The organism is Bartonella sp. AP20NXHL (assembly GCF_042196165.1).
In the GTDB taxonomy this organism is placed as follows: Bacteria; Pseudomonadota; Alphaproteobacteria; order Rhizobiales; family Rhizobiaceae; genus Bartonella.
In genome coordinates, this window is record NZ_JBHIPV010000003.1 from 1 (window position 1) to 57,671 (window position 57,671).

Sequence of the window (57,671 nt, forward strand, 5' to 3'; positions counted from 1 at the left end):
GTTTTGCTATTCGTGAAGGTGGTCGTACTGTTGGTGCCGGTATCGTCTCTAAGATCATTGAATAAATAATGCTTGTTGAGTGCTTTAATTATTAATGCACTTTGTATAACAGGGAAATAAAGAGCATGAACAGTCAGAATATTCGCATTCGCTTGAAAGCGTTTGATCATAGAATTCTTGATACGTCGACGCGTGAGATTGTATCGACTGCTAAACGTACCGGTGCAAATGTCCGTGGTCCCATTCCGCTTCCGACGCGGATTGAGAAGTTTACGGTCAATCGTGGACCGCATATCGATAAGAAAAGTCGTGAGCAGTTTGAGATGCGAACACATAAGCGTCTTCTTGACATTGTTGATCCAACGCCGCAAACAGTGGATGCGCTTATGAAGCTCGATCTTTCTGCTGGTGTGGATGTAGAAATTAAGCTCTGAGGTTTGAGGACAGAAGGAACAGACCCGATGCGTTCAGGTGTAATAGCACAGAAGCTGGGCATGACCCGTATTTATAATGATGCTGGTGAGCATGTGCCGGTGACGGTACTTCGTTTGGAGAATTGTCAAGTCGTTGCTCAGCGTACAGTTGAAAAGAATGGTTATACTGCTGTTCAATTAGGTGTAGGCTTTGCTAAGGTTAAGAATACTTCACAAGCTCTTCGTGGACATTTTGCTAAGGCTTCTGTTGAGCCTAAAGCCAAAATAGCAGAGTTTCGTGTGAGTCCCGACAATCTTCTTGATGTTGGTACTGAGATTACAGTGGAACATTTTGTTCCAGGACAAAGAGTTGATGTGACTGGTACCAGTATTGGTAAGGGGTTTGCTGGTGTTATGAAACGACATAACTTTGGTGGGCATCGTGCTTCCCATGGTAATTCGATCACACATCGTGCTCATGGTTCTACGGGGCAGTGCCAAGATCCTGGTAAAGTTTTTAAAGGTAAAAAAATGGCCGGCCATATGGGGCAAGTGCGTGTAACAACACAGAATATTGAAGTTATTTCCACTGATAGTGAGCGTGGTTTAATTTTAGTGCGTGGTGCTGTTTCTGGTTCTAAAGGTTCTTGGATTTTGATACGGGATGCTGTGAAGAAGCGTCTTCCTGATAATGCTCCAAAGCCTGCCGGTATTCGCCGTCTTGTGAAGGAGAAAGCGGAAATGGTTACTCCGGTGACGGAAACCTCTGAAGTTGAGGGAGCCTAATAATGGATCTTGTAATTAAAACTCTTGATGGTAATGAAGCTGGCAAATTAAAGGTTTCTGAAGCTATTTTTGATCTTGTTCCGCGTGAGGATATTTTGCAACGTGTTGTTCGTTGGCAGCTTGCACGTCGTCAGCAGGGAAGTCATCAATCCCAAGGTCGTTCTGATGTGTCGCGAACAGGGGCAAAAATGTTTAAACAGAAAGGAACCGGGCGTGCTAGACATTCATCTGCACGTGCACCGCAGTTTAGAGGTGGGGGTAAGGCACATGGACCAGTGGTTCGCAGCCATGCGCATGATCTTCCTAAAAAGATTCGTGCTCTTGGGTTGCGTCTTGCTTTATCTGCAAAATTAAAAGCAAAAGATTTGATTATTGTGGATGAGTTGACTGTTAAGGATGCTAAAACGAAGATGCTTGTTTCTCATTTTTCTAAGCTTGGATTTAATAACGCTCTCTTGATTGGTGGTAAAGAGATTGATATTAACTTTTTTCGTGCAGCCTCTAATATCCCTAATATTGACATTTTGCCTATTCAGGGAATTAATGTTTATGATATTTTGCGTCGCAGCAAACTTGTTTTATCAAAAGCAGCTGTTGAGGCTCTTGAGGAGCGTTTTAAATGACAGATCTTCGCCATTATGATATAATTATTAGTCCAGTTATTACTGAAAAGGCGACTATGATTTCTGAATATAATCAAGTTGCTTTTAATGTCGCGCCGAAAGCGACGAAGCCTGAGATTAAGGCTGCTATTGAAGCGCTTTTTAGCGTAAAAGTTAAAGCAGTTAACACGATAGTCCGTAAGGGTAAAGTGAAGCGTTTCAAAGGTATAGTTGGTCGGCAGAGTGATGTCAAAAAAGCGATCGTAACTCTGGCCAGTGGTCAGACTATCGACGTTTCGACAGGTCTTTAAGAGGCTCGGAGATAGGAATAATGGCACTTAAGCAATTTAATCCAACTACACCTGGGCAGCGTCAGCTTGTTATTGTGGAACGTTCTTGTCTTTATAAGGGAAAACCTATAAAGATGTTAACTGAAGGTTTGTCTTCAAAGGGTGGACGTAATAATCGCGGTCGTGTTACTGCTCGTTTTCAGGGTGGTGGACATAAACGTAGTTATCGGTTTGTCGACTTTAAGCGTCTTAAACGTGATGTTTCAGCAAAGGTTGAGCGTTTAGAATACGATCCTAATCGTACCGCTTTTATTGCTTTAATCCGCTATGAGGATGGGCAATTGAGTTATATTCTTGCGCCACAGCGTCTTGGTGTTGGTGATTCTGTTATGGCTGGTTTAAATGTGGATGTTAAACCAGGTAATGCTATGCCTCTTGGTAATATGCCTGTAGGCACAATTATTCATAATGTTGAGATGAAGCCAGGAAAAGGAGGGCAGATTGCGCGTTCAGCAGGTGCTTATGCGCAGTTGGTTGGACGAGATCATGGTATGGCTATTCTTCGTTTAAATTCTGGTGAACAGCGTTTGGTTCCGAGTAGCTGTTTTGCAACTGTTGGCGCTGTTTCAAATCCTGATCATGGGAATATTAATGATGGTAAGGCGGGTCGGTCACGTTGGCGTGGTAAACGTCCACATGTTCGTGGTGTTGCTATGAACCCCGTTGATCATCCGCACGGTGGTGGTGAAGGTCGTACATCGGGGGGGCGCCATCCAGTATCTCCTTGGGGTAAACCTACGAAAGGTAAGCGTACGCGCTCCAATAAAGCCACTGATAAATTTATTATGCGTACGCGTCATCAACGCAAGAAATGAGAAAGGTAGTCTGAAGTGGTTCGTTCAGTGTGGAAAGGTCCGTTTGTTGACGGCTATCTTCTTGGTAAAGCAGAGAAGGTACGTGCAAGTGGGCGCAATGAAGTTATAAAAATATGGAGTCGTCGCTCTACTATTTTACCGCAATTTGTTGGTTTAACTTTTGGTGTTTACAACGGTAATAAGCATATTCCTGTTTCTGTTTCTGAAGAGATGGTTGGGCATAAGTTTGGTGAGTTCGCTCCTACCCGGACTTATTATGGTCATGGTGCCGATAAAAAAGCGAAGAGGAAGTAGGAATGGGAAAAGCTAAAGTTTCGCGCCAGCTTAAAGATAATGAAGCAAGAGCTGTCACGCGGACAATTCGTGTTAGTCCGCAGAAGCTTAATTTAGTTGCTGCAATGATTCGTGGTAAAAGAGTTAATGTAGCGCTCGCTGATTTGATGTTTTCACGCAAGCGTATTGCTGCTACTGTGAAAAAAACGCTTGAATCAGCAATTGCAAATGCAGAAAATAACCACGATCTTGATATTGATTCGCTTGTTGTGGCGGAAGCTTATGTTGGTAAGTCGATAGTGATGAAGCGCTTTCATGTTCGTGGTCGAGGGCGTGCTAGTAGAATTGAACGTCCATTTTCGCATCTTACTGTTATTGTTCGTGAAGTTACCGAAAAAGTGGAGGCCGCGTAATGGGGCAGAAGATCAATCCAATAGGACTTCGTCTTGGTGTTAATCGGACTTGGGACTCTCGTTGGTATGCTGATAGTGGTGAATATGGGCGCCTTCTTCATGAAGATTTGAAAATTCGTTCATATGTGCTTGAGGAGCTTAAACAGGCGGCTATTTCTAAGGTTGTTATTGAGCGTCCTCATAAGAAGTGTCGTATTACGATTCATTCTGCACGTCCTGGTTTGATTATTGGTAAAAAAGGTGCTGATATCGAAAAGCTTCGTCGTAAGCTTTCAGAAATGACGGATGCTGAAACTTCATTGAATATTGTGGAGATTCGTAAACCGGAGATTGATGCGACAATTATTGCGCAATCAATTGCTCAACAGTTAGAGCGTCGTGTTGCTTTTCGTCGTGCAATGAAGCGTGCTGTTCAGTCTGCTATGCGTCTTGGTGCGGAAGGTATTCGTATCAATTGTTCTGGCCGTCTTGGTGGTGCTGAAATTGCTCGTATGGAATGGTATCGTGAAGGTCGTGTTCCACTTCATACCTTGCGTTCTGATGTTGATTACGGTACAGCAGAAGCTAAGACCGCTTATGGTATTTGTGGTATTAAAGTTTGGGTCTTTAAGGGTGAGATTCTTGAGCATGATCCGATGGCTTCAGAACGTCGTGCTACGGAAGCTGATCAATCTGGTTCTTCATCGAATCGTCGCCGCGAAAATGCTTAGTTTTTGAGATTGAACTAAAATTTGGAGTAGAGAACAATGTTGCAGCCAAAGCGCACAAAGTTCCGTAAACAGTTCAAAGGCCGTATTCACGGTTCTGCGAAGGGTGGTACGGATTTGAATTTCGGTGCCTACGGTTTGAAGGCTGTTGAGCCGGAGCGGGTTACTGCTCGTCAAATTGAAGCGGCGCGTCGTGCGATTACACGTTATATGAAGCGTTCTGGTCGTGTGTGGATTCGCATTTTTCCAGATCTTCCGGTTACATCTAAACCGACTGAAGTTCGTATGGGTAAAGGTAAGGGAAGTGTTGATTATTGGGCTGCACGTGTTGCTCCTGGGCGCGTCATGTTTGAGCTTGATGGAGTTCCGGAAGATGTTGCACGTGAAGCGCTAAGGTTGGGTGCTGCAAAGTTGCCTATAAAAACGCGTTTCATCCAGCGTATTGCTGAATAATGAGGTTAAGCGATGAGAGCCACAGAATTACGGGCGCAAACGCTCGACCAAATGAAAGATGAATTGGCTAAGTTAAAGAAAGAGCAATTTAATTTGCGTTTTCAAAAAGCAACAGGTCAATTAGAAAAGACTGCGCGTGTTAGACAAGTTCGTCGTGATATTGCGCGTATTAAAACTTTTCTTCGTCAAAAGATAAGTGAAACTAAGGTTTAAGGAAATAAGAGATGCCTAAACGCGTTTTGCAGGGTGTTGTTATTAGCGACAAAAGTGATAAGACTGTTGTTGTCAAAGTTGAACGCCGTTATTCTCATCCGCTTCTTAAGAAGACTGTTCGGCAGTCTAAAAATTATAAAGCGCATGACGAAAACAACCAATTCAAGATTGGGGATCAAGTTTCTATTCAAGAATCTAGACCAATTTCGAAAGATAAATGTTGGATTGTTGTAAAAGACAATGTAGCGTAATGGGTTAAGTTTATTGTTTTAGAATTTAACAGTGTTTTTATCATTGATAAATTTGAAGGCGATGAATTTATCGTTATTTGGCAGGCAAATCCGAGTGTATAAAAGGTACAATCGGATATATGTGTTAAGAGAAGGTGGCCAGTCATGATTCAGATGCAAACAAATCTCGACGTTGCTGATAATTCTGGAGCGCGTCGTGTCATGTGCATCAAGGTGTTAGGCGGTTCAAAGCGGAAATATGCTTCGGTCGGTGACATTATTGTTGTTTCGGTTAAGGATGCAATTCCTCGTGGCCGTGTTAAAAAAGGTGATGTTATGAAAGCTGTTGTGGTTCGTACTGCTAAGGATATTCGTCGCGCAGATGGTAGTGTCATTCGTTTTGATAGTAATGCTGCGGTTTTAGTGGATAATAAAAAAGAGCCGATTGGTACTCGTATCTTTGGACCTGTTCCCCGCGAATTGCGTGGTAGGAATCATATGAAGATCATCTCGCTTGCTCCTGAAGTTCTATAAGGAGTAAATGTTATGCAGAAGATTCGAAAAGGTGATAAAGTTGTTGTTTTGTCCGGTAAGGATAAAGGATGTAGTGGTGAAGTAATTAAGGTTAGTCCAAAAGAGAATAAGGCTTTTGTTCGTGGGATTAATATGATTAAACGTCATCAACGTCAAACGCAGAAGCAAGAGGCTGGAATTATTTCTAAAGAAGCTCCGATTCATCTGTCTAATTTGGCGATTGCTGATCCTAAAGATGGTAAGCCTACACGTGTAGGCTTTCGTATGAATGCAGATGGTAATAAGGTGCGTTTTGCCAAGCGTTCGGGAGAGTTGATTAATGGCTGAGGAAAGACAAGTACCGCGTATGAAAGCGCATTATTTTGAAGTGATTCGTAAAGCGCTTCAAGAGAAGTTTAATTACAGAAATGCGATGCAAATTCCGCGGATTGATAAAGTTGTAATAAATATGGGCATAGGTGAAGCAACTGCTGATTCGAAGAAGCCTTCCCTTGCTGCTGAGGATTTAGGGCTAATAACGGGGCAGAAGGCTGTTGTTACGCGTGCGCGTAATTCTATCGCGACCTTTAAGGTTCGTGAAGGAATGCCTCTTGGGGCTAAAGTTACATTGCGTAAAGATCGTATGTTTGAGTTTTTAGATCGTCTTGTTACGATTGCTCTTCCGCGGGTTCGTGACTTTCGTGGTTTAAATCCAAAGAGTTTTGATGGTCGTGGCAATTTTGCTATGGGTATTAAAGAACACATTGTGTTTCCAGAAATCAACTATGATAAAGTTGATCAAATTTGGGGCATGGATATTATCGTTTGTACGACAGCAAAAACGGATGATGAGGCTCGTGAATTATTGCGTGCTTTTAATTTTCCTTTTCGTTCGTAACGGCAAACATAGTGAGGTGAGATTATGGCCAAAGTAAGTGCCGTTGAAAAAAATAAGCGTCGTGAGGTGATGGTAAAGCGTTATGCTGCCCGTCGTGCACGTTTGAAAGCAATAGTTATGGATCAGAAGGTTTCTCTTGAAGAACGTTTTAAAGCTTCTGTTCAGTTGGCAGAGTTACCGCGTAATTCTTCGAAAGTTCGTATTCGTAATCGCTGTGAGGTTTCAGGTCGTCCGCGGGCTTATTATCGTAAATTAAAAATGTCGCGAATTGCGTTGCGTGAGCTTGGCTCTATTGGCTATATTCCTGGTATTGTAAAATCTAGTTGGTAAGAGGAGATTATTTAATGTCTATGTCAGATCCTCTTGGTGATATGTTAACACGTATTCGTAATGCACTTGGTCGTAAAAAAGGTAAAGTAGTTACTCCAGCTTCGAAGCTTCGTGCGCACGTTCTTGATGTTCTTCAGTCGGAAGGTTATATTCGCGGATATAATCAAATTGATTTAGGTGATGGAAAAGCTGAGATTGAAATCGAATTGAAGTATTTTGAAGGGCTGGCTGCTATTCGTGAGATTGCACGTGTATCAAAGCCAGGGCGTCGTGTGTATGTTTCTGCTAAGTCACTTCCACAGGTGGCTAATGGCCTTGGTATTTCGATTTTATCGACTCCTAAAGGCGTCATGGCAGATCATGAGGCGCGTGAACAGAATGTTGGTGGAGAACTCCTTTGTCGTGTTTTCTAAGTTATGTCAAGAAAACGGAAGAAAAAGTAGGTTAGAACAATGTCTCGTATTGGAAAGAAACCCATTTCAATTCCTTCTGGAGTTACTGCTACTGTTGAAGGTCAGTTGGTTAAGGCAAAAGGTCCAAAAGGTGAGTTGAGTTACGTCGTCAATGATGAAGTCTTAGTCAAACTTGAGGAAAATATCATATCAGTTATGCCGCGGGATCAGTCAAAAGATGCGCGTTCTAAATGGGGAATGTCGCGCTCAATGATTGAGAACATTTTTTGTGGTGTGAAAGATGGTTTTGAAAAGAGGTTGGAGATTAATGGGGTTGGTTATCGTGCTGCTTTGCAGGGTAAGGATGTTCAACTATCTCTGGGCTTTTCGCATGATGTGGTTTATAAAGTTCCGTCGGGTGTTACTGTGACTGTTCCTAAGCCAACAGAAATTGTTGTTTCTGGAATTGATAAACAGCAAGTTGGACAAGTTGCAGCGGAGATTCGGGAGTATCGTAGGCCTGAACCTTATAAAGGTAAGGGTGTTAAGCATGCAGATGAACGTATCTTCCGTAAAGAAGGTAAAAAGAAATAAGGATTTTGTATTATGGTTTCATCTAAGGACATTATCCAACGTCGTGCAAGGCGTGTTCGTCGTAGAATTAAAATGGTTTCTCATGATCGTCCTCGGCTTAGTGTTTATCGTTCAAATCAGAACATTTATGCTCAAGTTATCGATGATTTGCGGGGATGTACACTTGTTTCAGCCTCTACTCTTGAAAGTGATTTAAAAAAGTCGTTAAAGAGTGGTGCTGATAAAAAGGCAGCTTTTGCTGTTGGTAAGTTAATTGCTGAGCGTGCGAAGAAAGCGGGTGTTAATGAGGTGGTTTTTGATCGTGGAGCGTATGTGTACCATGGTCGCGTCAAAGCTTTAGCTGAGGCTGCTCGTGAAGGTGGTTTGAATTTCTAAAATTTCTTATTTATGAATGAGTAAGGAGAGTTTAGAGTTTTTCGTTTAAGTTCTTCCAGTTTGGTGAGGGACTTTGTTATCGTGCTTCCGGAAAAGAAAAAGGAATGAGGAATGGCACAAAAAGAACGTGGTGATAGAGAAGAACGCGATAATGAATTTGTCGATAGGCTCGTTCATATCAATCGTGTTGCTAAAGTTGTAAAGGGTGGTCGGCGTTTTGGTTTTGCTGCTCTTGTTGTCGTTGGAGATCAAAAAGGACGTGTGGGTTTTGGACATGGTAAAGCCCGTGAAGTTCCCGAAGCCGTTCGTAAAGCAACGGAATCTGCAAAGCGTGGGATGATTTATGTTCCGCTTCGGTCTGGGCGTACATTGCATCATGATCTTGAAGGTCGTCACGGAGCTGGGCGTGTTTTGCTACGTTCGGCTTCTGCTGGTACTGGTATTATTGCTGGGGGACCGATGCGTGCTATTTTTGAAGCTCTTGGTATGCAGGATGTCGTTGCAAAATCGCTAGGATCGTCGAATCCTTATAACATGGTTCGTGCAACATTTGATGCATTGAAACATCAAATGCATCCTAGAGATATTGCTGCTCAACGTGGTATAAAATATTCGACTTTGCAGGCGCGTCGTCGCCATTTAGTTGACCTAGAAGGGTAGTTTCTGAGATTATCAGAAAAGGAATTAGGAAATGGTTCAGAAAAAATCTCAGAGTAATAAAACTGTGACGGTGGAGCAAATTGGAAGCCCTATTCGAAACTCACAGATTCAGCGTGCAACCTTAAAGGGGCTTGGACTAAATAAAATGCGTCGTCGGCGCGTTTTAGATGATACACTTTGTGTGCGGGGTATGATTGCTCGGGTTCGGCATCTTGTTCGCGTTATAGATGAAGGTTAAGGGTTGCGGGAGTATTATATATGAAACTCAATGAACTGCGTGATTGCGAAGGCGCAATAAAAAATCGTAAGCGTGTTGGGCGTGGCATTGGTTCCGGTATGGGTAAGACTGGTGGTCGTGGTGTAAAAGGGCAAAAGTCACGTTCTGGTGTTTCCCTTAATGGTTTTGAAGGTGGGCAAATGCCTATCTATCGTCGTTTGCCAAAACGTGGATTTAGAAATTTCTTTGCCAAAACCTACAATGAAGTTTCACTAGGACGTATTCAGTTGGCAGTTGATGCGGGTAAGTTGAATATTGAAAAGCCTGTTGATATGATTGCTTTGAAAGAGTCTGGTATTATTCGTCGTGAAAAAGATGGGGTTCGTCTTCTTTCTGATGGTGATTTGAAGGCTAAGATTACCTTTCATGTTTCTGGTGCTTCACAAGCTGCTCGTGTTAAGATTGAAAAAGTGGGTGGTCAGGTCATTTTTCCTGATATTGCTCGATAATTTTTTTAATATGGATAGAGACCTAAAGAAGAATTATATTTGTTTTGTGGGATCTTTTGTGGAGACTTGTTTAAGTTCTGCATTTATTTGTGTATGCGTATGTGAATTTTAGGATTATACTTCTGTGATTTAAAGAACTGGAGTGTAAAGTGGAGACGTTTTATGGCATCAGCAGCAGAGCAATTTGCTTCCAATATAAACTTTGGTACCTTTTCGCGTGCAACTGAATTAAAGAAACGCATCTGGTTTACTCTGTTGGCGCTTCTTGTATATCGTTTTGGCACTTACATCTCTCTTCCAGGTATCAATATCGATGCTTTGCGGCAAACATTTGAACATCACGCGTCTGGTGTATTAGGACTCTTTAATATGTTTGCTGGAGGTGCCGTTGGGCGTATGGCTATTTTTGCGCTGGGTATCATGCCTTATATATCGGCATCTATTATTGTGCAATTGTTAACATCTATTATTCCTTCTTTGGAGACTCTTAAAAAAGAAGGGGATTTAGGTCGTAAGATTATCAATCAATATACGCGTTATGTAACAGTCGTATTGGCAATTCTACAAGCTTTTGGTATTGCGGTTGCGCTTGAAAGCGGTATAGGGTCGGGGCTTCAAATTGTTTTAGAACCAGGTCTTATGTTTCGTTTTTCTTCTGTTATTACACTTGTTGGCGGAACGATGTTTCTTATGTGGCTTGGCGAGCAAATTACGTCACGTGGTGTTGGTAATGGGGTTTCTCTTATCATTTTTACAGGGATTGTAGCCAACTTTCCTTCTACTTTTGCTCAGCTTTTGACAGCTCATAGTCAGGCTGATTTATCAACTTTTCTTTTAATAGGAATCGTTCTTATTGCTGTTTTGGTTATTGGGCTTATTGTTTTTATAGAGCGTGCACAACGGCGAATTCTTATCCAATATCCGAAACGTCAGGTCGGTAATCAAATGTTTCAAGGAGATATGTCGCATCTTCCTTTAAAGTTGAATACTGCTGGTGTTATTCCACCTATTTTTGCTTCATCTTTATTATTATTGCCTGCCACTATTAATAATTTTTCTGATAAAATGCCACAATGGGTTCAGGAGATTTCTTATGCTCTTGGTCATGGACAGCCACTTTATATGATTGTTTATGCATTTTTAATGGCGTTTTTTTGCTTTTTTTATACAGCTATTGTGTTTAATCCAAGTGATACTGCAGATCAATTGAAAAAGCATTCTGGTTTTATTCCAGGGATTCGTCCAGGTGAGCGTACAGCCGAATATATTGATTACGTTTTGACGCGTATTACTGTTGTGGGCGCTGTTTATATTATCTTGGTTTGTTTGTTACCTGAATTTATGATATCTGCATTACAGGTTCCTTTTTATCTTGGGGGAACATCCTTGTTGATTGTTGTTACTGTTACACTTGATACGGTTGCTCAAATTCAGGGGCATCTTGTTGCCCACCAATATGAAGGGTTGATAAAAAAATCAAAACTTCGTGGAGGTAGAAGGAATCGATGAGAGTTATTCTTTTAGGTCCTCCTGGAGCGGGAAAAGGTACGCAAGCAAAAATGTTGACTGAGGAATATAACATTCCTCATTTATCAACAGGGGATATGTTGCGTGAGGTGATTGCCAAAGAAACGGAGATTGGTAAAAAAGCTAAAGCTATTATAAGTTCTGGTGCTTTGGTTCCTGATAGTATTGTTAACCAAATCGTATCAGATCGGATTGATGAAGCTGATTGTGTAAACGGTTTTGTTTTGGATGGATATCCGCGAACTGTGGGGCAGGCGGAAGCGTTGCAACAGATACTGGATTCAAAAAATACGCGGCTTAATGCTGTTATTGAGTTGTGTGTTGATGAAGACGTGTTGATTGAACGTATGAAGAAGCGTGTTGAGGAAACAATAGCGGCTGGTGGACAGGTTCGTTTAGATGACAATCCTGTTGCTTTTGCAAAAAGATTAGTGGAATATCGTGAAAAAACAGCTCCCTTATCAAAGTTTTATTCAGAGAGGGGAATGTTGAAAGTTGTTGATGGAATGATTGGTGTTGCTGAAGTGACACGTATGATTAGAAGTTTTCTTTCATGAGATTTTTTTTAGAAATAAATGAAAAGAGTTGACTTTTGAGATGAAATCTATCAGAAGTAAATTTAATTTATTTTAGTGAAATAAGAGGATTCGGAAGAATTTTTTTCTGAGTCTATTTTTTTCTGTAAGGTATATCAGGTATTTTATAACAATTTGTCAAAATAACTAAGGAGAGTAGGCGTGGCTCGTATTGCTGGCGTCAATATCCCGACAAATAAGCGTGTAATTATTGCGCTTCAATATATCCACGGGATTGGACCAAAATTTGCTCAAGAAATTATTGAAAGAGTTGGCATTCCTTTGGGGCGTCGTGTGCATGAGCTTTCAGATGCTGAGGTGCTGCAGATTCGTGAGGCTATAGATCAGGGCTATCAAGTTGAAGGTGATCTTCGTCGTGAGGTTGCTATGAATGTTAAGCGTTTGATGGACCTTGGTTGTTATCGAGGATTGCGTCATCGCCGGTCTTTGCCTGTCCGAGGACAGCGTACACATACGAATGCCCGTACGCGTAAAGGTCCGGCTAAGGCAATTGCTGGTAAGAAGAAATAAGGGCCTTTGTGGAAGGTTTTTATATATTATTTTTTCTTGTTTGATTTGTTTGACAAGGAAAAAAAAGGTGGAGCTGCTGATGTTACGGCAGTGATGAGATCGTTGAAAGGAAAATTATGGCCAAGGAAGCCACACGTGTTCGTCGTCGCGAACGTAAGAATATTTCATCGGGTGTTGTGCATATTAATTCAACATTTAATAACACAATGATTACTATTACTGATGCTCAGGGTAATGCAATTGCTTGGTCATCTGCTGGGGCTCAGGGGTTTAAAGGTGCGCGTAAATCGACACCTTTTGCTGCTCAAGTTGCTGCGGAGGATTGTGCAAGAAAAGCGCAAGAGCATGGTATGCGTTCTTTGGAAGTCGAAGTTTGTGGGCCTGGATCAGGGCGTGAATCTGCTCTACGTGCATTGCAATCTGTTGGTTTTGTCATTACTTCTATTCGCGATGTAACACCAATTCCTCATAATGGATGTCGTCCACGGAAAAGGCGGCGTGTTTAATTGGGTGTTGTTTTTTGTTGTCGGAGATTTCTCTGATGTTCACATTGGTCGTTACGATTGAATGGTAACGGAACTAAAGAACGGGAATAAAAATATGATCCAGAAAAACTGGCAGGAACTTATTAAACCCAATAAGGTTGAATCATGTGCACATGATAATCCAAATATTATAAGTGTGATTGCTGAGCCTCTTGAGCGTGGTTTTGGTTTAACCTTAGGAAATGCGCTTCGTCGCGTGTTGTTATCTTCGCTTCGTGGTGCTGCTATTACTGCTGTGCAGATTGACGGTGTCTTGCATGAATTTTCATCGATTCCAGGTGTGCGTGAGGATGTTACGGATATTATTCTGAATATAAAAGAAATTGCGCTTCGTATGGAAGAAGAAGGGCCTAAACGTGTCGTCGTTTATAAAGAGGGGCCTGGTGTCGTGAAAGCGGGAGATATCAGTACAGTCGGGGATATGGAAATTCTAAATCCAGATCATGTTATTTGTACTCTTGATGAAGATGCTGAGATTCGTATGGAATTTATTGTCAACACAGGAAAGGGTTATGTTCCATCTGATCGTAATTGTGTTGATGATGCACGTATAGGGCTTATTCCAATTGATAGTCTTTATTCACCAATTCGTAAAGTTTCTTATAAAGTGGAAAATACGCGTGAAGGTCAAGTTTTGGATTATGATAAATTGACCTTAACGATTGAAACGAATGGTGCTGTTAATGGAGAGGATGCTGTTGCTTTTGCAGCACGCATTCTTCAGGATCAATTATCGTTATTTATTAACTTTGAAGAGCCACAGAAGGAGCCTATTGAAGAGGTTGATTCTGAGCTTTCTTTTAATCCTGCACTTCTCAAAAAAGTGGATGAATTAGAACTTTCAGTTCGTTCGGCAAATTGTCTTAAGAATGATAATATTGTCTATATTGGTGATCTGATTCAAAAAACAGAATCTGAAATGCTTCGGACACCGAATTTTGGTCGCAAATCGTTGAATGAGATTAAAGAAGTTTTGGCGTGTATGGGTTTACATCTTGGAATGGAAATTCCTGCGTGGCCGCCTGAGAACATTGATGATCTTGCAAAACGTTATGAAGATCAATATTGAAATTAGAATTTAAGGAGAGGGCTTATGCGCCATAGTAAGTCAGGACGCAAGTTGAATCGTACTGCCAGTCACCGTAAAGCGATGTTTGCAAATATGGCAACTTCGTTGATCGAGCATGAGCAGATTGTGACAACGCTTCCAAAGGCTAAAGAAATTCGTCCTATTGTTGAAAAACTCGTTACTCTTGGTAAGCGTGGTGGTTTGCATGCGCGTCGGCAAGCAATTGCAGCACTTCGTGATGCGGGAAAGGTTGCAAAATTATTTGATACGCTTGCGCCACGTTATGCATCACGCAACGGTGGGTATTTGCGTATTATGAAAGCGGGGTTTCGTACCGGTGATAATGCACCCATGGCTGTTATAGAGTTTGTTGATCGTGATGTTGAAGCGAAGGGTGCTGGGGATCGTGCTCGCATGGAGGCTTCTGAGAATGAAAAGGGAACATCTTCGTAGAGTTTTTTTATTCTGTTGGATTTTTAAAGGCCGCCTTGTTTTGGGCGGTTTTTTTGTGAGTATTTTTAAGTTTATTTTAGTTGAGAAATAGGTGCAGAGAGAAAATTATAGAGTATTGAATTATCTTATTTTTATAATATTTATTGTTCAAATAGGTTGTTTTTATTCTCTATTATGAAATATTAATAGAGATCCTTAATTTGCGGGGATGCGTTTTTTTATTCTATTAATCTTCAACAGAATGTGCTGATTTTATAAGGAGTGGATTATGAGGTATTCTTTTTGGGTGCGGATTTTTTTTGCAATTATGATGCAGATATCATTTGATCATGTATATGCTCATGTTCCTCAAACACAAACAGAAATCACTCTTTCATTTTCTCCTTTAGTTAAAAAGACAGTTCCATCTGTTGTAAATATTTATGCAGCTCGACAAATTAGAGCACGATCACCTTTTGAAGGCGATCCATTTTTTGAGCAATTTTTTGGTCGTTTTCAAAATAAATTTCCTGTTCGTAAGCAATCGTCATTAGGATCAGGGGTGATTGTTGATGCACGTGGTTTGATTGTTACAAATTACCACGTCATTAAAGATGCAAGCGAAATTAAAGTGGCTTTTTCTGATGGGCGGGAGTTTGAGAGTAAGGTTGTGCTCAAAGATGAAGCGACTGATATTGCAATTCTTGAAGTTGAGGAAAAAGATGCTCAATTTCCTGTTCTTTCTTTGGGAAATTCTGATGCTGTTGAAGTTGGTGATCTTGTTCTGGCTATTGGTAATCCTTTTGGTGTTGGTCAAACAGTTACAAGTGGTATTGTTTCAGCGCAAGCGCGTACACGTGTTGGGATTTCTGATTTTGACTTTTTTATTCAAACAGACGCAGCCATTAATCCAGGGAATTCTGGTGGCGCTTTAATTGATATGAAAGGTCAGTTAATCGGAATTAATACGGCTATTTATTCGCGTTCCGGTGGTTCGGTAGGGATTGGTTTTGCTATTCCAGTTAATCTTGTAAAAGTAATGCTTAATACTGTTAAACGCGGTGGAAAATATTTTGTGCCACCTTATATTGGGGCTTCTTTTCAAAATGTTACACCTGATATTGCTGGTGGTTTAGGTTTAGAACGTCCCTATGGTGCTCTGATTATTGAAGTTATCAAAGATAGTCCTGCTGAAAAAGCTGGATTGAAAGTAGGTGATGTTATTTTGAGTGTGCAGGGGGTACGCGTTGACAGTCCAGATAGTCTTGGTTATCGTTTGATGACAGCTGACGTTGAGCATAGTCTTGCCTTGGAATATTTACGAAGTGGAAAAACTTTAAAAACACAAATAACAGTTTCATCAATATCAGAAACTGCATTTTTAAAATCTGAAAAAATTACGGGTGACAGTCCTCTTGCTGGTGCTGAGGTGTTAGATTTAACACCGCAAAATAGTCGACGTTTTCATCTTCCTATATCTGCAAAAGGGGTTGTGATTACCAATCTTGAGGAAATGAGCAATGCAGCTGGAATTTTTCAGTCAGGAGATATTCTACGTGTTGTAAATGGCCATAAAATTCAAACAGTTCATCAGTTGAAAAAGGTTCTTATGCAAGGTCGCTCAAATATGTGGCAATTGGAATATGAACGTGATGGTATGTATATTCGCCAATTTATTCGTTGAGGTTTTTTTTGAAGAAAGATTTTTTTACTTCGTCGTTTGATTTTCAAGTTAATAAAAATCAGCCACTTGCAGAAAGAATGCGCCCTTGTTCTCTCAATGATGTTGTGGGACAAAAGCATTTGATTGGAGAGGATGGTTTGCTTTCACGTATGGCGGCAACTGGCTCAATTGGATCGATGATTTTTTGGGGACCTCCAGGGACGGGAAAAACGACCGTTGCACGTTTGTTAGCCCTTGAAACAAATTTCGCGTTTGAACAGGTTTCTGCTATTTTTACAGGAGTTTCTGAACTTAAAAAGATTTTTGAAGTTGCGCAGAGGCGTTTTATATCTGGGGATAAAACACTTCTCTTTGTTGATGAAATTCATCGGTTTAATCGTGCTCAGCAGGATAGTTTTCTTTCTGTGATGGAAGAGGGTACTGTGGTACTTATAGGTGCAACAACCGAAAATCCTTCTTTTGAACTGAATGCTGCCCTTCTTTCGCGTGCACGTGTTTTAACATTTCTTTCTCATGATCATGAAAGTTTGGACATGCTTTTGAAGCGTGCTGAAGAAGTGGAGGGAAAAACTCTTCCCTTGGATAATGATGCCAGAGACGTTTTGATAGAGATGTCTGATGGTGATGCGCGGGTAGCGTTAACATTGGCAGAGGAAGTTTGGTCTATTGCTCCATTGGGAGAGATTCTTGATGTTGTTGCTTTGCAAAAAGTTATTCAGCGTCGTGCGCCCATTTATGATAAAGGACGAGATGGGCATTATAATCTCATTTCAGCGTTGCATAAATCCGTTCGTGGATCTGATCCTGATGCTGCGCTTTATTATTTGGCACGTATGTTGGATGCTGGTGAAGATCCTCTCTATATTGGGCGAAGATTGGTTCGTATGGCTGTTGAAGATATTGGTTTGGCGGATCCTCAAGCTCTTGTCATTTGTAATGCAGCAAAAGATGCCTATGATTATTTAGGATCACCAGAAGGAGAGTTGGCTTTGGCGCAAGCATGTCTTTATGTTGCAACTGCGCCAAAGTCAAATGCAGCATATCTCGCGTATAAAGCGGCACTGCGTTGTGCGCGCAAAAATGGCTCTTTATCACCTCCTAAGCATATTCTTAATGCTCCTACGAAATTTATGAAGGAAGAAGGGTATGGAAGTGGTTATTGTTATGACCATGATGAACCAGACGCTTTTTCAGGACAAGAATATTTTCCCGAAAAACTTGGGCGTCAGAGTTATTATAAACCAGTTGAGCGTGGTTTTGAGCGTGAAATTGTGAAACGTCTTGAGTGGTGGCAACAGTTGCGCAAAAAACGTAAAGATCAAAATAAAATTTGAGTTGAAATACGTTTTTTATTGATCTCTTATGTTATTGTATGAGAAATTTAGCTTATATTTTAAACATTTATTGCATTGCTTGTAGAGATTTTTTTTGATATCTTCGAAAGTACATAGTTTTTCAAATTTAAATATATCATTCAACTTTTAAGCTGCTTTATTTTTTTTGGTTTTATTAAATAATATATTGACTTATAATAATAGACTGTTTCGTAAGTTGAATGAAAGTTTCAAATACCGTAAATTTCTCTCATCCCAAGTCTGTTATTTGTTGAATCAATCAAATCATTTACTTGCATGTTACAAGCAGGATTACCGTGTGATAAAAACTGTACAAGAAAGGACTAAAAATCCTTCTTATGAATTGTCTCAAGTGCCGAGAACTGTTGCAACATTGGGGGATGATAAATAGTGTGATGGGTGCCGGCTTTCTCCTTCCATAGAGTAAAGATGGTGGCGCCTAAAGGGTTTTGTAGTATACCACATTCATAGGTGTTGTCACAAAACGAGCTTAGAAGTTTTGAGAGATGTTTCTTAAATCAAGTGTATGAATATGCAACACAATGGCGTTTTGTTCTTCGATGCAATAGGGTATGAGGTTGATTGATGATGCGTTTTTTTGTGATCAATAGCAGGAGAATTCTTAGTCTCTCAAGTATTTAATCAAAGGGATAAGCAGAAGGGCTGTAGAACATTGTGTTTAAAATTAAATTGTTCCTTTTCTAGAGAGATATAAATATGTTAACTATGCTCCCATAGAGATATTACTTTATTAGAGTTTATTATGCGTCATAAGATAAGCAATGCCAATTCTTTATTGTGATGGTCATGAATGTTTATGGGCATAATGTGGAGATAGGAATGGAAATAGTCTGTGAAAATCTAAACTCAAGCCTTTAGTTAAATTAAAAGTACAGTGTACACTAAATTTTTAGGTTATTATGAATTCGGTCAAGGATATAATCGTGGATAAAACAAAAGCTCTCGATGCTGCTCTCTCACAAATTGAACGTTCTTTTGGTAAAGGCTCGATTATGCGTCTTGGGCAAAAAGAGCAGGTTGTTGAAATTGAAACAATTCCAACAGGGTCGTTATCCTTGGATATTGCTTTAGGGATTGGTGGATTACCGAAGGGGCGTATTGTTGAGATTTATGGACCAGAAAGTTCTGGGAAAACAACATTGGCTCTCCATGCTATTGCTGAGGCACAGAAAGGTGGTGGGATTTGTGCTTTTATTGATGCAGAGCATGCGCTTGATCCTATTTATGCGCGTAAGCTTGGTGTTGATTTAGAAAACTTGTTCATTTCTCAGCCAGATACCGGTGAACAGGCATTGGAAATTACAGAAACGTTGGTTCGTTCTGGTGCAGTTGATGTGCTTGTTGTGGATTCTGTCGCAGCTTTAACTCCGCGAGCAGAAATTGACGGTGAAATGGGTGATGCTTTGCCCGGATTGCAAGCTCGGTTAATGAGTAAAGCGTTACGAAAATTAACCGCAGCAATTTTTCGCTCTAACTGTATGGTTGTTTTTATTAATCAAATTCGCATGAAAATTGGTGTGATGTTTGGTTCTCCTGAAACGACAACGGGTGGAAACGCTTTAAAGTTTTATGCTTCTGTTCGTTTAGATATTCGTCGCATTGGATCCATTAAAGATAGGGATTCAATCGTTGGTAATCAGACGCGCGTTAAAGTGGTGAAAAATAAATTGGCACCTCCATTTAAGCAGGTTGAGTTTGATATTATTTATGGTGAAGGTATTTCCAAAGTAGGTGAATTGATTGATTTGGGTGTCAAGGTTGGTGTTGTGGAAAAATCTGGTGCATGGTTTTCTTATAATTCTCAGCGTTTAGGACAGGGGCGTGAGAATGCAAAGCAGTTTTTACGTGAACATGTGGAAATAGCTACAGAGATTGAAGCAGCTTTGCGCCAAAATGCTGGTTTGATTGCGATTGAACTGTTAGAAAATGCAGGGTCAGAAAATATAGAAAGTGATGAAGCCATTTGATGGAGTGTTTTTTTCGTCTATAATTTTTTCCCTTTCAGATTTTTCTGTTTTTTTGTTTGAGTTTTTAAATACGCAGTCATTTTTTTCTCAATTTTTTAAAACAAATATTCCATTTTTGATTAAATTGACTCCATGCGTGGCGAAGAGAATTTAATGAGGGGGATTTTTCTTTTATGGTTTTGTGCTGTATTGAGCAGGTGTCAACATGAATAGTGTTAATAATATTCGGTCAATATTTTTGGATTATTTTCATCGTAATGGGCATAAAGTTCTTTCTTCTAGTCCGCTTGTTCCGCGGAATGATCCTACACTTATGTTTACAAATGCAGGGATGGTGCAGTTTAAAAATGTTTTTACTGGACTTGAACAACCTTCTTATACGCAGGCAACAACGGCACAAAAATGTGTTCGTGCGGGTGGAAAGCATAATGATCTTGATAATGTTGGATATACGGCGCGCCATCATACATTTTTTGAAATGCTGGGTAATTTTTCTTTCGGTGATTATTTCAAAGAAGAAGCCATTTTTTTATCATGGAATCTTTTAACAAAGGAATTTTGCCTGCCAAAAGATAAATTGTTGGTGACAGTTTATCAGAGTGATGATGTTGCTGCTGAACTGTGGCGTAAAATTTCAGGTCTTCCAGATGAAAAAATTGTCCGTATTGCGACAGCTGATAATTTTTGGTCGATGGGAGAAACAGGCCCTTGTGGGCCTTGTTCGGAGATTTTTTATGATCATGGTGATGAAATCTGGGGCGGTCCTCCTGGAAGTATGGAAGAAGATGGTGATCGCTTTATTGAGATTTGGAATCTTGTTTTTATGCAGTATGAGCAAGTTTCCAAGGAAAAACGTGTTAACTTACCTCACCCTTCTATTGATACAGGCATGGGATTAGAGCGTATTGCTGCTGTTTTACAGGGCGTTCATGATAATTATGACATTGATCTTTTTCGTGCATTAATTGCTGCATCAGAAGAAATTACAGGGATTGAGGCAAAGGGTGATTTTATTGCCAGCCATCGTGTCATTGCTGATCATCTTCGTTCATCGGCATTTTTGATTGCTGATGGTGTGCTTCCTTCTAATGAAGGAAGAGGATATGTTTTACGTCGTATTATGCGTCGTGCTATGCGTCATGCGCATCTTCTTGGTGCTAAAGAGCCCTTAATGTGGCGACTTTTGCCTGCTTTAAATCGCGAAATGGGACAAGCTTATCCTGAGTTGGTGCGTGCTGAATCTTTGATTTCAGAAACTTTAAGGTTAGAAGAAATACGTTTTCGTAAAACGCTTGAACGAGGACTTGGTTTGTTGAACGAAGCAAGTACCGATCTTAAAGAAGGAGACTATTTGAATGGTGAAGTTGCTTTCAAACTTTATGATACCTATGGTTTTCCGCTTGATTTGACGCAAGATGTTCTTCGTCGTCGCGGAATATCTGTTGACGTTGGTGCTTTTGATAAAGCGATGGAACGCCAAAAAGAGGAAGCACGTGCCAATTGGTCTGGTTCTGGAGAAGCTGTAACAGAGAAAATCTGGTTTTCTGTTCGTGATCAAGTGGGGGCCACAGAGTTTTTAGGTTATGAAACTGAGACAGCGAAAGGTATTCTTACAGCTCTTGTATGTGATGGTAAAATTGTTGATCATATTTCTTCAGATCAGAAAGCTATGCTTGTTGTTAATCAGACACCTTTTTATGGTGAATCTGGTGGGCAAATTGGTGATAGCGGTATCATTTCTGGTGAAAATTTTATTTTTAAGGTGCATGATACCCAAAGAAAGGGTGATGGTGTTTTTATCCATATTGGGGAGGTGAAATCTGGTCAGGCATCGAGGTCTGATTGTGTAGAATTAACGGTTGATATTGTTCGTCGTAAGAAAATTCGCGCGAATCACTCTGCTACTCATTTGTTACACGAAGCTTTACGCCAAACATTGGGGGACCATGTTACACAAAAGGGCTCTCTTGTATCGCCAGATCGGTTGCGTTTTGATTTTTCACATCCAAAATCCGTTTCACCAGAAGAGTTGAAAAAAATAGAAGATTTAGCCAATGAGATTATTTTGCAAAATAGTAAAGTAATAACGCGCCTCATGGCTGTAGATGATGCAATTTCTGAAGGTGCCATGGCATTGTTTGGTGAAAAATATGGTGATGAAGTTCGCGTTGTTTCTATGGGGGAGCCATTTGAAAAGGGAGGATTTAAAAAGCGTTGGTCAATTGAGCTTTGTGGTGGCACACATGTGGAGCGAACAGGTGATATCGGTTTGATTCATATTGTTTCTGAAAGTTCTGTTTCAGCTGGAGTGCGGCGTATTGAAGCTTTAACAGGCAAAGAAGCACGTCTTTATCTTAGCCGCCAAGATGAACGTATTCATGAAATTGCTGATCTTTTAAAAACTTCTTCTGCTGGTGTGGAAGAACGGGCGCGAATTTTGCTTGATGATCGTCGTAAACTTGAAAAAGAATTGAATGATGTACGCAAGAAAATGATGTTGAGTGGTGGAATAACAGAAAGGAGCCAAGGTGATATTATCATCATCAATGGGTTTTCTTTTACCGGACGCGTTGTTAAAAATATTTTACCACGGGATCTTAAGGCGCTCGTCGATTCTGAGAAAAAACAAATCGGATCTGGAGTGGTTGCGTTTATTAGTGTCTCGGAGGATGGAAAAGGGAGTGCTGTTGTCGGCGTTACGGATGATTTAACGGATAAGTTAAATGCTGTAGATCTCGTTCGTATTCTTTCAGAGATGCTTGGTGGTAAAGGTGGAGGTGGCCGTCCTGATATGGCGCAGGCTGGTGGTCCTGAGGGGAACAAAGCTGATGAGGCATTTGCGGCACTAAAAGATTTTCTTGAAAAAAATTAAAGAATGAAATCATTCTGCATAGGTATTTTTTACATTGTTATATTGGGTTGGTATCTATGTATCATGAATATCTGTCTGGTGTATTTCTGAAATGCAGATACAGCGTAATTGGGGAAAAATACAATTGTAAAGATAAAAACAGTGTTTGTCTTTATAACGTCCAAGCGTTTCAGGAGTCACCTTTTTAAGATAAGATAGATTATTCAGCACTTCATGCTTTGCTGTGTATTCTTTTACTAGGAAGACTAGTTATTATGTTGCTCTTATAGATTTTTTAAAGAAACCTCTCTTTTTATGAAAGGAAAAATCAAGATTTATTGCATACGATTCTCCTTATAAAGTTATAAGCTGTCATTATTCGATTAGTTTTCAAATGAATAAAATCTCTTTCCTTGAAAAGGCTTATAAAAGAGTTGTTATATCTTAGAGCTATTGTTTTCATTTTGCTTGTTATGTACACAGTTTTTTGGTTTATTATTAAAAGGTTTTGAAAAGAATATTCTCCTATCTTTATAAATCTTTATTTAAAGTTATAAAGTAATGAATTATCAATATAAATCAAAGGAATATCACATAAATCTAAAGATTTAGATTAATATTTAATTTATTTATGATAAAATTGCTTTAATACATTGAGTTATAATGATAATTTATCGTTTTATCTTTTGAATAAGAGCTACGAATATTCGTAGGATTTTATTATTTCAAATTCTGGGTATGTTAAATTAATCAAAACCACTCACGAATGTCGTTGTGAAATGGGCTTAAGAGCATTGAAAAATGTTTCTTAAAAAAGTCATATGAATGTGCAAAACAATGATGTTCTGTTCTTTATGAGAGGACTATAAAGAACGTGATAAACAAAAGTGCAAAGCAATACATAATATTCATTATTTAAAAGATGTTTCTTTAGTTCGTTTTGAAATTCGTAAAGCTGAGTAAAAAGAAGACGATAAAACTGGAAATTGTTTTTACCTTTACATTTTCCCTAAATGAGAATGTATACTCGTCAATATGCACAGATATAGGAAAATATTTTTGTTCTAATCTAGTAAAATTGCAATAGCAGAGAAAATACTAAACTGTTTTAATATTTTTCTTAAATACCTAAAATGAATTGTGGCATTTTTAGAAATCTTTTTACTTGTATCATATATAAGAACTCTTGTTATCTTGAGGAGGATTTTTTTGCTTGAAAAAGAGTATCAATTTTATGATGCTATGGCTTCATGTAAGGGGATAACATTTTCTCCTTCTCTTTCTGGTGGTTTGATTGTTAAACCACTTGCCTTTAAAAAATTAGAGAAACGTCCCCCTTTATCGATCAATTCTTGAAAGTTTCCTTTTTCCATTAAGTGACCATGATCCAGAAAGAGTATCACATCAGCATTGCGTACTGTTGAGAGGCGATGTGCTATAATAAAAGTAGTGCGGTTATGGCTTATGCAATCGAGAGCATCTTTGACACGTGCTTCTGTTTCAACATCAAGAGCGCTTGTTGCTTCATCTAGAATGAGAATAGGGGAATTTTTTAAAACAGCGCGTGCAATTGCTAGTCGCTGTTTTTCTCCACCGGATAATTGAGATCCTCGTTCGCCCACCATTGTGTTATAACAATCAGCTTTTTTTAGAATAAAATCGTGAGCTTCTGCTATTTTTGCTGCTTCATAAAGTTCTTCATTTGTTGCGCTCGCTTTTCCTATTGAAATATTGTCATGAATAGTACGGTTGAAAAGACCCGAGTCTTGAAATACTGTTGCTAGAGATTTGCGTAAAGATTCGCGATTGATTGAGCATATATTTATTCCATCAATGGAGATATGCCCAAGGGTAGGGTCGTATACGCGCTGCAACAGATTGATCAATGTTGTTTTTCCAGCCCCTGTTGGCCCTACAATTGCAACAGTTTGTCCTGCTTTAACCTCAAAGGAAATATCAAAAACACCTTGAGAAGAATTGGGGAATTTATAGGTCACGTGATGAAATTGTATGGCGCCTTTAACATTTTGGAGGGAAGGAAGATTTTGCGGTTCGTTGATATGAAAGGTTGAGTCTTCCATTTCAAAAAATTCTTGCAGTTTTGCTTGTGAGGATATTGCACAATTAATAAAATTGCTCATTTGGTCTAGGCGGCTAATCATGAGTTGTGCAAATCCAACAAAAGCAACGACTTCACCTACTCGTAATTGATCTTTTGCAACAAAAAAAGCTCCAAGGAGGAGAACACAAACGATTGAAATTGTTGAAGCCATTCGATTTAAGCCACTGGCGAGCGCCCACCAATTGAGAACAGGATTTTGTGCTTTAAGCAGAGCATTTGTATGTTGATGCAGTATAGAAGCTTCTTCTTTTATTCGGTTATAACTTTGTACAATGGAAACATTAGAGATTGAATCACTGACATGTTTAAAAAGGTTGTGGTGGTAGCATTCCACAGCGGCTTGTCCGTCTTTTGTTTTTCGCATCACTAAACGTGCAATTAATACGTAGGTGATGGCAAGCACAACCAAGACTATTGAAAGACGCCAATTCATATTAAACGCTATGGGGATGAGAACTAATAAGGCGACAAGCGTTGAGAGGTGTTGGCGCATAAAATCAAGCCATATGGTTGACATGGAATCTATTGCGCGCAAAAGTGTATGGAGTGCGTTGGAAGTTCCACGTTGTTGATGCCAAATTAAAGGCATGGCAATGATACGTTCGAAAGATTCCGTTAAAACCGTTAAGCGGCGTCTATGGGCTAAGCGGTCAGCACCGCGAGCAACAAGGACATAAGCAATAATATGTGAAAGTCCAAAACAAACCCAAATGGTAAGAGTAGGAATGATAGCTGATTTTTCTGAAATAGAATCAATAACACGTCCGAATAAAATAGGTTCTGCAATAGTGATAATAGCTAACATAACATTAGCGGTACAGATTAAAAGGGATGCATTTTTTTCTCTATTTAGGTAAGTGAGAACACGTGCATAGGTTTTGAATAAGGACACGGTTAATTATCTCCATTCGCTATTAAGCGTAAAGGCTGTTGATTTTTACAACGCTTAGTTTTTAGCTAATAAAATTTGGATGTTAAGAAAAGGCAATTTTGGATACTAACTGTAATATGGTGTGATAAAACCAACTAAAATATGAATTTTTGTGTTTATAAAGGCGCAAAAATAGATCAATAAAATTATCAGGTAAGGGAATTTTCATGGCAGGCATAGAAATAAAAAAAGTTGAGGCAGATGAAAATGGAATGCGCTTAGATCGCTGGTTTAAAGTGCATTATCCAGGACTTGGTTTTGGAGCTTTGCAAAAATTGTTGCGTTCTGGTCAGATACGGGTTGATGGTGGACGTGTTAAAGCCGATACGCGTCTTTGTATAGGACAGGCTGTTCGTATTCCACCTCTCCCTATTAATGACAAGGAAAATCTTTCAATAACGGATAAAACACTTCGTGGGCAGGATGATGGGACCGTTTTGAAAAAAATGCTGCTTTATGAAGATCCAAAGGTATTTGTTTTTAATAAACCAGCTGGATTGGCTGTACAAGGAGGCTCTGGTTTAACACGTCATATGGATAGTATGCTTGAGGTATGGCGCAATAAAAAAGGTGAAAAGCCGCGTTTGGTTCATCGTCTTGATCGTGAGACGTCGGGTGTGCTTATTGTTGCGCGATCAAGGGGAGCTGCTCAGTCCTTAACTGCTGCTTTTAGAGCGCGAGAAACAAAAAAGACTTATTGGGCGTTGGTTCGGGGCGTGCCTAAAAAAAAGCAGGACAAAATTTCAACGTGGATGGTTAAGGAAATGACTGCACAAGGTGACAAAATGCGTGTTTGTGAACATGGGGAGCCAGATTCACATCATGCGGTTTCCTACTATCGCGTTTTAGATACACGAGGGCGGGCTCTTTCGTGGCTTGAAATGGAACCCTATACAGGGAGAACACATCAGCTTCGTGTGCATGCTGCCCATATGGATCATCCTATCATTGGCGATACAAAGTATTTTTTTTCTGATAGTAATTGGACATTACCAGGAGGAATTCAAAATCGTCTTCATCTTCATGCACGTCGTATTCGTATTCCTCATCCTTCAGGAGGAATATTGGACATTGTTGCACCTTTACCACCTCATATGGTTCAAAGTTTTAATCTTTTGTCTTTTAATGAGAGTGATGCTGAAACAGAGTAAAGAAACTTCATTTGTTCTTTTTGATTGATATAAAATTTTGTCTATAAAGTTGATAAGATGAATAGGGCATCATTTGAAGGAAGTTTTTGATAAGTCAATTGCTATGAGAAAATTATGTTTTTGAGTGATGAAATTTTCGAATATCATGGCTTTCTTTCTACAGCTCTTTATCCATATTGATTGTATTGTTATTTTTTGGATATGGTGTATCGTTTAATAATCTGAGTTTATGAAGCTGCTCCTTTGAATTATCTATAGAGGTCATATTGGGAAGGCGTGTCTGTTGAGGGAGATGAGTTAGATAAAATCTGAAAGATATTTACTAAAATAGAGAAAGCGATTTTAGTTTTTTTATGGGGAATAATGAAGGCATTTTATAGTAATGCTTAGGAAAAGTAGACTCTCAAAAAAATCCTGTTGTCAAGGAAGTTTGTTCTGTTATAAATGTGGTTTGATATGCTTATAGTATAGATTTATGCTTTGTATCTTTACTTACACAATGAAGCCTTCTTAGCAAAGTTCTCCTTTCAATGAGCAATTATTTTTCTACTTACTTAGTTTATCCAAAAGATCATCTTTCATAAAAGAAGAAATAATTTTTCAGTATCTTAATGCTTCATTGAAGTGAACTCATCACATTAAAAAAATATCTAGACAAAAAATTGGAGATAAAACGTCAGGCGCGTTTTATTGCTCTAGGGAGGGCTTGAACACTTTTGTTTTTTCTAGTGAACAAAACAGATATTTATTATGGGAACATTCAAAAGGGGGATAAATTGAAATTAGGAGTGACTGATGGGATCATTATTGATTGACGTTAATAACGTCTCAAAAATATATCGCAACATTGACAGAGGAATTGGTTTTAAAAACAAGGTGTTTTCTCTCTTCAAGCCGGTTTATACAAATCATCATGTGTTAAAAGATATGAGTTTCACCCTCTTTTCAGGGCAATCGTTAGCAATTCTTGGCCCTAACGGAGCGGGTAAATCGACACTGATTAAAATACTTTCTGGTATACAATACGCTGATGAGGGATGTGTTAAAGTCCTTGGTGTTGATCCTTATAAAGCGAAGAAAAATCTGTTCAAGTCTTTGGGTGTGGTCTTTGGTCACAAGAATTGTTTATGGTGGGATTTGCCCTTACGCTACAGTCTGGATATGGTTCAACCATTATATGGTCTTGAATGCGCCTCTTTTACCCGTGATCTTAAAGAGATCGCTGAGTTGCTGGGTCTTGAGCATATTATGGATAAGCCAGTGCGGATGCTTAGTCTGGGTGAGAGAGTGAAAAGTGAATTGGCATTTAATCTCTCCTTTAGACCTAAACTGTTGTTTCTCGATGAGCCAAGTATTGGTCTTGATATTACAGCTAAGCATGAAATCAGGGAGCTTCTTAAAAAACTGAAAAAGGAGCGTGGCACTGGGTATATCATTACAAGTCATGATATGGGAGATATTGATGGATACGTCGATGATATTATTCTTTTGCATAAAGGAAAGAAACAGTTTCATGGTAATCTTCATGCGCTTAAAAATGTCATTCCTTCGTTGGTGAGAATGACACTTTTTTGTGAACACATGGCTGCACCTTCAGCTGTTGTAGAAAAAATTGATGAGATTGCGTTGAAATTATCTACTCCTTTAAAAGATAAGCACTTTAACGCTGAAGAATGCTCGCTGGAGGTTTCGCTGCCCCGTGAGGATTTTGCGCGTTTTGTACGCGAAATTACAACCGAATTGAACTGTACGTTCTCTGTATCCACTCCCTCGCTTGAAGAGATGCTCCGTGTTAAATTTAAAGAATTTATCTAACCACTGCTTTGGTATGTTTCTTTTTGCCAAGAATGGATTACTCACTGTTCTAAGTGATAGAGCAATGTTTTTTACCGATATTATCATTGGGACACTTTCGCCATTTGTTATTCAACTTCTATTATGGAATGCACTTTTCTCTGATACGGGCAACACCATCAATGGCTTTAGCTTTTATGATATGATGTATTATTATGCTTTTGCTTTAGTCCTAGGTCGCTTAAATAATGGTTATAATGTGATTAAGTTTTTCTCTCATCATGTTAAAGAAGGTCAATTAGAAGTATATCTTACAAAGCCCTTTAGTTATATGACACAAATGCTTTTTACTTTTTTAGGGGAGAGTGTATTATATAGCATCCCGTTATTGGCTCTTTTTGTTGTTAAGCTTGTTTTATCCTATGAAAATATTCTGGGATTGGTTATCGCTTTTCTGTTCTTTTTTCTGGTTGTTATTCTATCACAATTGCTTTGTTTTTTACTCTCTTTTGGAATTGCCCTATTAAGCTTTTGGGTGATTGAGTACAATATATTACTCTCTTTCAGTATCCTCAGTTCAACGCTTCTTGGTGGTGTTCTTTTACCACCATCTTTTTGGCCGGTGTGGCTTATTCCGCTTATGCAATTTAATCCTTATCGTTTCATGATATCAGCTCCTGCCGAGTTTTTCGCGACGCAAAATTTAGCGTTGTTTCAGCAGTTTATTTTCGGAAGTTTTACTTATATTTTGTGTTTTTTATTCTTAATTTATATTGCTTGGAATAAAGGGATGAAAGCATATAATGGAGCGGGTGGTTGAGATGAAAATAATCCTTCATTTTATCAGTTTGAATATCCGCCGACAGATTGTTTATGGTAAGAATTTGGCTGGGGAGTTTATTCTTTCTCTATGCTATTATTTTATTCAATTCATATTTATTGATAGAATATCTTCTTTTTCAGGAAAGATCGGTAACTATAGCAGAGATGAAATCCATTTTATCTTTGTTGTCTTTGTTTTACTTGGAATATTTTTGAATATTTTTACTAATTCTATTGAAACGTTTTTTGAAAAAGTAGCGGATGGTAAAATTGAACCATACTTGATAAAGCCCGTTTCAATCTGGTTGTTGATGTTGTTTGGTTGGTGTAAACCTCTTAATCTGATCAAGCTCTTTGTTCTTTATGTTAGTGCCTATTTATTTGTATCATTACCGAATATATCCGATCTTAAGCTAAGATGGATCTCTTTTATTGTTGCAATATTTTGTGTTTTTATTGTCAATATTTGTTTTTTCATGATGTTTAATTTTGTAACATTTATTATTAGCCGTAAGATGCCTGTCGAATATTTTCATGAAATGATTTACGAGCTTTCATTTGTGCCAATAGGAATTTATCCTTTAAGCATCGTAAAATGGCTTTTGTTTATGCTTCCCATGGCTTTTTCTGCTTCCTTGCCTGTGTCATTGTTGCTTGGTAAAGGCGAATGGAATATTGGATATCTTCTGTTGAGCGCTTTTCTTTCCATGGTCATGACTTTCATAAGTTATAAGAAAACAATGCGTAAATTTAATGGATTAGGGGGATGAAATGAAAGTCAGCATGATTATAAAAATAAAAAAAATTGAGTGAATAATTCTATTGTACCATAAATTATCGTTATTTATTCTGGCGATATAAGGCATGTAGAATTTTCACATGAGGATTTTTTTATTGTTAGATAAGATTGAACAATAATATAGGCCGCATTCCCACAGTTACTGGCAAGGAGCGTGAAATAGAAATCAGAGGTTTAAACTGTTCGATTTTAGATGGCAGCTTGATGACAAAAGCCAATGGTAAGATGGCATACAATTTAGTATCATTCATAATACGAGCCAGATGTGTTCTTTTTCGGTTATAGTGCTAAAAAATTGTCAAAGTGGGTAATTTTTATATGCGTAGAATGTGGTTATTCGTGCGGATTTTGTTGGTGCATTCAATATATTATTACGTGGATGAGTTTTTTGCTTAAACAATAAGAAAATTGATAGAATAAAGCTTTTAAGTTGCCCGATAGAAAGCTAAGAGTTGTGCTAAACAACATGATAGCAATTATCAAGACAACAATCACATAGAGACTTTCAGCATGCTGAGTAGGCAAAATTCCATCAATAATTGCTTGAAAAATAAAAGTATTCACCAAGTCAAGTAGCTGTAAAACGATAGCAATAAGATTAATTTCAATAACGTAATAAATATATTTCTTTGTTGTGCAAGTAAATCAAGAGAAGGCTCTTAATTTTTCTTATGCATAACTCATTTTAAGTTATGATTTTGTTAAGAAAAAGAAAAATTAATGTGTTATATTTTAATAGTATTTGCGAATATTATTTTTTTGTACGGTGTTTTTATTTTATTTTAATTTAAAATTAGGTTTGACAATTGTCTAAAACGCGTAATAATCAAATTTAATTGTATCGATATGATGCGTTTTTCTATAAAAGAAAAAGGAGAGTTCAAGCTCATCACGTGCTTCAGGTAATTCATGCCGTCCTTCGGGTTATTATTGGGATACAATAAAATCTACAGGACAAACAGGAGCAATGATAGTGGCGCCTGTTGGGACAGTTGGAGGTGCTGTGCTTGGAGGAATCGTAAGTATAGCGGGTGCAGTTGCAATAGAAAATAGATGGTATAGTTTCTATTAATCGTAGCTGCTGCTGTGGAGGGAGCTATACTAAGAGAAGGCAGTAGGCAGCACTATAAATGGTGCTCTAGGAGGGGGGCCTTTAGAGTTGTGCATCATTTTTATAATTGTGTACGGTAATTTATAGAATATCAGCAATATATCTCTAAAATCATAATAATTTTGTAGATATGTTAATGAAAAATATGTCTAAGAAATATTGTTAGAATATCTTTTAATGGTATATTATTTATAAGTCTATATATTTTAGTTCAGAAATTTTAAGTGTTATAGATACTTTAAATACTATTAATATTATTAATAAATTTATTTAAATTATATTATGCTTCTAAAGCGCATATTAAAACTGATATTATAAAAAATCATCAATAATATTCATTTTATTTTTTATAGTATTCTTTATTTAAGTATCTTTCTATAGAGATTATGAGATATGTTATTAATAAAGTTATGTTTTTAGATTTGGCCAAAAAAATAAAGAGAAATCCAGACAGCTTCTTTTTCAATAAACAAAAATAATGCTTTAATTTGATGTTGTAAAATAACTGATAACGATCATATGTTTTTGATTATCAGTGATGAAAATAATGTGATTTTTGATATAGAGATTGAAAAGATTGAGAACTTTTTCGCGTATCACTCATATTTTCTTACCAAATTTTTTGAAAAATTATATAAAGCAAAAAAATAAATTCTGTTAAGTTATTAGCATTTATAATGAGTTTTTTATTTTCACAGTTTTGTGATTGTTTTTGCATTTAACAATGCATTAACAACATGTGTGGTCCATTTTAAAGTTTTGTTTAAAATTACATAAGTAAGTTCTATTTTGATTTGTTATTGCATCGCTCGTATTGATGTATAACAAAAGCGTTTGAGACAATATAAGATCACAAGAATAAATTTTTAATTGGGTATATAAACTACCGATTGCTTACAGATAAAAAAATCTATGCATATCAAAGTTACGTAAGTTTTTTCTCTTCAAAATGTGTATTTGAGTTAATTTTTGTGATTGATAGCTTTGCTACGATGAAAATACTTGTGAGTTTATTGGTATTCATTAGATAACTATGAATTTTACATATCGATTCAAAAATATAGAATAATATAATTTTACGATTATTGTGGAGTTCATTTTTATAAACTTAAAAACATAATGCTGAGCATTACAAATATTTGCAAAAATGCTTTTATTAGGTATTATTTTGTTTCTTTATAGTTTACATTTTTTATCTTTTTAACCTTGGTTAGAGAGAGAATTTGTATTCATTATCTATTTCTCTATTTTATTTTGAATGCGTGGAGCACTATTAATATCAAAAAGTAATGATCGTGGAAGATAATGAGCTTAAACTGAAGTTATTCTGCGATTCTGTAGAAACGAATTGTCGTAAAATCGTTGAAATGTTTAATGGCTTTATGGATTAAAGTTGGCGGTTTCATCAATATTATCTCTTATCTTATCTCGTTTAGCTTTTCTAATCAAAGAGCGAAATTTTTGTTTACGCTAAATTTTTACTCGGTTAGCTATTTCCTCTCAACATACAATAAGAAAAAAAATTAGCTTACTGTATGCTAGCAATATAAAAAATCCATTATGTGTAATAAAAAAAGACAATTTAGTAATATTTTTTATGTTGTGATTTAAAAATGTTGTGATTAAGAAAATCAATAGTTTTGAAGAAAAAATACAATTTAAACAATAATATAATCATATTATTGTAATAAAATTTTATCATCTAATCAGTCAGCTTAAAACAAAAATAGAATAATTGACAAAACAAATTAAATATGGAAAGAATGAAAATATAATACAAAATGATAATTATTTTTGTGTTATATTATCATTCTCTTCTCAGTAGGAAAATATGAATCATCGGTAGATGATGTGATGTTTTCTGTTTAGAGAGTAAGGTTTTATTAAATATTGTAATAGGTTATTATAATGAGAATATTTAAGCATTGTATATCATGTGTTGTTGCAGTCGCTATTTTCTTTTCACAAGTTTTAGGAGCTAATGCCGATTCTTTAAATGGTAGATCTCAAAACGCTGATTTTATTTCTGTAATGAAACAAGAGAATAGAGTTATTAAATCTGTTAAGGAGATTATTAGTCAATTTTCAGAACAAAGCAGAGAAAAAGATGTCCAAAAGGTGGCTGGTTTGATAGGAATGGAGCCAGCGATTTTTGGTTTAATCGCATTTCTTGTATATTTCTTTACTAGAAAGCCACCGGATCCTAGAAAAAGCGCAGGTGAAAAAGCATTCACTGCTTTTACTCGAAGTGCATGGGCTCTTAATTAAAAATGTTGATTTGATGAATTTTAAATTATTCTGTTTTTGAATCTTTTATAATTAATAAACCGTGATTTCTAATCACGGTTTAGCTATTTTTATATTTATTAATATGCCCATTAAGCTTTAAGTTTTTAGGCTGTACTCTTTTTTTAATATTATTACAGAAATACTTTATTGTACATAATATAGTCTTTTTGAGGTTTAAAATTTTTAATCATTTTATCTTGGTTAGAAAGAATGTGTATTTATTTCTATTTCTCTAAGTCGTAGAATTATATTAATGTTAGAAAGTTAGAATCTTGAAAGACAATGAACTTTATTAAAATTATTCCACGTTCTTGTAGAAACGAATGGCTGTGAAATCTTTGAAATGTGTAATGGCCTTATGGCATTAGATTTGGCGCGTTCACCAAAGTTATCCCTTATCTTACTTAATTTAGCTTTTTCAATCAAAGAGCTAAGTTGATACTTACGCTAATTTTTGCTGGGAAAACTATTTCTTCTCAATCTATACTAAGAAAAAATTATTTTAACAGAATATTTCAATAAAATATTTTTTTGTTTTTTGTAAATTTTAAAAATATTTATCTTACTATATTATACAAAAAATAAAAAACATTACGTGTAACTAAAAAAACAATATATTGATATTTTTATGTTATAATATCTAATAATATTTATGATAATAAAGATAAAATTATAATAAAAACAATAAAATAATTTTATTTTAATACATTTTTGCCATTAAATTATACATTATTAAAACACGAATAAAATAATTGACAATATTAAAATAAACATGTAACGGATATATTGTAAATGTAATATAATATAAAATTAACAATTAAAATAAAACTGTTAATTAAATTTTGTATTATATTTTTTGTTATTAGAAGATAAATATACTTTATCGATAGATGATGTAATGTTTTCTATTTAGAGGGGGCGGTAAAGAAAATTTATTTTATTAAATATTGTAATAGGTGTTTATGATGAAAATATTCAAGCATTGTATAGTATGTTTTGTTGCAGTAGCTATTTTCTTTTCACAGGTTTTAGGAGCCAATGCTGATTCTTTAAATGATAGATTTCAAAATGCTGGTTTCATTTCTGTAATGACACAGGAAAATAGAGTTATTAAAGCTGTTGATATGATTATTAGCCAGTTTGGAGGACAAGGGGCTGAGAAAAATGTCCAAAAAGTCGCGGGTTTAATGGGGATGGAGGCAGCGATTTTTGGTTTAATCGCATATCTTGTATATTTCTTTACTAGAAAACCGCCGAGTCCTAACAGAGAGACAGGTGGAAGAGCATTCGATGCTTTTGCTTATAGTGCATGGGCTTTGAATTAAAAGATAATTCCTTGATGAACTTTGAATTATTCTGTTGTTGAATATTTTATATTAAATAAACCGTGATGTTTAATCACGGTTTATTTATTTTTTACTTTTAATAATATGGTAAATTTATCCTTTAATATCATTAAGATATTGTTGGGGGATGGCAGTATAGGGGACATTAAATTTAAATAATCAGCTGCTTTTTAAAGTTAATTAAATTTTTTCTCTTCAAAATACGCATTTGAGCTAAGTTTGTATTTGATATTTTTTCTGTGATGAAAATGCATATGCTGGAATTGAGATATTCATAAACGGTGCGTATTCACTCAAAAATATAGGGTAATACAATACTTATGGTTATTGTGGATTTTATGCTGATGAACTGAATAAGTATAGCGATGCGTCTTACAAATATTTGTAAAAAATGCTTTTATTGGAATCTTTTAATCTCTTTGTGGTTTACAATTCATTTTATCATTTTATCTTAAGCAAAGAGAATGTGGATTCATTTCTATTTCTCTATTTTATTTGAGAAGGGTGGAGTTATACGAATGTCAAAAAAAGTCATGATCGTGGAAGATAATGAGCTTAATATGAAGTTATTCCGTGATCTTGTAGAAGCGAGTGGTTATGAAACTGTTGAAACGCGTAATGGTCTTATGGCATTAGATTTGGCGCGTTCATCAATGCCATCTCTTATCCTTGTGGATATCCAGTTGCCAGAGGTCTCTGGAATAGATGTTATTAAACAATTAAAAGAAGATGAAGAACTTCGATCAATCCCTGTTGTTGCTGTAACAGCTTTTGCTATGAAAGGCGATGAGGAGCGAATTCGTGCCAGTGGATGTGAAGAATATATGTCAAAGCCTATTTCTGTTCCTCATTTTATCACAATGGTAAAACATTTTGTGGACTAAAGCTTGTTAAGTGATGATAGAAAAAAATATTGAAAAGCTTATAAAATTGCTAAAGTTTTCGTGCAAATATTTTTCTGCTTTAGCACGTGGATATATTCAAGTTAGTAAAACAGATTTTAAAAATTGAAACTGAAGTTTCGAGATTTTTCGGTTTATTTTCTTGCCTTTTATCTTAAGAGAGGAGGTTGTTTTGCATTTTTGTTTTTTCTAATCGGTATAGATTTGTTCCTACATTTATCTAAAAGTCTGTTTTAGTAGGGGAAAAAGCCTCGGTTTTGTCCGAGGCTTTATGCATTGTACAAAAATTGAAATTAACGCTTTGAGAATTGGAAAGAACGACGTGCTTTTGCTTTACCGTATTTTTTACGTTCAACAACGCGGCTATCACGGGTAAGAAAACCACCTTTTTTCAAGATTGAGCGAAGTTCTGGTTCATAATAGGTTAAAGCTTTGGAAATGCCATGGCGCACTGCACCGGCTTGTCCGGAAAGACCACCGCCTGCAACGGTTGCAATAATATCAAACTGGGTATCCCTATTTGTTGCAACAATTGGTTGACGAAGAATCATTCTAAGAACAGGACGAGCGAAATATTTGTCAAATTCCTTATTGTTGATTGTGATTTTTCCAGAACCTGGTTTAATCCATACGCGTGCAACAGCGTCTTTACGCTTTCCTGTTGCATAAGCACGTCCTTGTGAATCAAGCTTTTGCACGTGGACAGGAACAACATTTTCATGTGTTTCTGTAATACTTGTTACTATGCTAAGCTCAGAAAGAGAATTAATTTCAGCCATAATCAAGCAATCCTTTTGTTTTTGCGGTTTAAAGCACCAACGTCAAGAGATTCAGGCTGTTGTGCTTCATGTGGATGTTGGCTTCCAGCGTAAACACGTAGATTCTTCAATTGACGGCGACCAAGAGGCCCTCGAGGAATCATGCGCTCTACTGCTTTTTCAATAACGCGTTCGGGAAAACGTCCCTCAAGAAGTTGACGTGCTGTACGTTGTTTGATTCCACCAATATAGCCGGTATGCCAATAATATTTTTTATCCGTATATTTTTTGCCAGTGAGAGCTATTTTATCTGCATTAATGACAATAACGTTGTCACCATCATCAACATGTGGAGTAAATGTAGCTTTATGTTTGCCACGTAAGCGGTTAGCAACAAATGTGGCAAGACGACCCAAAACAAGGTTTTCTGCGTCAATAATAACCCATTTTTTCACCACTTCAGTTGGCTTTTGTGAAAAAGTTGCCATAGAAGTATCCTTTATTAGAACCCTTTTAATATAAGGGAATTTTTACTGTTTTGCGTTGAAAATTGTTACCATAGCGAAATATTTAACGCATACTACTTGCTCTGATATAATGTCTTTTGATTGACGTCAAGAGAAAATAAAAACTTTATAAAACAACATGTTATTAGAAAGGTATTATAATACCCCATTAAAAGAAGTTTGTAGACCATTTAAACTTAAAATGAATGTTGCAAAAAACTATTTTATCTTTAACGCATGATTGTATTTTATTGTTCTTCATTATAAAATAAGAAATAATGCAGTGGTCTCGTTATTTTCTCAATGTTGAATCTTCTGCTTGTGGTCAAGCTTGGTTAGATGCCCTTGATGTTCAAGGGATAAATAATGCGCGCGCTATTTCTCAAAAATTTGGCTTTCCAGATCAGTTAGCTCGAGTACTTTCAGCAAGAGATGTGGATGAAGCTGAGGCTGTTGCTTTTATTAATCCAACATTACGTACGCTTATGCCTGATCCAGAAAGTTTTAGGGATATGCAATGCGCTGCAGAGCGTATTGTTAAGGCTCTTCTCAATCAAGAACAGGTTGCTGTTTTTGGGGATTATGATGTTGATGGTGCTTGTTCATCGGCACTCATAGCGCGTTTTTTTCGTTATTTTGGTATTGAAGTCAAAATTTATATTCCTGATCGTATTGTTGAAGGCTATGGTCCTAATGAACAAGCAATGAGGATGCTTGTGCAAGAAGGCGCTCGGTTAATTATCACTGTTGATTGTGGCGCAAACAGTCCTGATGCCGTAAAAGCAGCGAGGCTTGCTGGTGCTGATGTTGTGATTTTAGATCATCATCAAATGTCAGAGATTCATCAAGAAGCCGTTGCTCTTGTCAATCCTAATCGCCCTGATGATTTTTCTAAACAGGGGCATTTATGTGCAGCTGGCGTTGTTTTTGTTACGTTAGCTTGGGTTCATCATTTGCTGCGGAAAAAACAATTCCAAGGGCAGCTGCCTGATCTTTTAAGTATGCTTGATCTTGTTGCATTGGCAACCATATGTGATGTCGTTCCATTACAGGGGGTTAACCGTGCTTTTGTGATAAAAGGGCTTCAAGTTGCTCGTTCTATGCATAATCTAGGAATAACAGCTTTAACAAAGGTTGCACGAATAGGGGAGCCGCTTAATAGTTTTCACTTAGGTTTTTTGTTAGGTCCTAGAATTAATGCAGGAGGGCGCATTGGTGATCAAGCTTTGGGAGCACGTTTACTTAGCTGTGAGAATAAAGATGAAGCGGACAGAATAGCAGAACAATTAGATCGGCTTAATCAAGAACGCCAAGAAATGGAGAACATTCAATTAGCACAAGCGGAATCTTACATTACTTCTCTTTATCAAGATCAAGAAATACCATTATCGCTTGTAATTTCACATAAAGAATGGCATCCGGGAATTATTGGTATTCTTGCTTCCCGTCTCAAAGAGCGTTTTTTTTGTCCTGTTTTTGCTATTGCTTTGAAAGAAGATGGAAATGGCGTAGGGTCGGGACGCTCAATTAATGGTATAGATTTAGGAGCACTCGTTCGTGAAGCTGTTACATTAAATTTATTAGAAAAAGGAGGGGGACATAGTATGGCAGCAGGAATTACAATTCAATCAACAAAAATTGAAATTTTTCGAAAATGGCTAGAAGAAAAAGTTTCTTTAATGGTTTCACAGTTGCGTGCAAAAAAATCTCTTAGTATAGATGGTTCTCTTTCTGCTTCTGGTGTTAATGAAGCGCTGTTTGAATTGCTTGAAAAAGCAGGGCCATTTGGGGCAGGGAATGCAACACCTGTTTTTGTTCTTCCCTCTCATCGACTGGTGAATCTATCTGAAGTTGGTAAAGGACATCTTCGCCTCATTGTATCTAATGTTGAAGGAAAAAAACTGCAAGGAATTGCTTTTCGTGCTGTAGGGACATCGCTTGGTGATTTTCTTTTTGAAAATATTGGTGAAATGATTCATTTAGCTGGTCATCTTAGTTTGAATTATTGGAATGGAACGATCAATCCGCAGCTGCGCGTGATTGACGCAGCCGCAGTGGTTTGAAAGGGATATTTTTTACATTAGATGTCTAGATTAGAAGCAAACGTAGAATTTTCTTGTATGAAACGAAATCGTGCTTCTGGTTTTGTTCCCATGAGACTTTCTACAGTCTTTTTCGTTTCTTGCATTTCCACGGCATCAATAGAAACACGAAGCAATGTACGTTTTTGAGGATGCATAGTCGTTTCTTTAAGTTGTTCTGCGCGCATTTCACCCAGCCCTTTAAAACGCCCGATTTCTATTTTAGCTTTTCCAGTAAATTCAGTTTTGAGCAATTCATCCTTATGAATGTCGTCACGAGCATAAGCAACTTTTCCTCCTTGCGATATTCTATAAAGGGGAGGGACGGCGAGATATAAATGTCCCTGATGAATAAGGTCAGGCATTTCTTGAAAGAAGAAGGTAATGAGCAGTGACGCAATATGAGCACCATCAACATCAGCATCTGTCATGATGATAATACGTTCATATCTGAGATCTTTTTCACGATACTTGGAGCGTGTTCCACATCCAAGAGCAAGGATAAGATCGCTAATTGTTTGGCTTGAGTTCATTTTTTCATGTGCAGCACTGGCGACATTTAAGATTTTACCACGAAGAGGTAAAATTGCTTGGTTTGCTCTATTTCTTGCTTGTTTAGCAGATCCTCCTGCAGAATCCCCTTCAACAATGAATAGTTCAGCACCCACAGCATGGTTCTGGCTACAATCTGCAAGTTTACCGGGCAGACGTAATTTGCGGACAGCAGTTTTTCGACTTATTTCTCTATCTTGGCGTCGTCTAACACGTTCTTCAGCACGTTCAATAACCCAATCGAGAAGTTTTGTTGCTTCTTGCGGGGAATTTGCTAACCAATGATCAAAAGGATCGCGGATTGCATTCTCAACGATACGCTGTGCTTCAATGGTTGCTAATCGATCTTTTGTTTGTCCAACAAATTCAGGGTTACTGATAAAGACTGAAAGTATTGCGGCTGTTGAAATCATAATATCGTCAGACGTAATAATCGCTGCGCGCTTGTTTCCTATTAACTCAGCGTAGGATTTCAATCCACGCAAAAGAGCTTGACGTAATCCTATTTCGTGCGTTCCGCCTTCTCCTGTAGGAATCGTATTGCAGTAAGATTGCACACAAGAATCACCACCATGCCAAGCGATAGCCCATTCAACCGAGCCATGGCCATTATTGTGTTGTGTTTTGCCAGAAAAAATTTCTGACGTTACTCGATATTCATCTTTTAGTGACGCAAGTAAATAGTCTTTAAGCCCATTGGGAAAATGAAAAACAGCTTTTTCAGGAATATTTTTTGCGCCTTCAAGTATGACGGGATCACAAGTCCAGCGAATTTTTACGCCACCAAAAAGATAGGCTTTGGAGCATGTCATCTTATAGATTTTTTCTGGATCAAAAGCTACTTTTTCACCAAAAATTTCATGATCAGGATGAAAACGAACGCGCGTACCACGACGATTATAAACATCTCCCAGATCTTCCAATCCAGATTGAGGAATACCGCGTGAGAAACGTTGGCGGTACAGTTTTCGTTCTCGTGCAACTTCAACTTCCATATCATCAGAAAGAGCATTGACGACAGAAATTCCTACTCCATGAAGTCCACCTGCAGTTTGATAAGCCTTTCCATCAAATTTTCCCCCGGAGTGGAGTTGTGTCATAATAACTTCAAGAGTAGATTTCTCAGGCATTTGAGGATGATTTTCGACAGGAATACCGCGTCCATTATCTGTAACGGTTATATAACCGTTCCTATCTAATGAGACCTCAATAGAATCTGCATAACCCGCAACAGCTTCATCCATCGCGTTATCAATAATTTCGGCAAATAAATGATGAAGCGCTTTACTGTCTGTTCCACCAATATACATTCCAGGGCGTAAACGCACGGGCTCTAAACCCTCAAGAACTCGAATAGAGAGGGCATTATAGTCATCTTCTTGCGTATCTTTTGCACTTTTTCTTGAAATCATCGCTTTTGATTTCATTGGAGGCTGCAGAGTGTTTTCTTTTGTATTTACCCGAGATTGGGCTTTATTTAAAACACTAAAAAGATCCTTTTTGTTATCGCTCATAGCGTTTAACTATCTACCTCATAAAATAAAATATTTATTAAAATAATTTTATGCCTGTTTTTTATTTAAAAATCAATGCACTTAGAAAACATCAATTGTTGGACCAAAAATTTGTTCAAAAGCGTGTTTGAGAGCAATATCAATATCATGCATTGCTACAGGGCAACCTAGATCAAGAAAGCTCGTTACACCGTGGTTTGTAATTCCACAAGGAACAATTCCTGAATAATGGGCTAAATTAGGATTAACATTGATAGAAACTCCATGAAAACTTATCCATTTTCGCACTCGAATGCCAATAGCTGCAATTTTATCTTCGGAATAAATATCATTTTGTTTTGATGGGAAATGAGATTGTTTAACCCAGACACCAACGCGATCTTCTCTGCGTTCGCCTTTAATATTAAAGTTTGCAAGCATCTGTATGATCCATTCTTCTAATGCACTAATGAAAGCACGAATGTCTTGTTTTCGGCGTTTAAGATCAAGCATGATATAAGCAATACGCTGTCCTGGACCGTGATATGTAAATTCACCTCCACGTCCTGCTTCATAAACAGGGAATAAATTAGGCGCCAAAAGATCTTTTTTATTTGCACTCGTCCCCGCTGTATAAAGGGAAGGGTGTTCAAGAAGCCAAACTTGTTCATGCGCGGTTTTTGCAAGAATTTTTTCTACACGTTCTTGCATATAACGCAGAGCTTCAGGATACTCAACTAGATGATCACTTATCTTCCATTCAACGGGTGGATTTCCTAGAATTGCATTAAAATGATGTGATAAGTGATTACGATCCGTATGTTTCAATTCAAATGTCATTGGTAATATTTATCTTGATGTTTGAGTTTATATTGTAATCAATAAAAGTGATTACAGAGTAAGGTATAGAATTGTTGAATAAAAGAGAATACGTTCATAAATTTTATCTTAAGAAGATTTGCTACGCTTAAAAATCCACGTTCCTTTTACCATCTTCCTGTTGCACCGCCCCCACCTGATGATCCACCACCACCCCTAAATCCCCCTCCACCTCGAGGACCACCGAACCTTCCACCAGGATATCTGCCACCGGCACTTAAGTTAAGAAACCAAGGTGTGAAGATGACCCCCAGCCAGAGATACTTTTGTGGACCCACTTTTTTACCAAAAATCATTGCAAGAATAGGAAGACCAAACATTATAAAAAAGGCTAAAAACATAATTGCATTGATTACCATTTCTTCTTTTTCAGCTTGTTTACGTTGTTCTTCAACGATTTTAGCTTTTTCTTTGATACGAAAAGTAAAATCAGAATTACTTTCTGTAATAACTTTGATAATTGCATCAACTGCTTCAGCAATTCCTTTTTGATAATTTCCTTCGCGAAAATTAGGAATCATGAAGCTATTAATAATGACAGAGGAAAGAGCGTCTGTTAGCTCTCCTTCCAAACCATATCCTACTTCGATACGTGCTGTGCGTTCATTCGGTGCAATGACCAGTAATACACCATTATTGATCTTCTTTTGGCCTAATCCCCATGTACGAAAAAGAGAATTGCTGTATGTTTCTATATCATTGCCCGAAAGAGTAGGGAGTGTCACAAGAACAATTTGATCTCCCGTTTTCTCTTCGAGTGCTGCCAGTTTTTTTGTCAAGTTTTCCTTGGTTGCATTATCGAGCAAATGAGCCACATCATTAACATAACCTGTTAAATGAGGAAATTTTATTTGCGAACAAGCGATACTTCCCAATGCAGCAACTAAATACAGAGAGCAGATAAAAGCCCATAATTGTGGAAATACAATACGTTGCAAAGAGTATCGAAATGATTTCATTAATTAAAATTAACCTTTGGTGTTTGTTGGCTATCAGTATCGATGGTAAAAGTTGGCATAGGTTTAGCATCACGAAACCATAATTTTGCCCAAATCATCGTCGGCATTGTTTTGAGTGCAGTATTGTAGGCACGTACTGTTTCAATATAATCGCGGCGCGCAACGGAAATACGGTTTTCTGTTCCTTCTAATTGTGATTGAAGAGCAAGAAAGTTCTGGTTTGCTTTAAGATCCGGATAGTTTTCAACAACAGCCATAAGTCGCGAAAGTGCACTTGATAAATTTGCTTGATTTTTGAGATATTGCTGCATAACTTCTGGATTATTCAACATATCTGCATTAATGTTGACTTGCGTTGCTTTAGCACGTGCTTCAATTACATTTGTGAAAACGCTTTGTTCATGAGCTGCGTAAGCTTTAACTGTTTCTACAAGATTGGGGATGAGATCTGTACGACGTTGATATTGATTGAGCACTTCACTCCATGCTGCATGTGCTTTTTCTTCATTTGTTGGTATCGTATTAAATCCGCACCCACTTAAAAATGGCACTAACCATGCCAAAAAAATCACGATTGAAAATTGTTTTAATATTTTAAACATTGAAATTGAAGAAGTTTGTACATTTAACATAAAGATGTCTCCACAGATATTTTATGTATTATATAGGGTTTATCTTCTTGGTGGAAAGTATTTTGAATTTTATAAACAGGCATATTTATCAATAAATCGACATCTCTATGCGTTTTAGGCACGCTTAAGTGACTCGTTGATATTAAAATAATAAGGGTAATATAGATGTCATCTTATAAAAGTTCAATAATATTTATATCAATTATTATTACAGAAAATTATATTATTTTCGTAGTATTTTTGTGTTTCACAACGTGCAGATCACAATTGGAAAAGGGAAAAATGTAAGTATCAATCTTATGGAAAGATAGAAGGTAAGGGCAGTTCTTATTTTCTCTCCTTTAGAAGGTGTGCTTAATAGATTGGACAAAAAGGGCTTTTTAACTATGTATGGTAGTAATTGTGAAGGAGGCGGAAAATCCTGTGATAGAAAGTGTTCAACGGCAAAGTGAAAAGTTTGATGGATTGGCTAATGATTATGATCGTTATCGTCCTCGCTACCCCCTCACTTTATTTAAAACCATGCTCCATTCTTTTAAGAACAAAAAGCATTTGTCCATTGTGGATGTGGGTGCTGGGACAGGCATCGCATTAGAGGGAATTGTTAAATTTTTAGGAAATGAGCACCAATATCATGCTATCGATGTATCGGCAGATATGATTAAGCAGGGGCGAAGAAAATTTCCTACGGTGCAGTGGTATCAGGGCTGTGCCGAAGGCCTATTGCCTCAAATTGGCGAGGTTGATCTTGTCATTGCAGCGCAAGCGTTTCAGTGGATGGATCGTCCCAAGTTGCTTTGTTCTGTTTCAGATCAACTTCGAGTCAATGGTGTCATGGCGGTTATTCAAAATAATCGCGATTTCAAGCATAGCGAATTTCTAGAGGCTTATGAGATATTGTTAGAAAAAATGAGTCCGAACTATTCCCGTTATTATCGTAATTTTGATTTTTTACAGGAAATGAGTGATGGCTTTGGGGTAGATCCAGAAAAGATTTTTTTTCATACGCATAATTGGATGATGATGATCCCATCTGAAGCTTTTATTGGAATGAGCCGCTCTTCAACGCAAGCGCAACGCGCTATTGCTTGCTATGGGGAAGAATATTTGCGGCAATTGGTCTCATTGATAAAGAAATATGAAGTGCAAGGCAATTTGGAGCTTTTGTATCGAAGTGAGCTCTATATGTATGCGGGATAATCTGATATCGATGATTACTTTTGCTCTTTTAGCACATCAGAGTAGGCGGTATTCAGGAAATTAACGCCTTATTAAGGCAGATTTTGAGGGGGACGGTTTTTTTCTTCAGCATTCACGTTGACATCTTATTACGTCTGATTTTCATTGTTCACTTGATATGAGAGAGTTTAAATAGAAAATTTATGCACTGCATTATAGTATTGAAGCGCTTTCTTTACTGCAGTTTAACAACAGATTATTTTATAAAATAAGAAGAGGTAGATTGAATAGAAATATTTGATAATTCTTTGTTTTTATGATTGTTTTTTATTATTAAATGAGAGTGTTTTTAATAAATTTTGACAAAAACAACTGAAAAAGTATAAAAATTATCATAATCAGAAATTTGTAGTAAAAAAGGTAATGGCTTGGAAGCACCTTTAAAAAACAACTCATTTTGAAATTATCTCTAAATTCAGATTCAATATAACAAAAAAGTAAAATATAAATATGTTATATGGAGCATTTCTCTTTTTTAAAGATATAATATAAAAACAATATGTTAATTAAATTTTTTGATATAAGAAAACTTCTTTTATTTTTATTTTAAATAACGGGTTAGGGCGAGTCTTGTGTGGTTTTATTGAAGATGTGCTTTTTAGGTTTCAATCTGGCGCTTTAAATACAATTTTAGAAGTAGCAAAAAAGCTCAATTTCTTCTCTGTTGTGATGTGTTGAATAAGTTTTTTAATTTTCTATAGAGTTTAATTTTTGCAATCATGATAGATTGTGACAGCTGTCTGTCTAAGATTTTTATAAGTTTAGTAGGAATAGCTTAATGATAAATCCATTGAGTTCTTCATCTTTACGCTTCATAAAAGAATAAGCCTGCACTATCACACACTTTGTCATCTCCCAATGTTGCGACAGCTCTTGACACGGCTCATAAGAGGAGTAGTCCTTTTTTTTACAGTTTTATCTATACGCCAATTTCGCTTATGACGTGCAAGCGAATGGTTTTGATTGATTCAACATACACAGATTTGGAATGAGAGAGTCTTAAGATATTCCGCTCTCTCATTTAATATGAATCATGCTAGATTATAATTATAAATTAATGCGTTATCTATTTTTGAAATCCATGACCTTAGTTGTGTTTGTCAATATTTCATTTTCATTTATCGTCAACTATTCTACTTTTGAATAATAACTCCATTATAAGGAATACCTTTAAAAAAGTATTCTCGCTTTAAAGAGTCGTTATAGTTTTTTTGTTTTATAGAAGCATCAATAATGCTAAACATTATACTTTGATAAAAAAGAAAGTAAATTATGACTATTATACTGAAACCGAGCGAGGTGACGCTTAGTGAACTTGCGGCTATTTATTTTAATGGTGAAGTGAGTAAACTTCATAATGACACGCATTTAGCTATCGAGAAAGGGGCACTGCGCATTGCTGAAATTGCTGCTGGAAGTGAGCCTGTGTACGGTATTAATACTGGTTTTGGGAAGTTGGCTTCCATTAAAATTGATGCGGACGATGTTACTGTTTTACAGAGAAATCTTATTTTGTCCCATTGTTGTGGGGTAGGAGAACCTTTAGCTGAAAATATTGTGCGTTTGATAATGAGCTTAAAGCTTATCTCTTTAGGAAGAGGAGCTTCAGGAGTTCGTCTAGAATTGGTAAATTTGCTGGAAAATATGCTTGCAAAGGGCGTCATTCCTGTCATCCCTGAAAAAGGGTCTGTTGGTGCTTCAGGTGATCTAGCTCCACTTGCTCACATGGCGGCTGTTATGATGGGAGAAGGGGAAGCATTTTTTCAAAATATTCGTATGAGTGGAGCTGTTGCATTAGAGAAAGCGGGATTGTCCCCTATTATTTTAGAGGCAAAGGAAGGTCTAGCTCTTATTAATGGGACTCAAACATCAACAGCCCTCGCACTTGCCGGTCTTTTTCGAGGTTATCGGGCATTGTGTGGTGGATTGTTGGCAGGGGCCTTGACGACAGATGCCATCATGGGATCAACGGCGCCATTTCATCCTGATATTCATATTTTACGAGGACATTATGGGCAGATTGCCGTATCGAAAACATTAGAAAAGCTTGTAGAGGATTCAGAAATTCGTGCAGCACATTTACGGGGTGATGAGCGTGTACAAGATCCTTATTGTATACGTTGCCAGCCACAGGTCATGGGGGCATGTTTTGATATTTTGCTGGCAGCAGCAAAAACACTTATTATTGAAGCAAATGCTGTTACAGATAATCCATTGATTTTAAGGAATGGTGAAGTTGTATCAGGTGGGAATTTTCATGCTGAACCTGTAGCGTTTGCTGCTGATCAGATTGCTCTTGCTTTATGTGAAATAGGATCTATTTCTCAACGGCGTATTGCTCTTATGGTTGATCCAGCAGTTTCTTATGGACTTCCAGCTTTTTTAGCGCATAATGCGGGTCTTAATTCAGGTTTTATGATTGCTGAAGTAACAGCGGCAGCTTTAATGTCTGAAAATAAGCAAATGGCCCATCCTGCTTCCGTTGATTCAACCCCAACTTCAGCCAATCAAGAAGATCATGTTTCAATGGCTTGTCATGGAGCTCGTCGGTTATTGGTAATGAGCGAAAATCTTTTTACACTTATTGGCATTGAAACGCTTGTTGCAGCACAAGGAATTGAATATCGTGCACCTTTAAAAACAAGTACTTTTTTGCAATCTGTTATGGAATGTTTACGCAAAAATGTTGCTTCTCTTAAGGAAGATCGCTATCTGGCTCCAGATCTTCATCAAGCACATATACTTGTGCGTGAAGGGCACTTATTATCTGTTTTACCAGAAACAATTTTTCCTTCATTAAGTTTTCAATAATATTTGTTTTAAGGACAATGATGAAGGGCGGATATTGAATTTTGAAACTTCCTCATATGAAAATATAGAAGATCAATACTATATTTGAATTATTTAATGAATTATGTATATATATGTTATTTATAGTCAACTAGATATTTTATTATTTTATAGGTATCTGATTTAGCATCATAATTTTATAGAAACTATAAATTTAAAGTACCTATACTTTCTGATTTCTATCAGAAATTTTAATCTAAGTTAAATAATATTCACAAATTATATGTTGTAATATTATATTTTTATAAGTACAAATTATAATATATGTATTATATTAAGTAAAAATAAAAAATTTATTGTAGATTCTTCTTATTTGTTAATACTTTATGAATTTTATATTTCATTTTTGATATTTTAAATAAAAAAGGAGAAAGAAATGTTTAAAAGTGCTAGATTATGTGTATCAATAACAGTTATTTTTTTCTCTCAAATTCTTGAGATTCATGCAAATTGTAGGAGAGGTGGCTTTCCAGAAGAAGTTTTCATTACAATAGTGGACCAAGAGAAGGAGCCTCTGATTTTAGCGAAAAACAAAGATTTTATTGCTATCTCAGGGCAAAATCCCGAAGATAAGGAGAATGCTATCATTAGGCCAACAGTCAAAGATTCTATTTTTAGCGCATATTTTTTTTCCATTGGAAAGTTTATCTTTAAGACAGTTGGAGTCCTTAAAAGATGGGTTGTAAATACAATTTCTCATACTTTTGAAGGCTTGCGAGATTCGTATTATCATTGATTGAGCTATTCAATTGGCGTAAAAAGTTTGCTTTGTGGGCTCAAAGAGAGTTTTCTTAAAGTAACAAAAAATTAATTGTACGCATAGTTAATGCGTTTGTTATGAAGTTTTAGGCTTCTATTTTCGTGCACGGAAATAGAAGCCTAAAAGTTTAGATTACATTAAGATTAATTTTCTCTGTAAAAAACTAGAGAATACGAAATGAATTAAATGACAATTATAAAAAAATTCATTATCACTTTATTTGAATAAAATAATACGAAATTGCAGGCTATAAAAGCTGAGTAATTCGCAATAAAAGTATTTTTTATTGTTTAGAACAAAGTGTTTGACGGGCTGGTCTTCGATGTTTTTTGAAATATATTTGTGAAAGAAACATGAGGCTTTATTTATCATAAAGCTGTTATCGTTGTGTGGATTGTCAGCATTTCAAAAAGTAAGGAAAGAAATGGCAATAAATAAACTGAAAAGAGGGATGAGTAAGCGCCAAGTTATTTTTTTAGCTCTTGGCTCTGCTATTGGAACAGGTCTTTTTTATGGGTCTGCACAGGCAATTAAGCTTGCCGGTCCCAGTGTTTTGATTGCCTATTGTATTGCTGGTTTAGCTATTTTTATGGTTATGCGGGCTCTAGGAGAGATGATACTTCATAATCCCTTACCTGGTTCTTTTGCTCGTTATGCGGCAAATTACATATCACCATTAGCAGGTTTTTTAACGGGATGGACATACGTATTTGAGATGATTCTTGTTGGTTTGGCTGATATTACAGCTTTTGCGACTTATATGGGGTTTTGGTATCCTGATGTTGCTCCTTGGGTATGGGCACTGAGTATTACATTAATCATCACAGGTATTAATTTAGCTGCTGTAGAAGTCTATGGTGAACTAGAGTTTTGGCTATCTTCTATTAAAGTTATCGCTATCATTGCGATGATTATTTTAGGAATAGCAATTATTTTTTGGGGGTGGGGTGAAGGTGCAAATTTTTCTACCGTTACTGTTCATAATTTATGGAAAAATGGTGGACTTTTTCCCAATGGTTGGTTTGGTTTTTTAGCTTGCTTTAGTGTTGTTGTTTTTGCTTTTGGTGGCATAGAAATTATTGGCATGGCAGTCATGGAAGTTCAAAACCCTCATCAAACGATTTCAAAGGCAATTAATTCTACTCCAGTTCGTATTTTGCTTTTTTACGTCATGACGTTAGCTATTTTAATGTCTCTTTATCCTTGGAATGAGATTGGTCTTATGGATAGCCCTTTTGTATCTATTTTTGAAAATCTTGGGATTTCGTATGCAGCAAATATTTTAAATATTGTTGTTGTTACAGCGGCTATTTCAGCAATGAATAGTGGAATGTATGGTGCTTGTCGTATGATCCATGGTTTATCGCAGGAAGGTTATGCTTTAAAAAAGTTTCAATATTTATCAAAAAATGGTATACCAGTTTTTGTTATTTTGATGATCTTCGGTATCTTTCTTCTTGGTGCTGTCCTTAATTATTTTTACCATGAAAAGCTTTTTTTTCTTATTGCCGCAATGGCAACATTTGCGACAGTTTTTGTTTGGATGATGATTCTACTTTCACAATTTTTTATGCGAATTAAGATGCCTAAAGAAGCACAGAATGGTTTAAAATTTCCCATTCCATTTTGGCCAATAGGATCGATTTTTTCTATTTTATTTATGGTTTTTATTTTTATTCTGTTATGGTATTTTGATGAGACACGACCGGTTTTAATTATAGGTTTTAGTTGGATTGCTTGGCTTATTATTTGTTTCTATGCACTTAAACTTTATAATTTTAAGCAAAAGAAACAGCAATAAAATGTGAATAGAGATAAAGCTCAAAACAAATAGCTGATGTCATCAGGAAAACAGGTGTTTGATTGTTATTCTCTAAAGGTTAGAACAATCTAGATTGAAAAAATCTGCTCGTTATTATTTTGCTTTGGAAGTTTTGTGAGCCATTGCTTACGGTAACGACCAAATCATATAAATATTAGGCATTTTTTGATGGTGAGCCCTGCAATCAATATAAGTCTTTCAGGTAAAAATGCCTAATAGTGCAAATAGATTTTACCAGATACAAGATTATAGGCAGATATCTTTTTCTAAACGTATTAATGAAGTTCTGTTCCACAAGAGAAGTTATTGTAAAAATTGTTCTTTAAGCTCTTTAAAAAATTGGTTGTTTAAATTTTATTGTTTAGAAAACTACTATTGCTTTTAGAATCGAAGATAAAGTTCTTTATGTATTTTTTTCTCAAAGAGGATTGGCGTTAGTAGAAAATAGTGGATAACAAAGTCATTAGAGGCATTGTATGATTGTATTTGCAAAAACTTTAATAAAGAGCAGCAAGGTATCACAATAAAATCTCATAGAAGAGTAAATTAAAGAGAACAATGAACGTGTGACAGTGTTACGACTCTTATTGTTATTGCGCTCACAATAGCAAGGATCAAACTTATTTTTTATAATATTGATACGAGAGTAATTTTTATCACAAGTGGAGGCGGACAAAATGCACTCCGCAACTGTATTGCGGTGCAAAATTATTCAATACTACCATAAAAGGTGCTCAAGAACACTACGATCAGCAAAAACAATCGTCATCAAGTGGCTTTTTGCATGAGAAATCGTCCGATAGTTCTTAATCGCATACCACAACGGTCTCCTCTATCCTTGGGGCGACGGGCAACATCGTGTTAGACGCACAAGGAGAAGCCAAGATTTCTGCTTCTCATCTGATTTCCGGTCAAGATATCAATGTAATGGGAGAAAGTATGACGATTGTTGGCATGACAGACCATCATAGCAGTCATTCACAGACGCATGAAACAGGTTTTTTGATGGGCATAGATATGACTTTGTAAGCCGATGGATTGGCGGTAATGGCTATACCTACGCGACAATACCTGCTGGTAGTAACTGGTGGACAGAATGGTGGAGAGTGATCATGAATCCCATAAGCTCCCATACCTGTCTTAGAGATGTGGGTTATAAATGCCAAAAGTTTTTATGGCACATTTCATTTAGAACAAAAGCCTTGAATTAAATCATGGAGTAAAAAATGAAACAAACTCTAAAATTATTAAGTGCGATAACTCTATTGAGTATAGCCGGATGTCAGTTTAATAAAACTCCTGGAGGGTATTTGAGTGCGTGGGAAAAGCCAGGAGCAGATTTTACTGAGATAGGAAAAGCCCTGTTAGAATGTGGCATGCCAACACCTTATGATGTCGATCCAGAAAATAGAAAGCAGAGCATCAATGCAAAAGCAACAATTTATGCTTGCATGCTTCAATCAGGTTTTCGCTATAAAGATGAAGAAGTAGCAAGAGCGGGTGGGCCATGTTATACTTTTAGAGCCGAAAACCTTCCCATTTGTCGTCCAGGCGCTGTGATCCCTAGGCCTAGTGTCAAGAAGCGCTTGAACAGCTCTTATTGTAAACAGTATAAAAATGCACCTGAATGCAAACCTTAAGTTTTGCTGTTTGTGATGATCAACAATCCCTACCTTCATGCTTCTCATGCCCGTGCGGGGATGGCTTAATTCAGCATGTCAATGCTAATTATTTATGGGGACCACAACTGTTGGCGCAATGATATAAAATATCTATTTTTGTTGTAATCAAAATATTGATAATAATTATAAGCATATCGTTGATAGAATATGGTTTTAGTAATAATTTTACCGTATTTTTGCTATAATAATTATGGCATAATCTTCGGAAAGATAAAAATAATATAGGCTGATAATGTTCATCATTGTTTTGGAAATAAAAAACAGCATGTATAATAATTTATAGATTGTTTCGTAATATCAAAATTACTCAAGGATAGGAAAATGAAGCAGATTTTAAAATTATTAAGCGGGATAACCTTATTTGTTATGGCAGGATGTTATCCAGAGCAGCCTTCTCGAACAGCTGTAGATGCATGGGAAAAATCCGGTGCAGATCAGCTTGAGATAAAAAAAGCCCTGTTAGAATGTGGAATACAGCATCTTGATGGTCGTCTTGATACAGAAATAAGTATGGATGAAAAATTCAATGCAGAGGAGTCTGTGAATGCATGTATGATCCAAGCAGGTTTTCAAGATAAATTGGGAAGAATGAAGTGGTGTGAGAAATATGAAAATCTTCCAATTTGTCAACCTGATGCAGTTATTCCTCAGCGAAGTGTAGAGAGGCGTTTGAATAGTCCTCATTGTAAAGAGCATAAAGAACAACCTGAATGTCAACCTTAAGTATTGAGGCTTATGTAACCAAAAATCCTTACATTCTTGTTTTTGCATGGGGTGGGTGGGATTGTTTCTTCAATATCTATATGCTAACAAGAGTCATCTTGCGTGTGAGCAAATATTAGAAGACTTATCAGTCTTTCTATCGTAAATATTGAAGGAGGGGGAATGAAAGAAACATTGAAATTATTGAGTGCTATAATTTTATTAAGCACTGCTGGGTGTATTAGCAAACCTCCCCCATCGACATTAGAATTATGGGAAAAGCCCGGTGTCAATAAGTCTATGGTCCAACAAGCACTGTCAAAATGTGGTTGGAAACCAATCTACGCTTCTTCTGAAAATATGGATTCGCGTGCAAGTGATTTTGCAGCAGTTTATGAGTGCATGACTAAAGCAGGTTATCGGTACAAATTACAAGATTCAAAGGGAATCTATTTTTCATCAGCGCCGCGAAGTGATTCATTTTTAGTCAATTTAATGGTAGCAGGGTATCAGCAGGTTATGGACAATGATACTTTTGGTGTAACCAATTCGACAAAACAAGAGCGAGATTTGATGTTACGTTTTGAAAATGATAAAAAGCGCCAGAAAATAAAAAAAGCTTTGCACAAGTGATCGCCAATAGTAGAACGTTGATTTTTAAAGCAATAATTGAATAAAAATATTAAACGGGAGAAGAGAGAAATATCGGTCTTTTGTTTCCAATGTAGTTATATTCATCAGCTACGAGATTAGCAATAATGTCGTTGTCAAATGATGATAACGGAGGATAGTGAGTTGTTGTTTAGAGAAATTTATTCAATATAAAGAATGGAAAATAATAGCTTTGCTAAAATATCTGCTTTAACGATAATCAACAGATAGCTTTCATAGAGCTGATTTTGATGAAATTTTATTTTGGTGTTTTTTAATTTCAGAATGGTGAGTGTTTTACTGTATTTAGATTTTATCAAAAGATCTAAAATATTACATTTATTAATTCAAATTTTTTTGTTAGATGTTTAGCATTTCTAATATAGAAATTATGTAGATTAGCTTATACATTAGTGTGCAATTTCTTGTTTTTTTGTTGTGGTTGAAGAGATAATGCGGTTATAGATTTCGTATACTGTATCTTATTTGTGCTGTGTTTTATTAAAACGTTTTAATCGTTTAATCTTAAAAGTTATTCTCATTTTGTTGTATTTTAATTTTTCGGTGGTGAGATAAATTGAATATTGTATCTCTTCAAAGTTCGCATTTTTTCACGTTTTTTTAAAGATTGGTGTTTCGGCACTTTGTAATTGCAGTTTTCAGCGGTTTTTGAGATGCCTTCTTTAAAGGGATTGTCATCTTAAATGGTATTTTTAAACTTTTTGTTCTTTCTTTACATAAGACACAAAACATATTATTTAATGCTGTAATTTATCATAAAAAATAAAATAATTTTGTTTGTTTCATTCTTGTTGTGTTTAATTTGTGGTTTATTTTTTTTTGCCAGCATTTTTTGTTTTTGTTGAAAAAAGAAAGTTTTGAAAAACAATGATAGTCAAGGTATCTAACAATCACTTGTATTCGTGCGTTTTTACAGCAGCTATTTTTTCTTTTTTGTTAAATATAAATGAGGCACATTCTCATTCATATACATCACTGTCATGTGACAAAAACAAATTACCTTATGAATGCAGTGATGGTTCAAAGCATACAATTAGTGATAAAGTATATAAATTCACGGCACCTGTTAAAGAAAAGAATGGGGAGGGGCGGTCTCTCATGTTACCTGCTGCTATAGTAGTGCAGGAGCCAAATACAGTTATTCAGGCAATGCGTGTAGAGGTTAAAGCTACTGCAGGTATAGAAGATATTTATGGTGTTTTTGTATCACGAGGAGGAAGAATTGTTTTGAGCGATTCAGCTTTTAAAAATGTATCAATAGGTCTTAAAGCTGATAGTGGAATGATTGAGGTTAATCGTGGAACAATTGAGGCTTCTCAGATTGCTGCTTATGCAGAGAATCTAGGAGCATCTGTTACGTTAACGGATACAGAAATTAAAGTGGAAGGTTTGGGTATCGGTCAAGAGAGTGCTCTTTTCGTTAGGGCTGATGCGAGTATTCAGATGAAAAGTGGATTTATTGATGTGAATGATGCTGCTGCGCTTTATGTGGGGAGAGGGGGTAGTGCGACTTTAGATGGTGTTACCATTGCTTCAAAATATCAAAAAACAGAAGACAAAGAAAATACAAATGAAAAAATTACACATACAGTTTTCAATGTAAAACATCATGGTTCTGTTTATGTAAAAAATACGAATATTATTTCTACGGATGTTCATGTTTTAACAGTTGGACAAGATTCTAACACACCATCCAATAATGGCAGGGAAGGAAATATTTTAATTTCACGGGTTAATATTGAAGATTCAACAATTAAAGCAATCGGTAACAAACAGGGTATGTATTTTGAGAGGGATGGGGAAAATGATGCGTATGAACAGGGACTTGTCTTTTTGAAAAGGACAATTTTTGAGGTTCCAGACGGAACAGCTATTCATAGTAATAAAAGTCGTAGTTATATTGGAGTAACAGAAGGTACAAAAATTTTTGGTGATTTATTATTAACAGCTGAAAAGGGGGGGACTGTAGCGATTTTGGCTGATTCCTCTTCATTGATAGGAGGGACTCGTGTTGCCGATGATTCTATTGCTGAACTTTATTTAACAGGGGGATCAAAATGGTTTTTGACAAAAAGAAAAGGGATAGATTTGCAAGTTGCAAACCGTACAAGTTCGTCTATTTCATTTGTGAAAGTTTCTGATAGTTTTATTGCTTTTGAGATTCCAATGTTTCAGGAGTATCAGACACTTTATATTGGGAAGGGAGAAAAAGAAGTTTATAGTGCGCAAGATAGGGCAGATATTTATCTCAATACACATCTCAGTAGTGATGGTTTGCTCGATAATAAAAAAACTGATCGGCTTTTGATACATGGTGATGTTTCTGGAAAAACGACAGTTTATGTGCAATTTGTTTCAGGAAATCAGGGTGAGATAGCAACCGGTGAAAATGCTCATAGTATTTCACTTATTCAGGTTTCTGGAAAAGCGGCAGAGGATTCTTTTCAGTTAAATCGTGCTTATATCGCATTAGAGGGTTTGCCTTACCAATATTATCTTCATGCTTATGGTCCAGCTTCTGCTCTTGGAAATGCACAAACTTCTCAAAGATTGGTTGAAGGAGATGGAGATTTTTGGGATTTCCGCCTTGAAAGTAAATATATTCAGCCTGCTTTAGAGGTGTCTGCTATTCCCCCTTCTGAGTTAAAGATCAGGGAGGTTGTTCCACAGGTTCCCACTTACCTTCTGGTACCAAATGCTTTGTTTCATGTTGGGCTCATGGATATTAGTCATCAACAAAAGCAGTTGCACGTTAGGCGGTCTATTCCTCGTAAATTATTAAAAGTTGAAGGGAATTTTGCTTTATCTGTTCAGAGTTATGGTGGACGTTATCGTTATGTCTCAGATCTTTCTACACTTAAATATGGGTACGATGGACATGTTGATTATAACGCTATAGAAACAGATCTTTTGCTTAAAACGGTAGAGAGTGCACATAATACGACATCTTTTGGGATTATGGGAACCTATGGAAAACTTTCCTTACAACCTCATAATGTGGAACAAAGTCAAAAGAGTACATTTAATAAATGGTCATTTACGGCATACGGTAGTATGAAACACAACACTGGTTTTTATGTAGATGGTCTTTTATCTTATGGTTTGTTTAAAGGGGATGTGCTTACCCATGCTTGGGATAAGACGGCGACATTAAAAGCAAAACCTTTGAACGTTTCGTTTTCTGCTGGTAAAGCGTTTATGACAGGAGGTGAAGGTCTTATTTTTGATCCGCAATTTCAGCTTATTTATCAACATCTTCAATTTGATAAGTTTCGTGATATTGACGGATTTGATGTTGAGATGAAAAAAATAGATCAATGGTTTATGCGTGTTGGTGGCCGTTTAAGTAAAACATTTACAGCCTCCGAAAAGGATCGTATCATTTCTTTTTATGGCACTATTCATTTTGCTCATTGTTTTGATAAAGAACAATTTGTTCATTTTAAAGATGTTTTCCAGTTGGGTTCTTTCGGGTCTTCTTTAGAAACAGGTTTGGGTATCAATGCGCAGTTTTCTTCTAAAGTTACACTTCACAGTGATCTTAGCTATCAGCATAGGTTAACCAAGGCTGGTTTTTCTGGAGTTCATTTTTCTGGTGGTTTGCGCTATCATTTTTAATAAATCTTTTTAAAAATAATAAATGTAATTTTTAAAGTTTTATTTTATTGCCGGGATTTAAACCATTGATGGTGCAGAATTTTAATTGCTTCTTTTAATAATGCTATCATGTGTTTTAATAAGTATGGAAGGATCACGTTGATTTATTTTTTTATCTGGTTGATAGGGGAGCTTAAATGCTTCAAAAAAAATGATAATGAGACTGTGAATCTATTTGTGTTATTTTGGCTATAAATATTGGGGATGTGTTTGTCATCAGCTTTTTAAAATAGTAGCCTTATTATCCTGTTATGCTGTAAAGACTGGCGTTTGAGGTCGCTGATATCAATCATGAAAGGCAGGGAGATATTGACTGTTGATTAAAAGCTTTTGCTGTTAAGCAAAGGAGGAGATATGTACAATATACAGCTCGATCGTTTCGTGGATGATGCGTATTTTTATGCTTTAAAATTTTGCAAAAAGCGTTTTTGAAGCTGTTCGTATCGATCGCATTATTGTAGGTGGATAATGAGAAAAGTGGTAAAGCTTGAACACTTTTAACATCAAATTCAATATCTTCAGTTCTTAATAAAGATAAATCCTTTAAAAAAATTGTTCTAATGGCTGTATTGAATATATGAACAAGATCATGTCTTCTTTGTTAAATAGATATGAAATATAAGTTTTAAATCAAAGTGGGGGAGGTAAGATCTTTTGTTCTTCTTTTAAGATGTGGGGAGAAGAGGTTGATCGTATCAAAAAAGTCGTTTAGAAGTTTTTATTATTGTTTCAAATATAGAAACATTGAAGAGCTTTTATTAAAATGGGGTGTAAAAGTAGATTATATCTTCCTCAATTCCTGTTTTTTGAAATATGCACCTTTAATGGAAGATGTTTGCAAAGTTTTAGGCAATCGCATT

Annotated in this window: 54 protein-coding genes and 2 pseudogenes; 49 read left to right on the forward strand and 7 right to left on the reverse strand. The window is 36.7% G+C overall.

What is annotated here, in order from left to right:
* The 32 genes and pseudogenes from ACFILL_RS02385 to alaS form a co-directional block, all read left to right on the forward strand.
* Window positions 1-65: pseudogene (locus tag ACFILL_RS02385) on the forward strand (elongation factor Tu); the annotation flags it as partial.
* 60 nt (window positions 66-125) lie between these two features.
* Window positions 126-434, forward strand: coding sequence for a 30S ribosomal protein S10 (gene rpsJ / locus ACFILL_RS02390; RefSeq protein ID WP_005773267.1), 309 nt, complete (start codon window positions 126-128; stop codon window positions 432-434).
* A gap of 27 nt (window positions 435-461) precedes the next feature.
* Window positions 462-1,199, forward strand: coding sequence for a 50S ribosomal protein L3 (gene rplC, locus ACFILL_RS02395; RefSeq protein ID WP_273791404.1), 738 nt, complete (start codon window positions 462-464; stop codon window positions 1,197-1,199).
* Between the two features lie 2 nt (window positions 1,200-1,201).
* Window positions 1,202-1,822, forward strand: a complete 621-nt coding sequence (gene rplD, locus ACFILL_RS02400) for a 50S ribosomal protein L4 (RefSeq protein WP_273791405.1) — start codon at window positions 1,202-1,204, stop codon at window positions 1,820-1,822.
* Window positions 1,819-2,112: a 50S ribosomal protein L23 gene (locus tag ACFILL_RS02405; protein WP_273723987.1), complete on the forward strand. Its 294-nt coding sequence runs from the start codon at window positions 1,819-1,821 to the stop codon at window positions 2,110-2,112. The genes rplD and ACFILL_RS02405 overlap by 4 nt, the downstream gene beginning before the upstream one ends.
* Before the next feature lie 20 nt (window positions 2,113-2,132).
* Window positions 2,133-2,966: a 50S ribosomal protein L2 gene (gene rplB, locus ACFILL_RS02410; RefSeq protein WP_273791406.1), complete on the forward strand. Its 834-nt coding sequence runs from the start codon at window positions 2,133-2,135 to the stop codon at window positions 2,964-2,966.
* A 15-nt stretch (window positions 2,967-2,981) separates the two neighbouring features.
* Window positions 2,982-3,260, forward strand: coding sequence for a 30S ribosomal protein S19 (rpsS, locus tag ACFILL_RS02415; RefSeq protein ID WP_004855734.1), 279 nt, complete (start codon window positions 2,982-2,984; stop codon window positions 3,258-3,260).
* 2 nt (window positions 3,261-3,262) lie between these two features.
* The gene (rplV, locus tag ACFILL_RS02420; protein WP_273791407.1) at window positions 3,263-3,652 is read left to right on the forward strand and encodes a 50S ribosomal protein L22; all 390 of its coding nucleotides are present in this window, start codon (window positions 3,263-3,265) and stop codon (window positions 3,650-3,652) included.
* Window positions 3,652-4,362 (forward strand): 30S ribosomal protein S3, encoded by a 711-nt coding sequence (gene rpsC, locus ACFILL_RS02425; RefSeq protein ID WP_273791408.1) that lies wholly within the window; start codon window positions 3,652-3,654, stop codon window positions 4,360-4,362. The genes rplV and rpsC overlap by 1 nt, the downstream gene beginning before the upstream one ends.
* A gap of 36 nt (window positions 4,363-4,398) precedes the next feature.
* Complete coding sequence (gene rplP, locus ACFILL_RS02430; protein ID WP_273791409.1) at window positions 4,399-4,812, forward strand: 50S ribosomal protein L16; 414 nt, start codon at window positions 4,399-4,401, stop codon at window positions 4,810-4,812.
* A 12-nt stretch (window positions 4,813-4,824) separates the two neighbouring features.
* Window positions 4,825-5,025: a 50S ribosomal protein L29 gene (gene rpmC, locus ACFILL_RS02435; RefSeq protein WP_273791410.1), complete on the forward strand. Its 201-nt coding sequence runs from the start codon at window positions 4,825-4,827 to the stop codon at window positions 5,023-5,025.
* An 11-nt stretch (window positions 5,026-5,036) separates the two neighbouring features.
* Window positions 5,037-5,276, forward strand: coding sequence for a 30S ribosomal protein S17 (rpsQ, locus tag ACFILL_RS02440; protein WP_012231991.1), 240 nt, complete (start codon window positions 5,037-5,039; stop codon window positions 5,274-5,276).
* Between the two features lie 144 nt (window positions 5,277-5,420).
* On the forward strand, window positions 5,421-5,789 hold the full coding sequence (rplN, locus tag ACFILL_RS02445; protein ID WP_004855715.1) for a 50S ribosomal protein L14: 369 nt from the start codon (window positions 5,421-5,423) through the stop codon (window positions 5,787-5,789).
* 12 nt (window positions 5,790-5,801) lie between these two features.
* Entirely contained in the window at window positions 5,802-6,116 is a 315-nt protein-coding gene (rplX, locus tag ACFILL_RS02450) for a 50S ribosomal protein L24 (RefSeq protein WP_015856579.1), read from the forward strand.
* Window positions 6,109-6,666, forward strand: a complete 558-nt coding sequence (rplE, locus tag ACFILL_RS02455; protein ID WP_273791411.1) for a 50S ribosomal protein L5 — start codon at window positions 6,109-6,111, stop codon at window positions 6,664-6,666. The genes rplX and rplE overlap by 8 nt, the downstream gene beginning before the upstream one ends.
* Before the next feature lie 24 nt (window positions 6,667-6,690).
* A complete protein-coding gene (rpsN, locus tag ACFILL_RS02460) occupies window positions 6,691-6,996 on the forward strand; it encodes a 30S ribosomal protein S14 (RefSeq protein ID WP_273791412.1) in 306 nt (101 codons plus the stop codon).
* Between the two features lie 14 nt (window positions 6,997-7,010).
* The gene (gene rpsH / locus ACFILL_RS02465) at window positions 7,011-7,409 is read left to right on the forward strand and encodes a 30S ribosomal protein S8 (protein WP_375637438.1); all 399 of its coding nucleotides are present in this window, start codon (window positions 7,011-7,013) and stop codon (window positions 7,407-7,409) included.
* Window positions 7,410-7,448: 39 nt separating this feature from the next.
* Window positions 7,449-7,982: a 50S ribosomal protein L6 gene (rplF, locus tag ACFILL_RS02470; protein WP_273791413.1), complete on the forward strand. Its 534-nt coding sequence runs from the start codon at window positions 7,449-7,451 to the stop codon at window positions 7,980-7,982.
* A gap of 12 nt (window positions 7,983-7,994) precedes the next feature.
* Window positions 7,995-8,357: a 50S ribosomal protein L18 gene (gene rplR / locus ACFILL_RS02475; protein WP_273791414.1), complete on the forward strand. Its 363-nt coding sequence runs from the start codon at window positions 7,995-7,997 to the stop codon at window positions 8,355-8,357.
* A gap of 111 nt (window positions 8,358-8,468) precedes the next feature.
* The gene (rpsE, locus tag ACFILL_RS02480) at window positions 8,469-9,017 is read left to right on the forward strand and encodes a 30S ribosomal protein S5 (protein WP_273791415.1); all 549 of its coding nucleotides are present in this window, start codon (window positions 8,469-8,471) and stop codon (window positions 9,015-9,017) included.
* A gap of 31 nt (window positions 9,018-9,048) precedes the next feature.
* Window positions 9,049-9,255, forward strand: coding sequence for a 50S ribosomal protein L30 (gene rpmD / locus ACFILL_RS02485; RefSeq protein WP_375631283.1), 207 nt, complete (start codon window positions 9,049-9,051; stop codon window positions 9,253-9,255).
* A 20-nt stretch (window positions 9,256-9,275) separates the two neighbouring features.
* Window positions 9,276-9,743: a 50S ribosomal protein L15 gene (gene rplO, locus ACFILL_RS02490; RefSeq protein WP_273791417.1), complete on the forward strand. Its 468-nt coding sequence runs from the start codon at window positions 9,276-9,278 to the stop codon at window positions 9,741-9,743.
* A gap of 162 nt (window positions 9,744-9,905) precedes the next feature.
* Complete coding sequence (secY, locus tag ACFILL_RS02495) at window positions 9,906-11,252, forward strand: preprotein translocase subunit SecY (protein ID WP_273791418.1); 1,347 nt, start codon at window positions 9,906-9,908, stop codon at window positions 11,250-11,252.
* Window positions 11,249-11,827 (forward strand): adenylate kinase, encoded by a 579-nt coding sequence (locus ACFILL_RS02500; RefSeq protein ID WP_375631284.1) that lies wholly within the window; start codon window positions 11,249-11,251, stop codon window positions 11,825-11,827. The genes secY and ACFILL_RS02500 overlap by 4 nt, the downstream gene beginning before the upstream one ends.
* Before the next feature lie 180 nt (window positions 11,828-12,007).
* Window positions 12,008-12,376, forward strand: coding sequence for a 30S ribosomal protein S13 (rpsM, locus tag ACFILL_RS02505; RefSeq protein WP_026500557.1), 369 nt, complete (start codon window positions 12,008-12,010; stop codon window positions 12,374-12,376).
* Window positions 12,377-12,492: 116 nt separating this feature from the next.
* A complete protein-coding gene (gene rpsK / locus ACFILL_RS02510; protein WP_007347762.1) occupies window positions 12,493-12,882 on the forward strand; it encodes a 30S ribosomal protein S11 in 390 nt (129 codons plus the stop codon).
* Window positions 12,883-12,976: 94 nt separating this feature from the next.
* The gene (locus ACFILL_RS02515; protein WP_273791420.1) at window positions 12,977-13,990 is read left to right on the forward strand and encodes a DNA-directed RNA polymerase subunit alpha; all 1,014 of its coding nucleotides are present in this window, start codon (window positions 12,977-12,979) and stop codon (window positions 13,988-13,990) included.
* Window positions 13,991-14,014: 24 nt separating this feature from the next.
* Window positions 14,015-14,443 carry a 50S ribosomal protein L17 gene (rplQ, locus tag ACFILL_RS02520; RefSeq protein ID WP_273791421.1) on the forward strand — a complete coding sequence of 143 codons (429 nt, stop codon included), beginning with the start codon at window positions 14,015-14,017 and terminating at the stop codon, window positions 14,441-14,443.
* A 268-nt stretch (window positions 14,444-14,711) separates the two neighbouring features.
* Window positions 14,712-16,106 carry a DegQ family serine endoprotease gene (locus ACFILL_RS02525; RefSeq protein ID WP_273791422.1) on the forward strand — a complete coding sequence of 465 codons (1,395 nt, stop codon included), beginning with the start codon at window positions 14,712-14,714 and terminating at the stop codon, window positions 16,104-16,106.
* An 8-nt stretch (window positions 16,107-16,114) separates the two neighbouring features.
* Window positions 16,115-17,440, forward strand: coding sequence for a replication-associated recombination protein A (locus ACFILL_RS02530; protein WP_375643221.1), 1,326 nt, complete (start codon window positions 16,115-16,117; stop codon window positions 17,438-17,440).
* Between the two features lie 965 nt (window positions 17,441-18,405).
* Window positions 18,406-19,449, forward strand: a complete 1,044-nt coding sequence (gene recA / locus ACFILL_RS02535; protein WP_273791424.1) for a recombinase RecA — start codon at window positions 18,406-18,408, stop codon at window positions 19,447-19,449.
* 205 nt (window positions 19,450-19,654) lie between these two features.
* The gene (alaS, locus tag ACFILL_RS02540; RefSeq protein ID WP_375643220.1) at window positions 19,655-22,321 is read left to right on the forward strand and encodes an alanine--tRNA ligase; all 2,667 of its coding nucleotides are present in this window, start codon (window positions 19,655-19,657) and stop codon (window positions 22,319-22,321) included.
* Between the two features lie 1,211 nt (window positions 22,322-23,532).
* Here the strand turns inward: alaS and ACFILL_RS02545 are convergent.
* Window positions 23,533-25,314: a glucan ABC transporter ATP-binding protein/ permease gene (locus ACFILL_RS02545; RefSeq protein WP_375637441.1), complete on the reverse strand. Its 1,782-nt coding sequence runs from the start codon at window positions 25,312-25,314 to the stop codon at window positions 23,533-23,535.
* Window positions 25,315-25,520: 206 nt separating this feature from the next.
* Between ACFILL_RS02545 and ACFILL_RS02550 the strand changes: the two genes are divergently transcribed.
* The 7 genes from ACFILL_RS02550 (at window position 25,521) to ACFILL_RS02580 (ending at window position 35,549) form a co-directional block, all read left to right on the forward strand.
* Window positions 25,521-26,504 (forward strand): RluA family pseudouridine synthase, encoded by a 984-nt coding sequence (locus ACFILL_RS02550; protein ID WP_375643218.1) that lies wholly within the window; start codon window positions 25,521-25,523, stop codon window positions 26,502-26,504.
* Between the two features lie 795 nt (window positions 26,505-27,299).
* On the forward strand, window positions 27,300-28,319 hold the full coding sequence (locus ACFILL_RS02555; protein ID WP_375643217.1) for an ATP-binding cassette domain-containing protein: 1,020 nt from the start codon (window positions 27,300-27,302) through the stop codon (window positions 28,317-28,319).
* Window positions 28,294-29,118 carry an ABC-2 family transporter protein gene (locus tag ACFILL_RS02560; protein ID WP_375631291.1) on the forward strand — a complete coding sequence of 275 codons (825 nt, stop codon included), beginning with the start codon at window positions 28,294-28,296 and terminating at the stop codon, window positions 29,116-29,118. Before ACFILL_RS02555 ends, ACFILL_RS02560 begins: the two co-directional genes overlap by 26 nt.
* Complete coding sequence (locus ACFILL_RS02565; RefSeq protein WP_273791430.1) at window positions 29,102-29,890, forward strand: ABC-2 family transporter protein; 789 nt, start codon at window positions 29,102-29,104, stop codon at window positions 29,888-29,890. The genes ACFILL_RS02560 and ACFILL_RS02565 overlap by 17 nt, the downstream gene beginning before the upstream one ends.
* 3,048 nt (window positions 29,891-32,938) lie before the next feature.
* The gene (locus ACFILL_RS02570; protein ID WP_375631292.1) at window positions 32,939-33,298 is read left to right on the forward strand and encodes a hypothetical protein; all 360 of its coding nucleotides are present in this window, start codon (window positions 32,939-32,941) and stop codon (window positions 33,296-33,298) included.
* Between the two features lie 986 nt (window positions 33,299-34,284).
* Window positions 34,285-34,644, forward strand: coding sequence for a hypothetical protein (locus tag ACFILL_RS02575; protein ID WP_273791584.1), 360 nt, complete (start codon window positions 34,285-34,287; stop codon window positions 34,642-34,644).
* 539 nt (window positions 34,645-35,183) lie between these two features.
* Window positions 35,184-35,549, forward strand: a complete 366-nt coding sequence (locus ACFILL_RS02580; protein ID WP_005773308.1) for a response regulator — start codon at window positions 35,184-35,186, stop codon at window positions 35,547-35,549.
* Window positions 35,550-35,860: 311 nt separating this feature from the next.
* On the opposite strand, the gene rpsI is transcribed toward ACFILL_RS02580, so the two are convergent.
* Both rpsI and rplM read right to left on the reverse strand, forming a co-directional pair.
* Window positions 35,861-36,346 carry a 30S ribosomal protein S9 gene (gene rpsI, locus ACFILL_RS02585; RefSeq protein WP_015856545.1) on the reverse strand — a complete coding sequence of 162 codons (486 nt, stop codon included), beginning with the start codon at window positions 36,344-36,346 and terminating at the stop codon, window positions 35,861-35,863.
* A gap of 2 nt (window positions 36,347-36,348) precedes the next feature.
* On the reverse strand, window positions 36,349-36,813 hold the full coding sequence (rplM, locus tag ACFILL_RS02590; protein ID WP_015856544.1) for a 50S ribosomal protein L13: 465 nt from the start codon (window positions 36,811-36,813) through the stop codon (window positions 36,349-36,351).
* A 296-nt stretch (window positions 36,814-37,109) separates the two neighbouring features.
* On the opposite strand from rplM, the gene recJ reads away from it, so the two are divergent.
* On the forward strand, window positions 37,110-38,894 hold the full coding sequence (gene recJ, locus ACFILL_RS02595) for a single-stranded-DNA-specific exonuclease RecJ (protein WP_375631293.1): 1,785 nt from the start codon (window positions 37,110-37,112) through the stop codon (window positions 38,892-38,894).
* 17 nt (window positions 38,895-38,911) lie between these two features.
* Here the strand turns inward: recJ and parE are convergent, their stop codons facing one another.
* The 4 genes from parE to ACFILL_RS02615 form a co-directional block, all read right to left on the reverse strand.
* On the reverse strand, window positions 38,912-40,978 hold the full coding sequence (gene parE, locus ACFILL_RS02600; RefSeq protein WP_375643216.1) for a DNA topoisomerase IV subunit B: 2,067 nt from the start codon (window positions 40,976-40,978) through the stop codon (window positions 38,912-38,914).
* Between the two features lie 81 nt (window positions 40,979-41,059).
* A complete protein-coding gene (gene lipB / locus ACFILL_RS02605) occupies window positions 41,060-41,797 on the reverse strand; it encodes a lipoyl(octanoyl) transferase LipB (RefSeq protein ID WP_375631295.1) in 738 nt (245 codons plus the stop codon).
* A gap of 146 nt (window positions 41,798-41,943) precedes the next feature.
* Window positions 41,944-42,795, reverse strand: coding sequence for a TPM domain-containing protein (locus ACFILL_RS02610; protein ID WP_375643214.1), 852 nt, complete (start codon window positions 42,793-42,795; stop codon window positions 41,944-41,946).
* Entirely contained in the window at window positions 42,795-43,427 is a 633-nt protein-coding gene (locus ACFILL_RS02615) for a LemA family protein (protein ID WP_273724085.1), read from the reverse strand. Before ACFILL_RS02615 ends, ACFILL_RS02610 begins: the two co-directional genes overlap by 1 nt.
* Window positions 43,428-43,850: 423 nt before the next feature.
* On the opposite strand from ACFILL_RS02615, the gene ACFILL_RS02620 reads away from it, so the two are divergent.
* From ACFILL_RS02620 to ACFILL_RS02660, 9 genes and pseudogenes are all read left to right on the forward strand, one after another.
* Window positions 43,851-44,627: a class I SAM-dependent methyltransferase gene (locus tag ACFILL_RS02620; protein ID WP_375681081.1), complete on the forward strand. Its 777-nt coding sequence runs from the start codon at window positions 43,851-43,853 to the stop codon at window positions 44,625-44,627.
* 1,311 nt (window positions 44,628-45,938) lie between these two features.
* Entirely contained in the window at window positions 45,939-47,477 is a 1,539-nt protein-coding gene (hutH, locus tag ACFILL_RS02625; RefSeq protein ID WP_273791578.1) for a histidine ammonia-lyase, read from the forward strand.
* 415 nt (window positions 47,478-47,892) lie between these two features.
* Window positions 47,893-48,252, forward strand: coding sequence for a hypothetical protein (locus ACFILL_RS02630; protein ID WP_375631298.1), 360 nt, complete (start codon window positions 47,893-47,895; stop codon window positions 48,250-48,252).
* Between the two features lie 448 nt (window positions 48,253-48,700).
* Window positions 48,701-50,077: an amino acid permease gene (locus ACFILL_RS02635; protein WP_273791505.1), complete on the forward strand. Its 1,377-nt coding sequence runs from the start codon at window positions 48,701-48,703 to the stop codon at window positions 50,075-50,077.
* A gap of 741 nt (window positions 50,078-50,818) precedes the next feature.
* Window positions 50,819-51,109: pseudogene (locus tag ACFILL_RS02640) on the forward strand (hypothetical protein); the annotation flags it as partial.
* Between the two features lie 215 nt (window positions 51,110-51,324).
* On the forward strand, window positions 51,325-51,738 hold the full coding sequence (locus ACFILL_RS02645) for a hypothetical protein (RefSeq protein ID WP_375643212.1): 414 nt from the start codon (window positions 51,325-51,327) through the stop codon (window positions 51,736-51,738).
* Between the two features lie 363 nt (window positions 51,739-52,101).
* Window positions 52,102-52,503: a hypothetical protein gene (locus ACFILL_RS02650; RefSeq protein WP_375631301.1), complete on the forward strand. Its 402-nt coding sequence runs from the start codon at window positions 52,102-52,104 to the stop codon at window positions 52,501-52,503.
* A gap of 162 nt (window positions 52,504-52,665) precedes the next feature.
* Window positions 52,666-53,115 carry a hypothetical protein gene (locus tag ACFILL_RS02655; RefSeq protein WP_375643210.1) on the forward strand — a complete coding sequence of 150 codons (450 nt, stop codon included), beginning with the start codon at window positions 52,666-52,668 and terminating at the stop codon, window positions 53,113-53,115.
* Window positions 53,116-54,021: 906 nt separating this feature from the next.
* Entirely contained in the window at window positions 54,022-56,772 is a 2,751-nt protein-coding gene (locus ACFILL_RS02660; RefSeq protein ID WP_375643209.1) for an autotransporter outer membrane beta-barrel domain-containing protein, read from the forward strand.
* Window positions 56,773-57,671 lie beyond the last annotated feature (899 nt).

Coding starts and splice junctions, on each gene's coding strand:
- rpsJ (WP_005773267.1), top strand. CDS start 126: ATGAACAGTCAGAATATTCGCATTCGCTTGAAAGCGTTTGATCATAGA.
- rplC (WP_273791404.1), top strand. CDS start 462: ATGCGTTCAGGTGTAATAGCACAGAAGCTGGGCATGACCCGTATTTAT.
- rplD (WP_273791405.1), top strand. CDS start 1,202: ATGGATCTTGTAATTAAAACTCTTGATGGTAATGAAGCTGGCAAATTA.
- ACFILL_RS02405 (WP_273723987.1), top strand. CDS start 1,819: ATGACAGATCTTCGCCATTATGATATAATTATTAGTCCAGTTATTACT.
- rplB (WP_273791406.1), top strand. CDS start 2,133: ATGGCACTTAAGCAATTTAATCCAACTACACCTGGGCAGCGTCAGCTT.
- rplV (WP_273791407.1), top strand. CDS start 3,263: ATGGGAAAAGCTAAAGTTTCGCGCCAGCTTAAAGATAATGAAGCAAGA.
- rpsC (WP_273791408.1), top strand. CDS start 3,652: ATGGGGCAGAAGATCAATCCAATAGGACTTCGTCTTGGTGTTAATCGG.
- rplP (WP_273791409.1), top strand. CDS start 4,399: ATGTTGCAGCCAAAGCGCACAAAGTTCCGTAAACAGTTCAAAGGCCGT.
- rpmC (WP_273791410.1), top strand. CDS start 4,825: ATGAGAGCCACAGAATTACGGGCGCAAACGCTCGACCAAATGAAAGAT.
- rpsQ (WP_012231991.1), top strand. CDS start 5,037: ATGCCTAAACGCGTTTTGCAGGGTGTTGTTATTAGCGACAAAAGTGAT.
- rplN (WP_004855715.1), top strand. CDS start 5,421: ATGATTCAGATGCAAACAAATCTCGACGTTGCTGATAATTCTGGAGCG.
- rplX (WP_015856579.1), top strand. CDS start 5,802: ATGCAGAAGATTCGAAAAGGTGATAAAGTTGTTGTTTTGTCCGGTAAG.
- rplE (WP_273791411.1), top strand. CDS start 6,109: ATGGCTGAGGAAAGACAAGTACCGCGTATGAAAGCGCATTATTTTGAA.
- rpsN (WP_273791412.1), top strand. CDS start 6,691: ATGGCCAAAGTAAGTGCCGTTGAAAAAAATAAGCGTCGTGAGGTGATG.
- rpsH (WP_375637438.1), top strand. CDS start 7,011: ATGTCTATGTCAGATCCTCTTGGTGATATGTTAACACGTATTCGTAAT.
- rplF (WP_273791413.1), top strand. CDS start 7,449: ATGTCTCGTATTGGAAAGAAACCCATTTCAATTCCTTCTGGAGTTACT.
- rplR (WP_273791414.1), top strand. CDS start 7,995: ATGGTTTCATCTAAGGACATTATCCAACGTCGTGCAAGGCGTGTTCGT.
- rpsE (WP_273791415.1), top strand. CDS start 8,469: ATGGCACAAAAAGAACGTGGTGATAGAGAAGAACGCGATAATGAATTT.
- rpmD (WP_375631283.1), top strand. CDS start 9,049: ATGGTTCAGAAAAAATCTCAGAGTAATAAAACTGTGACGGTGGAGCAA.
- rplO (WP_273791417.1), top strand. CDS start 9,276: ATGAAACTCAATGAACTGCGTGATTGCGAAGGCGCAATAAAAAATCGT.
- secY (WP_273791418.1), top strand. CDS start 9,906: ATGGCATCAGCAGCAGAGCAATTTGCTTCCAATATAAACTTTGGTACC.
- ACFILL_RS02500 (WP_375631284.1), top strand. CDS start 11,249: ATGAGAGTTATTCTTTTAGGTCCTCCTGGAGCGGGAAAAGGTACGCAA.
- rpsK (WP_007347762.1), top strand. CDS start 12,493: ATGGCCAAGGAAGCCACACGTGTTCGTCGTCGCGAACGTAAGAATATT.
- ACFILL_RS02515 (WP_273791420.1), top strand. CDS start 12,977: ATGATCCAGAAAAACTGGCAGGAACTTATTAAACCCAATAAGGTTGAA.
- rplQ (WP_273791421.1), top strand. CDS start 14,015: ATGCGCCATAGTAAGTCAGGACGCAAGTTGAATCGTACTGCCAGTCAC.
- ACFILL_RS02525 (WP_273791422.1), top strand. CDS start 14,712: ATGAGGTATTCTTTTTGGGTGCGGATTTTTTTTGCAATTATGATGCAG.
- alaS (WP_375643220.1), top strand. CDS start 19,655: ATGAATAGTGTTAATAATATTCGGTCAATATTTTTGGATTATTTTCAT.
- ACFILL_RS02550 (WP_375643218.1), top strand. CDS start 25,521: ATGGCAGGCATAGAAATAAAAAAAGTTGAGGCAGATGAAAATGGAATG.
- ACFILL_RS02555 (WP_375643217.1), top strand. CDS start 27,300: ATGGGATCATTATTGATTGACGTTAATAACGTCTCAAAAATATATCGC.
- ACFILL_RS02565 (WP_273791430.1), top strand. CDS start 29,102: ATGGAGCGGGTGGTTGAGATGAAAATAATCCTTCATTTTATCAGTTTG.
- ACFILL_RS02570 (WP_375631292.1), top strand. CDS start 32,939: ATGAGAATATTTAAGCATTGTATATCATGTGTTGTTGCAGTCGCTATT.
- ACFILL_RS02575 (WP_273791584.1), top strand. CDS start 34,285: ATGAAAATATTCAAGCATTGTATAGTATGTTTTGTTGCAGTAGCTATT.
- ACFILL_RS02580 (WP_005773308.1), top strand. CDS start 35,184: ATGTCAAAAAAAGTCATGATCGTGGAAGATAATGAGCTTAATATGAAG.
- rpsI (WP_015856545.1), bottom strand. CDS start 36,346: ATGGCTGAAATTAATTCTCTTTCTGAGCTTAGCATAGTAACAAGTATT.
- rplM (WP_015856544.1), bottom strand. CDS start 36,813: ATGGCAACTTTTTCACAAAAGCCAACTGAAGTGGTGAAAAAATGGGTT.
- recJ (WP_375631293.1), top strand. CDS start 37,110: ATGCAGTGGTCTCGTTATTTTCTCAATGTTGAATCTTCTGCTTGTGGT.
- parE (WP_375643216.1), bottom strand. CDS start 40,978: ATGAGCGATAACAAAAAGGATCTTTTTAGTGTTTTAAATAAAGCCCAA.
- lipB (WP_375631295.1), bottom strand. CDS start 41,797: ATGACATTTGAATTGAAACATACGGATCGTAATCACTTATCACATCAT.
- ACFILL_RS02610 (WP_375643214.1), bottom strand. CDS start 42,795: ATGAAATCATTTCGATACTCTTTGCAACGTATTGTATTTCCACAATTA.
- ACFILL_RS02615 (WP_273724085.1), bottom strand. CDS start 43,427: ATGTTAAATGTACAAACTTCTTCAATTTCAATGTTTAAAATATTAAAA.
- hutH (WP_273791578.1), top strand. CDS start 45,939: ATGACTATTATACTGAAACCGAGCGAGGTGACGCTTAGTGAACTTGCG.
- ACFILL_RS02630 (WP_375631298.1), top strand. CDS start 47,893: ATGTTTAAAAGTGCTAGATTATGTGTATCAATAACAGTTATTTTTTTC.
- ACFILL_RS02635 (WP_273791505.1), top strand. CDS start 48,701: ATGGCAATAAATAAACTGAAAAGAGGGATGAGTAAGCGCCAAGTTATT.
- ACFILL_RS02645 (WP_375643212.1), top strand. CDS start 51,325: ATGAAACAAACTCTAAAATTATTAAGTGCGATAACTCTATTGAGTATA.
- ACFILL_RS02650 (WP_375631301.1), top strand. CDS start 52,102: ATGAAGCAGATTTTAAAATTATTAAGCGGGATAACCTTATTTGTTATG.
- ACFILL_RS02655 (WP_375643210.1), top strand. CDS start 52,666: ATGAAAGAAACATTGAAATTATTGAGTGCTATAATTTTATTAAGCACT.
- ACFILL_RS02660 (WP_375643209.1), top strand. CDS start 54,022: ATGATAGTCAAGGTATCTAACAATCACTTGTATTCGTGCGTTTTTACA.